Source organism: Paenibacillus yanchengensis, assembly GCF_042684845.1.
In the GTDB taxonomy this organism is placed as follows: domain Bacteria; phylum Bacillota; class Bacilli; order Paenibacillales; family Paenibacillaceae; genus Pristimantibacillus; species Pristimantibacillus yanchengensis.
On record NZ_JBHUMH010000058.1, the window covers coordinates 57,672 to 115,232 of the forward strand.

The 57,561-nt window shown below is 39.6% G+C and carries 48 protein-coding genes (1 of these 48 cut by a window edge); 12 read left to right on the plus strand and 36 right to left on the minus strand.

Translation table 11 applies throughout. The features are described from left to right. A protein-coding gene (locus ACFSTH_RS16000) for an aldo/keto reductase (RefSeq protein WP_377769887.1) crosses the window boundary here: on the plus strand, positions 1 to 635 show its 3' portion. 376 nt of this gene lie to the left of the window's left edge; the window shows 635 of its 1,011 coding nt (coding positions 377-1,011); its start codon lies off the left edge, out of view; the stop codon is at positions 633 to 635. Positions 636 to 844: 209 nt separating this feature from the next. On the opposite strand, the gene ACFSTH_RS16005 is transcribed toward ACFSTH_RS16000, so the two are convergent. After that, on the minus strand, positions 845 to 1,828 hold the full coding sequence (locus ACFSTH_RS16005) for a Gfo/Idh/MocA family protein (protein ID WP_377769888.1): 984 nt from the start codon (positions 1,826 to 1,828) through the stop codon (positions 845 to 847). A 192-nt stretch (positions 1,829 to 2,020) separates the two neighbouring features. On the opposite strand from ACFSTH_RS16005, the gene ACFSTH_RS16010 reads away from it, so the two are divergent. Then, positions 2,021 to 3,394 carry a PH domain-containing protein gene (locus ACFSTH_RS16010; RefSeq protein ID WP_377769889.1) on the plus strand — a complete coding sequence of 458 codons (1,374 nt, stop codon included), beginning with the start codon at positions 2,021 to 2,023 and terminating at the stop codon, positions 3,392 to 3,394. A 313-nt stretch (positions 3,395 to 3,707) separates the two neighbouring features. On the opposite strand, the gene ACFSTH_RS16015 is transcribed toward ACFSTH_RS16010, so the two are convergent. Beyond that, complete coding sequence (locus ACFSTH_RS16015; RefSeq protein ID WP_377769890.1) at positions 3,708 to 4,814, minus strand: transposase; 1,107 nt, start codon at positions 4,812 to 4,814, stop codon at positions 3,708 to 3,710. Between the two features lie 570 nt (positions 4,815 to 5,384). Beyond that, complete coding sequence (locus tag ACFSTH_RS16020; protein WP_377769891.1) at positions 5,385 to 5,885, minus strand: CYTH domain-containing protein; 501 nt, start codon at positions 5,883 to 5,885, stop codon at positions 5,385 to 5,387. Positions 5,886 to 6,035: 150 nt separating this feature from the next. Here ACFSTH_RS16020 and thiD point away from each other — a divergent pair, with 150 nt between their 5' ends. Then, positions 6,036 to 6,887 carry a bifunctional hydroxymethylpyrimidine kinase/phosphomethylpyrimidine kinase gene (thiD, locus tag ACFSTH_RS16025; RefSeq protein ID WP_377769892.1) on the plus strand — a complete coding sequence of 284 codons (852 nt, stop codon included), beginning with the start codon at positions 6,036 to 6,038 and terminating at the stop codon, positions 6,885 to 6,887. Positions 6,888 to 7,123: 236 nt separating this feature from the next. Next, positions 7,124 to 7,534: a DUF2500 domain-containing protein gene (locus ACFSTH_RS16030; RefSeq protein WP_377769893.1), complete on the plus strand. Its 411-nt coding sequence runs from the start codon at positions 7,124 to 7,126 to the stop codon at positions 7,532 to 7,534. Positions 7,535 to 7,615: 81 nt separating this feature from the next. Here the strand turns inward: ACFSTH_RS16030 and hisJ are convergent, their stop codons facing one another. The 3 genes from hisJ to ACFSTH_RS16045 all read right to left on the minus strand — a co-directional run bounded on the left by hisJ (position 7,616) and on the right by ACFSTH_RS16045 (position 10,160). After that, positions 7,616 to 8,446 carry a histidinol-phosphatase HisJ gene (gene hisJ / locus ACFSTH_RS16035; RefSeq protein WP_377769894.1) on the minus strand — a complete coding sequence of 277 codons (831 nt, stop codon included), beginning with the start codon at positions 8,444 to 8,446 and terminating at the stop codon, positions 7,616 to 7,618. Positions 8,447 to 8,638: 192 nt separating this feature from the next. Continuing rightward, on the minus strand, positions 8,639 to 9,256 hold the full coding sequence (locus ACFSTH_RS16040; protein WP_377769895.1) for a nitroreductase family protein: 618 nt from the start codon (positions 9,254 to 9,256) through the stop codon (positions 8,639 to 8,641). 37 nt (positions 9,257 to 9,293) lie between these two features. Continuing rightward, entirely contained in the window at positions 9,294 to 10,160 is an 867-nt protein-coding gene (locus ACFSTH_RS16045) for a VOC family protein (RefSeq protein ID WP_377769896.1), read from the minus strand. A 237-nt stretch (positions 10,161 to 10,397) separates the two neighbouring features. Here ACFSTH_RS16045 and ACFSTH_RS16050 point away from each other — a divergent pair, with 237 nt between their 5' ends. Further along, positions 10,398 to 10,808 carry a hypothetical protein gene (locus tag ACFSTH_RS16050; protein WP_377769897.1) on the plus strand — a complete coding sequence of 137 codons (411 nt, stop codon included), beginning with the start codon at positions 10,398 to 10,400 and terminating at the stop codon, positions 10,806 to 10,808. 108 nt (positions 10,809 to 10,916) lie between these two features. Here the strand turns inward: ACFSTH_RS16050 and ACFSTH_RS16055 are convergent, their stop codons facing one another. Genes ACFSTH_RS16055 through ACFSTH_RS16080 form a run of 6 tightly spaced genes read right to left on the minus strand, consistent with a single transcriptional unit; the run spans position 10,917 to position 17,290 of the window. Then, positions 10,917 to 11,423, minus strand: a complete 507-nt coding sequence (locus ACFSTH_RS16055) for an SRPBCC domain-containing protein (protein WP_377769898.1) — start codon at positions 11,421 to 11,423, stop codon at positions 10,917 to 10,919. Positions 11,424 to 11,435: 12 nt separating this feature from the next. Next, positions 11,436 to 12,941: a nickel pincer cofactor biosynthesis protein LarC gene (larC, locus tag ACFSTH_RS16060; protein WP_377769899.1), complete on the minus strand. Its 1,506-nt coding sequence runs from the start codon at positions 12,939 to 12,941 to the stop codon at positions 11,436 to 11,438. Then, the gene (larB, locus tag ACFSTH_RS16065) at positions 12,938 to 13,639 is read right to left on the minus strand and encodes a nickel pincer cofactor biosynthesis protein LarB (protein WP_377769901.1); all 702 of its coding nucleotides are present in this window, start codon (positions 13,637 to 13,639) and stop codon (positions 12,938 to 12,940) included. The genes larC and larB overlap by 4 nt, the downstream gene beginning before the upstream one ends. Then, on the minus strand, positions 13,636 to 14,478 hold the full coding sequence (gene larE / locus ACFSTH_RS16070) for an ATP-dependent sacrificial sulfur transferase LarE (protein ID WP_377769902.1): 843 nt from the start codon (positions 14,476 to 14,478) through the stop codon (positions 13,636 to 13,638). The genes larB and larE overlap by 4 nt, the downstream gene beginning before the upstream one ends. Positions 14,479 to 14,498: 20 nt before the next feature. Beyond that, the gene (locus tag ACFSTH_RS16075; protein ID WP_377769903.1) at positions 14,499 to 16,016 is read right to left on the minus strand and encodes a gluconokinase; all 1,518 of its coding nucleotides are present in this window, start codon (positions 16,014 to 16,016) and stop codon (positions 14,499 to 14,501) included. Continuing rightward, positions 16,013 to 17,290: a lactate racemase domain-containing protein gene (locus tag ACFSTH_RS16080; RefSeq protein ID WP_377769904.1), complete on the minus strand. Its 1,278-nt coding sequence runs from the start codon at positions 17,288 to 17,290 to the stop codon at positions 16,013 to 16,015. Before ACFSTH_RS16080 ends, ACFSTH_RS16075 begins: the two co-directional genes overlap by 4 nt. Before the next feature lie 344 nt (positions 17,291 to 17,634). Between ACFSTH_RS16080 and ACFSTH_RS16085 the strand changes: the two genes are divergently transcribed. Continuing rightward, positions 17,635 to 18,627, plus strand: a complete 993-nt coding sequence (locus tag ACFSTH_RS16085) for a LacI family DNA-binding transcriptional regulator (protein WP_377769905.1) — start codon at positions 17,635 to 17,637, stop codon at positions 18,625 to 18,627. A 42-nt stretch (positions 18,628 to 18,669) separates the two neighbouring features. On the opposite strand, the gene ACFSTH_RS16090 is transcribed toward ACFSTH_RS16085, so the two are convergent. The 5 genes from ACFSTH_RS16090 to ACFSTH_RS16110 all read right to left on the minus strand — a co-directional run bounded on the left by ACFSTH_RS16090 (position 18,670) and on the right by ACFSTH_RS16110 (position 24,631). Continuing rightward, positions 18,670 to 20,100: an ABC transporter ATP-binding protein gene (locus ACFSTH_RS16090; RefSeq protein ID WP_377769906.1), complete on the minus strand. Its 1,431-nt coding sequence runs from the start codon at positions 20,098 to 20,100 to the stop codon at positions 18,670 to 18,672. Between the two features lie 19 nt (positions 20,101 to 20,119). Continuing rightward, complete coding sequence (locus ACFSTH_RS16095; RefSeq protein WP_377769907.1) at positions 20,120 to 20,965, minus strand: ABC transporter permease; 846 nt, start codon at positions 20,963 to 20,965, stop codon at positions 20,120 to 20,122. Further along, a complete protein-coding gene (locus ACFSTH_RS16100; RefSeq protein WP_377769908.1) occupies positions 20,962 to 21,957 on the minus strand; it encodes an ABC transporter permease in 996 nt (331 codons plus the stop codon). The genes ACFSTH_RS16095 and ACFSTH_RS16100 overlap by 4 nt, the downstream gene beginning before the upstream one ends. Position 21,958: 1 nt before the next feature. Next, positions 21,959 to 23,623, minus strand: coding sequence for an ABC transporter substrate-binding protein (locus ACFSTH_RS16105; RefSeq protein WP_377769909.1), 1,665 nt, complete (start codon positions 23,621 to 23,623; stop codon positions 21,959 to 21,961). Positions 23,624 to 23,749: 126 nt separating this feature from the next. Further along, positions 23,750 to 24,631 carry an ROK family protein gene (locus tag ACFSTH_RS16110; protein WP_377769910.1) on the minus strand — a complete coding sequence of 294 codons (882 nt, stop codon included), beginning with the start codon at positions 24,629 to 24,631 and terminating at the stop codon, positions 23,750 to 23,752. Positions 24,632 to 24,888: 257 nt separating this feature from the next. On the opposite strand from ACFSTH_RS16110, the gene ACFSTH_RS16115 reads away from it, so the two are divergent. Continuing rightward, complete coding sequence (locus ACFSTH_RS16115; protein WP_377769911.1) at positions 24,889 to 26,160, plus strand: methyl-accepting chemotaxis protein; 1,272 nt, start codon at positions 24,889 to 24,891, stop codon at positions 26,158 to 26,160. A gap of 128 nt (positions 26,161 to 26,288) precedes the next feature. Here ACFSTH_RS16115 and ACFSTH_RS16120 read toward each other — a convergent pair whose 3' ends face one another. From ACFSTH_RS16120 to ACFSTH_RS16130, 3 genes are all read right to left on the minus strand, one after another. Further along, positions 26,289 to 27,791: a hypothetical protein gene (locus tag ACFSTH_RS16120; protein WP_377769912.1), complete on the minus strand. Its 1,503-nt coding sequence runs from the start codon at positions 27,789 to 27,791 to the stop codon at positions 26,289 to 26,291. Between the two features lie 176 nt (positions 27,792 to 27,967). After that, positions 27,968 to 29,167, minus strand: a complete 1,200-nt coding sequence (locus ACFSTH_RS16125) for an ROK family protein (protein WP_377769913.1) — start codon at positions 29,165 to 29,167, stop codon at positions 27,968 to 27,970. Positions 29,168 to 29,185: 18 nt separating this feature from the next. Beyond that, the gene (locus ACFSTH_RS16130) at positions 29,186 to 32,347 is read right to left on the minus strand and encodes a family 10 glycosylhydrolase (RefSeq protein ID WP_377769914.1); all 3,162 of its coding nucleotides are present in this window, start codon (positions 32,345 to 32,347) and stop codon (positions 29,186 to 29,188) included. 216 nt (positions 32,348 to 32,563) lie between these two features. Between ACFSTH_RS16130 and ACFSTH_RS16135 the strand changes: the two genes are divergently transcribed. The 3 genes from ACFSTH_RS16135 to ACFSTH_RS16145 all read left to right on the plus strand — a co-directional run bounded on the left by ACFSTH_RS16135 (position 32,564) and on the right by ACFSTH_RS16145 (position 35,158). Continuing rightward, positions 32,564 to 34,042, plus strand: a complete 1,479-nt coding sequence (locus ACFSTH_RS16135; protein WP_377769915.1) for an MFS transporter — start codon at positions 32,564 to 32,566, stop codon at positions 34,040 to 34,042. A 216-nt stretch (positions 34,043 to 34,258) separates the two neighbouring features. Continuing rightward, entirely contained in the window at positions 34,259 to 34,483 is a 225-nt protein-coding gene (locus ACFSTH_RS16140; RefSeq protein WP_377769916.1) for a PspC domain-containing protein, read from the plus strand. A 48-nt stretch (positions 34,484 to 34,531) separates the two neighbouring features. Further along, on the plus strand, positions 34,532 to 35,158 hold the full coding sequence (locus ACFSTH_RS16145) for a PspA/IM30 family protein (protein WP_377769918.1): 627 nt from the start codon (positions 34,532 to 34,534) through the stop codon (positions 35,156 to 35,158). A gap of 128 nt (positions 35,159 to 35,286) precedes the next feature. Here ACFSTH_RS16145 and ACFSTH_RS16150 read toward each other — a convergent pair whose 3' ends face one another. The 7 genes from ACFSTH_RS16150 to ACFSTH_RS16180 form a co-directional block, all read right to left on the minus strand. Continuing rightward, entirely contained in the window at positions 35,287 to 36,138 is an 852-nt protein-coding gene (locus ACFSTH_RS16150) for a PhnE/PtxC family ABC transporter permease (protein ID WP_377769919.1), read from the minus strand. Positions 36,139 to 36,157: 19 nt separating this feature from the next. Continuing rightward, positions 36,158 to 36,943, minus strand: a complete 786-nt coding sequence (locus ACFSTH_RS16155; RefSeq protein WP_377769920.1) for a PhnE/PtxC family ABC transporter permease — start codon at positions 36,941 to 36,943, stop codon at positions 36,158 to 36,160. After that, on the minus strand, positions 36,933 to 37,721 hold the full coding sequence (gene phnC, locus ACFSTH_RS16160) for a phosphonate ABC transporter ATP-binding protein (protein ID WP_377769921.1): 789 nt from the start codon (positions 37,719 to 37,721) through the stop codon (positions 36,933 to 36,935). The genes ACFSTH_RS16155 and phnC overlap by 11 nt, the downstream gene beginning before the upstream one ends. Next, positions 37,718 to 38,848 (minus strand): phosphate/phosphite/phosphonate ABC transporter substrate-binding protein, encoded by a 1,131-nt coding sequence (locus tag ACFSTH_RS16165; protein WP_377769922.1) that lies wholly within the window; start codon positions 38,846 to 38,848, stop codon positions 37,718 to 37,720. Before ACFSTH_RS16165 ends, phnC begins: the two co-directional genes overlap by 4 nt. A gap of 254 nt (positions 38,849 to 39,102) precedes the next feature. Beyond that, the gene (locus ACFSTH_RS16170; RefSeq protein ID WP_377769923.1) at positions 39,103 to 40,242 is read right to left on the minus strand and encodes a phosphonoacetaldehyde reductase; all 1,140 of its coding nucleotides are present in this window, start codon (positions 40,240 to 40,242) and stop codon (positions 39,103 to 39,105) included. Beyond that, positions 40,243 to 41,088 carry a phosphonoacetaldehyde hydrolase gene (gene phnX / locus ACFSTH_RS16175; protein ID WP_377769924.1) on the minus strand — a complete coding sequence of 282 codons (846 nt, stop codon included), beginning with the start codon at positions 41,086 to 41,088 and terminating at the stop codon, positions 40,243 to 40,245. Between the two features lie 204 nt (positions 41,089 to 41,292). After that, positions 41,293 to 42,063 (minus strand): DeoR/GlpR family DNA-binding transcription regulator, encoded by a 771-nt coding sequence (locus ACFSTH_RS16180; protein WP_377769925.1) that lies wholly within the window; start codon positions 42,061 to 42,063, stop codon positions 41,293 to 41,295. Between the two features lie 257 nt (positions 42,064 to 42,320). Here ACFSTH_RS16180 and ACFSTH_RS16185 point away from each other — a divergent pair, with 257 nt between their 5' ends. Further along, a complete protein-coding gene (locus ACFSTH_RS16185) occupies positions 42,321 to 42,626 on the plus strand; it encodes a hypothetical protein (protein WP_377769926.1) in 306 nt (101 codons plus the stop codon). Between the two features lie 90 nt (positions 42,627 to 42,716). Here ACFSTH_RS16185 and ACFSTH_RS16190 read toward each other — a convergent pair whose 3' ends face one another. From ACFSTH_RS16190 to ACFSTH_RS16215, 6 genes are all read right to left on the minus strand, one after another. Further along, on the minus strand, positions 42,717 to 43,682 hold the full coding sequence (locus ACFSTH_RS16190) for an aldo/keto reductase family protein (RefSeq protein ID WP_377769927.1): 966 nt from the start codon (positions 43,680 to 43,682) through the stop codon (positions 42,717 to 42,719). 13 nt (positions 43,683 to 43,695) lie between these two features. Beyond that, positions 43,696 to 44,904 (minus strand): Gfo/Idh/MocA family protein, encoded by a 1,209-nt coding sequence (locus ACFSTH_RS16195; RefSeq protein ID WP_377769928.1) that lies wholly within the window; start codon positions 44,902 to 44,904, stop codon positions 43,696 to 43,698. 13 nt (positions 44,905 to 44,917) lie between these two features. Continuing rightward, positions 44,918 to 46,759, minus strand: coding sequence for an alpha-1,3-galactosidase-related protein (locus ACFSTH_RS16200; RefSeq protein ID WP_377769929.1), 1,842 nt, complete (start codon positions 46,757 to 46,759; stop codon positions 44,918 to 44,920). Positions 46,760 to 46,852: 93 nt separating this feature from the next. After that, positions 46,853 to 48,535 carry an extracellular solute-binding protein gene (locus ACFSTH_RS16205; RefSeq protein ID WP_377769930.1) on the minus strand — a complete coding sequence of 561 codons (1,683 nt, stop codon included), beginning with the start codon at positions 48,533 to 48,535 and terminating at the stop codon, positions 46,853 to 46,855. A gap of 58 nt (positions 48,536 to 48,593) precedes the next feature. Then, positions 48,594 to 49,481: a carbohydrate ABC transporter permease gene (locus ACFSTH_RS16210; RefSeq protein ID WP_377769931.1), complete on the minus strand. Its 888-nt coding sequence runs from the start codon at positions 49,479 to 49,481 to the stop codon at positions 48,594 to 48,596. Positions 49,482 to 49,492: 11 nt separating this feature from the next. Beyond that, on the minus strand, positions 49,493 to 50,455 hold the full coding sequence (locus ACFSTH_RS16215; protein WP_377769932.1) for an ABC transporter permease: 963 nt from the start codon (positions 50,453 to 50,455) through the stop codon (positions 49,493 to 49,495). A 434-nt stretch (positions 50,456 to 50,889) separates the two neighbouring features. Here ACFSTH_RS16215 and ACFSTH_RS16220 point away from each other — a divergent pair, with 434 nt between their 5' ends. Then, positions 50,890 to 53,079, plus strand: a complete 2,190-nt coding sequence (locus ACFSTH_RS16220; RefSeq protein ID WP_377769933.1) for an AraC family transcriptional regulator — start codon at positions 50,890 to 50,892, stop codon at positions 53,077 to 53,079. 68 nt (positions 53,080 to 53,147) lie between these two features. Here the strand turns inward: ACFSTH_RS16220 and ACFSTH_RS16225 are convergent, their stop codons facing one another. Genes ACFSTH_RS16225 through ACFSTH_RS16235 form a run of 3 tightly spaced genes read right to left on the minus strand, consistent with a single transcriptional unit; the run spans position 53,148 to position 57,243 of the window. Continuing rightward, complete coding sequence (locus ACFSTH_RS16225) at positions 53,148 to 54,140, minus strand: metallophosphoesterase (protein ID WP_377769934.1); 993 nt, start codon at positions 54,138 to 54,140, stop codon at positions 53,148 to 53,150. A 15-nt stretch (positions 54,141 to 54,155) separates the two neighbouring features. Beyond that, positions 54,156 to 54,974 carry an alkaline phosphatase family protein gene (locus tag ACFSTH_RS16230; RefSeq protein WP_377769935.1) on the minus strand — a complete coding sequence of 273 codons (819 nt, stop codon included), beginning with the start codon at positions 54,972 to 54,974 and terminating at the stop codon, positions 54,156 to 54,158. Positions 54,975 to 55,026: 52 nt separating this feature from the next. Next, a complete protein-coding gene (locus ACFSTH_RS16235) occupies positions 55,027 to 57,243 on the minus strand; it encodes a Sip1-related alpha-galactosidase (RefSeq protein ID WP_377769936.1) in 2,217 nt (738 codons plus the stop codon). Between the last annotated feature and the right edge of the window lie 318 nt (positions 57,244 to 57,561).

Here is a 57,561-nt window from a genome sequence, read left to right on the forward strand (position 1 = left end):
ACTCTTTTGACCCACACACTCCATTAGAGGAAACGTTGCGAACATTAGAAACAATGATCACATCAGGCAAAGTACGATATATCGGCGCTTCTAACTACATGGCATGGGAAATGATGAAAGCGCTCGGCATCAGTGATAAATTAGGAATTAACCGATACATTTCGATCCAACAAAGCTATTCACTCGCTGATCGAACGTTAGAAAGAGAAATAATGCCTATGTGCCTGGACCAACAAATCGGCATCATTCCTTACTTTCCGCTGGCAGGTGGTATTTTGACTGGCAAATACAATAACTATAATGACGATGCACATTTGCCTGATCGCTCACGCGCTGCCTCCGATCCCAACTTCCAACGATTCCTAACGGCAGAAGCAGTAACACTAGGACAGCAAGTTACAAAAATCGCCGCTTCGATAAATACTACTCCTGCAGCACTATCACTGGCGTGGTTAATGCACCAACCAGCAGTAGCTACCGTAATCGTAGGAGCAACTAGTAAGGAACAAGTAGAAGCTAATTTCGCTGCCGTGCCGCTTTCACAATCACTCTCCGCAGACACCATCACACAGCTCGATAACATCAGTCGTTCCTCCCGTAAGGGCGACCCTTTCGCATCCTATCGTCTTAATTAAATATTTCAAATAACTTCCACCCCCTAAGGCTGCCTTAACATCCGCAACTTTAGGGGATTCTTTTCACCTTTCCACTTCCACTAGCTCATTGCTACTTATTCCTGCCCGATCCTGCTTATTGCTGCTCACTACCGCTCATACAGTACAGCTGGTTCCTGCTCATTACTGCTCACTACTGCTCATACAGTACAGCTGGTTCCTGCTCATCCTTACTTATCAGATGGATAAAGCACCCCTATTTGTCTCCTTGCTTCATTCATAATTTCCATCGTAATAAGCGATGCTTCATATGAATTTATTTCGGATTGTCGACGACCCTCTTTTATTAGTTGGATAAATTCTGCCGCTTCATAATACATCGTAGGTTTGTCACAAACTGCTTCAATCTGTCGCACCTGTCCATCACGTTGTCGTACTTCCAAATATTGTGGCTCACTTATTTTATCAATTACTATGTTGCCATCTTCCCCTTGTATTTCAGATACTACAGCTGAGTTAGCAATTTTCGAATGCATAATGACAGCGTCCATTGTATCGTACTGTAGTAACAGACTACCTTCTCCATCTACTCCTGATTCTAATAAATATCCAGCAGCCTTCACCGCTTTTGGCTTGCCAAATAACACTACCGCAGGATAAATACAATAAATACCGATATCCATCAAAGATCCATTTGCAAAATCAGGTTTAAATGCATTTAACACTTCACCCGACCGATACGCATTATAACGTGAAGAATATTGACAGTAACTCGCAAAATAACGCCGAACCGCCCCAATTTGTTTTACTTCCTTCACAATATGCTGAAAAGCTGGCATCAATGTAGACTTCATCGCTTCCATCAAAACTACATCATTTGATTGCGCAGCGCTTATCATCGCTTCTAGTTCTTTCTTATTTGCTGCAATTGGCTTTTCACAAATAACATGAATACCTTGTTCCATTAGCAAAATTGCTTGTTTCGCATGAAAACTATTAGGGCTGGCTATGTAAACAGCATCTATTTCACCGCTTATCGCCATCTCTACAATATCTGTATACAGATGTGGGATATCGTGCTTATTAGCAAATTGGGTCGCTTGCTCCATCGTTCTCGAATAAACAGCAGCCAACATAAAATCAGGATGCATTGCAGCCCCTTGAATGAAACTTTCTGTAATCCAATTAGTACCTATTACTCCAAATCGAATCATACTCGATCTCTCCTTCTTAGCCGAAAAAAATTGTTTTTGCCATGCAAACACTCCACTTATTAAACCATCCACCCATTTTTTAAATGACTAATTTGTTAGAATTTGTTCTACAAGATAGTATTTTCATGTACAATCGTCATAGTTATAGTAACATAAGTTCATATTAGCAAATATAGGAGGTTTCTAAAAACAATGTTGCTATTTATTATAGCCATCATCATATTAATAACTATGTTTGGTATCTACATACGCCAATCTGTGCCACACAAACAGTTGTGGTTCGGTGTCACACTGCCGGAGAAAGCTCTGCAAGATGACAGATTAAAACAATTGCAAAAAAAATATACGATACTACAATTCGTATATATTCTTCTTGCTTTGTGTTCTCTCCTTCCATTATTTTGGATCGATAGCATCTCCATGTTAGCATTACTATACTTTTTCATTTGGTGTGCAGTACTTTACTTAACTGCTCCGTTACCTTATGAACATGTACATTATCAAGTTATTGCTATCAAAAGAGCAGAAAAATGGTTTGGTTCTTCAAAACGACTCCGCTCTATTAAAGCTGACATCCAACGCTTATCGCAAAAGCAACCAGTACCCATTTACTTGTACTTATTGCCACTCGTGATTAGTGTTCCACTTTTATTTTTGGCTGCCAATAGTGAATTCCCATTGGCTCGTTACAGTGGAATTGCGGCTTGTACTATGATTGCCATTATCTTTATTATTCAATTTTTCTTTACTAGCAAAAAACAACACCTTTACAGCCGTAATCAACAAGTAAATATCGCATTAAATCAAACCTCAAAGCAGTACTGGTCTATTTTATGGTTGACTCTCGCTGGATTTGAAGTCATTAATGCCTATGTCGCCTATTTCATTCTCTCGCAAGGTATTTCCTTAACAGATACCGTCTCTATTAGTGGCATGATCGTAATATCACTCATTCCATTAATCGCAATTTATACTACCTATAGAAAAATTCGCACATTAGAACTGCGCTATGCGCATACCGACGGAAAATCAGACCTTGTTGACGACGACGAATATTGGCAAGCATCTCTTGTTTACAACAATCCCGACAACAAAAAACTATTCGTGGCAAAACGTCTAGGTAGTGGCGCAACTATTAATGTTGGAATAAAAAAAGGACGCTGGTTATACGCTGCAACACAATGTATAACGCTACTTTTAGTGGTCGTTTTCTTGTTTGGTTTCGCACTTCATGAAATGCAACAACCTACGTTAATTATTGATCATAACGACACCATTGAAATAAATGATACGCAATACGGCTACAAATTTTCCATTCATGATATTGAAGAAATTAAACTTGAAGATAAAATGCCCACTGGTTTCCGTTCCAACGGCATTGCCACCAATGAATATGCAAGGGGCAATTTTAAATTGCACGAACTAGGGCAAGCAAAAATGTACATTTTCAAACAATCATCACCTTATATCGTCATTAAGCTTCCTGAGCTTTACATTGTATACAACGAAAAAGAACCCGATAAAACAAAAGAACTATTTCAACAATTAATCACTCAAATAGACTAACTATCTTTTCTAAATAGGAGCAATAGCAATCAATATCCGCTGGATCGAACTGGATTGATTGCTCCTGTTCCTGTTCCTGTTCCACTTCTAATCTACTCTAATTCTTTCCCTTACCGTTAACTGTATTCCATTTCCACACCTTTATGGCTTATCCCCTTCACTCAGCATGCGTGAGTAATTCCCTTCAAACTGAGGGAGTAATTATCCTACAATAGACCATGGACTGTTTATACTTTATGTACTCACTGTGCTCTAATTGCTTATCTACTCAATCTACTCTATCTATTTAATCTGCACTATTTGCAATAACTACTCAATTTGCTCTAATTGCTTTATGTGCTTTATAAATCATACTGAGTTTTGATAAACGATGAAATATAGAATATTGATGAATCGTAGCTTCATAGTAAAAGCACATCTCATTAAAATAAAACTGAAGATACTTGTTTTTGATCGTACCGTACGTTTGAATAAATCGACGTATCATGTAGTCAAATGCTTTCTGTACTGCTCGTCTCTGACGATAGCTCATTCGAGGTGCATGTGTAATTTGATCTGGAGAAATGTGTTTTTCAAAATGTAAATGCTTGTACGTTGCTACGTAAGGAGAAGATACCCTATCAATTCCTACCATATGCGTAGTTGGAATAAGTTTCAATTTGATGTGTGTAATTAGCGGATCGTGAGTGTGCTTGTGAGAATATGTAGAACTATTAATCGATGAATTAGCGCCAGCTTTACCAACATTAGAATGATTAGCCACATCTGCTTGCATTTGTGGGCTGTTCATCTCGAATCCGATCATCACAGGTTTATGCTGCGGCGCACGCTCAAACATAATTCCACAAGTATGTGAATTAGTTGTAAATGTCGGTGTAGATGAAGTTTTTTCATCAGTGTCTACAGTATCCATTTTGTTACTATGATCCATCGTTTTACCTAACAATTCAAAAAAATCGGCTTGGCTAATAGCTTGTCGCACTTTTCTATGCAGTGTCCAAGCTGTTTTATAAGTTACTTGTAGTAGTAGGTGAAGTTGAAATGCGTTAACTCCAATTTGATCTAAAGATAAGAAAAAGAAAGCCATTAACCATTTTTGAAGGGGCAAACGGGATAGTTCCATTATCGTATTAGCGGTGAGAGTAGTTTGATGATAACATTGATGACATTGATAAATAGGCATTCTTCTCGTCAAAATTTTGGTGCAGTTAGGATAGTTGCATTTGGGACAACGAAAACCATCTGGCCATTTATGGTCGTACAAATATGTATAACAAGCATTTTCATTCGGAAATTGTCGCAAAAATAATCGCCACTGCTCAAGTAGTTTTTCTGTAAATGGATATTTAAATAAATGAAAGCGATCTCGAATATAGGTAACTCGAAACAAAATAGCCAGTATATCATTTTCCTCAATCACAACTACCCCTCCCCTACATCTACATCTACTGCTACTGTTACTGTTACTGCTACTGCTGATATCTACTACTTCTGCTTCTATGTTAATTTTGATTTCGACCTCTACTCAGACAATAAATCATTAGTCATTCCAATTGAGAACTTACGTTCCCATATATCTATAATACAGAACAAATGTTCCTGTGTCAATTGTTTTTATTCGCTCCATTTTCGCTAACATTTTATTTTTGTATTATTGTTTAGTTTATATTAGGAATATTTTGTAATTAATTACACCGTTTCATATGAGCAGAGGCAGATTGATAAAATTAACGGGATTGGCAATAGTGAGGAGACTAATAGCACTGAAGGAACTTATTAAGGAAACTATACAATAGCATTTGGATTTTTATGGTACTGAGCGAATGGGATACGGAATAAAAGGAGTAAAACGGCACATACTCGTCTGTAGTTTCATAATTTAACCAGTTCAAATATTTTTAAAATTTTAATTTAAGTGTAAATGACGGAATATACTCTTCTGTGGATAGAGTGTTATTCCGTCTGAACGACAAGTGGTTTCTAGCTAGTTTTATGGTCGAGGAAGTTGTAGTTGTTTCCATACTTGTTTGTTACTATATTGCCATGCGTCGCTAATATCTTGACCGAACCAGTCTGGTTCTACAAAGGATTGAGCAGCTTCAACTGAATCAAATTCAACTTCAAGCACGGTCATCTGCAATTGATCGTAGACATCAATCTCCACTGTTTTATCTAAAGCATGAGCGGTTATCCGTTTTTTAGTTAAAGGTATATAGCCAAATGGTTTAACTAACTGTTCGTATATAGCATCCGATATTTCATATTCAACTTCTTCTCTAACAAGGCCATTGCCTTTTTTAAAAGTTTGCGTATAGCTTGTTGTTTGTTCTCCTAAAGAAGTAATTTTACGTACACGAATTTCCTGGTGTTCGTCGATTGCCAAATATGTTTGTTCGATAATTACTTCAGAAATTATTTTTATTTGATTATTTTGTAGCAATTCGTCTAGTGACTGTTGTAGCAAATATTTCCGTTCGATTTCAAGTGCCATAGTAAGCACTCCTTTCTCTAAACTTCTGTTAAGGTAGTAATAGTAATTTTGTCGGTTCATTGCAAGCTTGACTAGTATCATTGTAAAATATGTAGCAGTAACGTTACGTGGATTTTCATTCCCTATCATTTTATAAGTGAGGTGCCTTTTTTGCAACAAACGGATTTTCGAGCACTTACTATTGCCGGTTCAGATAGTGGTGGTGGCGCAGGAATTCAAGCGGATATAAAAACATTTCAAGAATTAGGCGTGTATGGTATGTCTGCTATAACTGCCGTAACTGCTCAAAACAGTCTCGGCGTTCATCATATTCATCCAATACCACTTACTATTATTGAACAACAACTACACGCTATAGGCAGTGATATGAACCCAGCAGCAGTGAAAACAGGCATGCTCGTTGATGCTGCCACTATTGAGCTAGTCGCTACAATGAGCAAGCGATTTCGTTGGAATAACGTAGTAGTTGATCCGGTAATGATTGCCAAAGGTGGAGCTTCATTGTTACAACAAACAGCTTTACAAGCACTCATCCAACACTTATTGCCTATTACTACCGTGATCACTCCAAACATTCCAGAAGCAGAAATACTAACAGGATTAACTATTAATACATTAAAGGATCGAGAAAAAGCAGCTTCCAATTTCGTTCAAATGGGGGTAACGCACGTCTTAATTAAAGGGGGGCATGATGAAACAAATACGGAGCATTCTGTTGATCTTTATTATGATGGACAATCATTTCATTATTTATCAGGTCAACGAGTAGCAACTAAACATACTCATGGGACGGGCTGTACATTATCCGCAGCAATTACTGCGCAGTTGGCTCGCCAAAAAAAACCATTAGAGGCGATTCATAAAGCTAAAAAATTTATACAAGCAGCAATTGAACATGCTTATCCGATTGGAGCAGGGCATGGCCCGACAAATCATTTTGCTTATAATCAGATGAAAAACAAAAGAAAAACAGCAACAGGAAATCATATCCAACATTTGTAATGAAACTGAAATATTACTTTCATCACTTCTTAATGAAGAATGTCTATACTAGTAATTGACCCCCTTTTTTATAATATATATATAATTAGACCCACGGCCCGTTGCTAGTGGGTCACTTTTTTGTTTTAAATACCCTAATTTAATCATTATATTGTAATTACTATTTTTTATTGAAACATTTTACATTATATATCCGTAATATATTATAATCAGCTATTATTTTTGGAGGGATTATAATGAATTCATTCGGGTTCAACGATGGTATGTTTCAGTCATCTTTTTCGTTTATGTTTGTTATTTTTAATATTGTTTTTTTGGGGATACTTATTGCAGCAATATCTTATTTCGTCAAAAATATTACCGCTCAAGAAGAAGTTTTATTTGCAACCGTTGTCGATAAGCGTACTCATGTCAAGCACTCATCTAATGCTCATCATGACAATATTGGAGCAAATCATTCCACTCACACAAGCTATTACATCACCTTGCAATTTGAAGATGGTCAACGAAATGAACTGTTAGATATAAAAAACTTATATGGTCTTCTCATCGTGGGCGATCAAGGATATGCCTCGATCAAAGGTGATTGGTTAAAAGGCTTTGAGCGAGTACCTCAAGCTTCTAATCCCACACAACATACATATTAATCAAAAAAACTCCTATTACGATGTCAGCTGCAACAAAGAACCTACGCAAAGACATGTAAATAGGAGTTGCGATCTCTTCCATTATTTTTGCAAATAAAACTGTTCAAAATAATCATAACCAAATCCGACCTGTTCAGGTTTATGCGAATCTGATCCATATACACAAGCTATATTACGCTTACGGCATTCCGCCAAAAACCATGCTGGTACGTAGGCTTTTCCGCATGTTGGTACACGCAAACCTGCTGTATTCACATCAACAGCTACCTTTGTTCCTTCTAATAGTTCTAATATGCTTCGCAAGCGCTTCTCCGTTTGTGCATCGTCAATCGATGGCAATGTTGTGCTGAATTTTTCAATTAAATTAAGATGTCCAATTCGGGTGCGAATAGGCAACTTGGCAGCTCGCATAATCGCTTGCTCGACATGATTATAATATTCATCCACCAATTTCTCCATCGTTCCATAATGGGCAAGTATATTTCGTTTAAAATCATCCGGTGTAAAATCTATACAGCGCATCCCACCAACACCTGGTAAATAATGAACAGAATAAACAACATCTTCGATGGAATTATGCCACTTATCAAGAATACGATTCGTATAATCAGCATGATCTGGCAAATAATCCACTTCTAATCCGACAGTTACTTCTATTTGATCAGCAAATCTTTGTTTCATATCTGCTGCATATGCAAAATATTGTTCTAACTCTTGTTCTGGCATTGCTAATTCAGCCATCAATTGTGCATCATCGATATAATGATCTGGCAAAGAAATATGCTCGCTAATCGTATAACGCTCAAAGCCCAACGCAATGGCACGATTAATGTATAATTCCTGTGCCGCATCGCTTCCATGATAACAAAATTTCGTATGAGTATGCCCATCCCACTTTATCAAAATATACACTCCCTCAAATGTAAACTATGCACTATTCTCTAACATTTTGATTATCAATTCATCCTAGCATCCCTTTATCGAAAAGTCACCTATGGCGACAGGACGGACCCTATTTATTAAAACTAACCGTTGAACGTAAAATACGCCGCAATCTGCGGCGTACAAAATAGATTAGCTGCACGTAAGTTACAGCTCATCTCATTATTTAATTATTTTCAAACGCTCTTCAATAGGTTGGAATTGCTTCTCTCCAGGTGTCGTAAGTTTTTTACCGAATGGCATCTGTGCAAGAAGCTTCCACGAGTTCGACAAGTTCCACTGTTGTTTTACTTCGTCATCAATTAGTGGATTATAATGTTGCAACGAAGCGCCATAACCTTCTGAATCCAATGCTGTCCAAATAACATGCTGTAGCATACCACTTGATTGTAGCGACCAAATTGGAAAATTATCTTTGTACAAACTAAACTGTTCCTGCAAATTTTCAATTACTGCTTGATCTTCAAAAAATAGAATCGTACCATAACCTGCTGCAAAACCATTCATTTTTTGTTGAGTTGCATCAAAATTATCTGCTGGAACGATTTTACGCAACGTCTCTGTCGTAATTTCCCATAGCTTACTATGCTGCTCTCCTAACAAAACAACAACACGTCCGCTTTGTGAATTAAACGATGAAGGTGTATGTTTTACCGCATGAGTTACAATTTGTTGTAATCGCTCATCTGAAATGACCTGCTCATTACTAATAGCATAGTGCGAACGGCGATTTTCTATAGCTGTCAAATGATCTTGTTTCGAAAGTATTGCTTCTGTCATCTCTTACTCCTCCTAATATTTATCTGTGAATAATTGATTACTTTGCTACATAAATTAGTATGCCGATCCGATTCGGATCGTATGTGAAAATGCTCTGAGCTTCTCTTTCCAAATGTGCCCCATCTGCTTCCAAACGTGCTGCTATTTTTTCCAATTCCGCTTCATCCGGAACAATAATGGAGAAATAAGCAATCCCAGTACCGTTCGGTGGTGTAATCGGAGCATTTCGCCCTGCCCATATATTGAGCCCCAAATGATGGTGATATCCACCCGCAGCTAAAAACAACGCACCCATCCGGTTCAAAAAGTCAGCCTCTACTGTAAAGCCAATTACCTCTGTATAAAAACGACCTGATTCCGTTATATTAGAGGCGTGGAAGTGAACATGCCCGATAACTGTTTGTGCTGGCATTCCAGTCCATTCTTTCCCTTGCGCTAATTGTAAAAGACCCTTCCAATCAATTGGAATAGTAACCATATTCACATTGCCTTGTGTATCATATTCCCATTCTTCACGCGGACGATCTCGATAAATTTCAATACCATTGCCATCTGGATCAGCTAAATACAAAGCTTCGCTAACAATATGATCCGCTTGCCCAACGGATATACCTTTGTTGACCAAATGTTGCAAAGTAACAGCTAGCGCCTCTCGAGTAGGTAGTAAAATAGCAAAATGATACAAACCACTCATCGAACGTTCCGGAACGATAATAGCATCAGCAACTTGTTGCAATATGACAAGTGCGTTCTGACCATCTACCGTCAAGTAAGCAAGTTCTCCTTCCCGACGTAGCAACTTCAAACCGATAACTTCTTCATAAAACGTAATCGAGCGTTCCAAATCACTCACTTTAAGCTTTACTTCTCCTAACCGAATATTCGGATGCAACACAGCTGTCATTACTTTCCCTCCATTAAACAATAGCTACTGAAATTTATTAAAACCTTGTCACTGAATAAAAAAAGTAATGTTACTTACTTAATTATATGTAGTATACTATATATGTTACACACATTTCAACTTTTTTATTTACATAAAAATATAAAATTAAAAGGTAAAAAATAAAATATACTCTTTCAACAGAAAACTTGCTATAGTCTGGTAGTAAAGAAAATCAGAATTTATGGAGGGAATATTTTGAAAATACGTTTAACTGTTATTGAATATTTGGGTATCATCGGTTTGCTTATATATTTTATAACGATAGTTGTCAGACGATATGAAATTATTGATAATAGTAATTTTAATTTGTTTTGGTTTGCGCCTAATTTTGGTGGTGCATGGTTTACAACAGCTCTGATAAAACAATTTTTTTCCCCTGTTGGAACTAACAAACCTATTTCATCAATAGTTTTTAGTATCAAAAGTTATGCGATAATTTGTTTTGGGGTGGTAATTTTAGCTATAATAAATGAATATGCCTATTTGTTAAACACAAGTGGTGCATTTGATATAGTTGATGTTATTGCTACAATTGTAGCTCAAATTTTAATATTTACATTACCTATAATTAGAAAAGAAAAATGCTTAGTTGAGTATGCTGAGTAGACAACCAGATAATTTTAAATTTTCGCTCTAACCATATACAAAAAACCGATACGAGGAATGATCCTACAAATATCGGTCAACTACACTGTGTTACATTGATAATCATATTTAGATAGCCATGGCACTATACTTATCATACAATTGCTTCCAGCGTTCTTTTCGCCACACGTTTATGTCATCTTTGCTCATTTCTCCATCGAGTAATAATGCAATAACATCTAAACACGTATGCCAGCCAGCAACATCTCTCGGTGTATGTTCGGTCCAACTTTTTATATACTCCACCCATTTCAATTGACAAGTAGTAGGTGAACTCGATTCCACTTGAAAGGAAACTTGATCTTGATCCCAAGTAAAAGCTATCACTTCATGATGGCTATACTCGAGTATTGTCATTTCCTCATTAAGATCATTTCCCATATCGAACCGAATAATGCCACCTGTCTCCAAATGATCTATCGAAAGCTCCGGAAACCACAAACACAGCTTTTCATTATCTACAAACATTTGAAATACTTGTTCTAATGAATGGACATATGGTTTAGATAGTGCAGCAGTATATGAAAACGTATCATTCTCTTGATCTACTCTCGATATATGAGCTAATTCCATCATCTATTCCTGCCTTTACAATTGTTGAAAAACAGCCTGATATACTTCCTCTAACGTTACTTGATGCAATTTTGCCGCCCGGTGAACATCTTCGTATTCTGGAGATTGCTTCATTACCTGCGTACCTTGCAACGCTTGTTTTACTTTTATCGCACCAAATGCGGTTTGAACTTCGATCCACTGTCTTTTTAACGCAGTCCGCTGCCACGTAGAAGAACGAACACCAATCGTTGTCGTTTCTCGAAATAGTATTTGTTCCAGTTGCTCTTTACTTGCTTGCTCACTTAAAACTGTTATCAATACGCCTGGGCGATTCTTTTTCATATAGACAGAAGTGTAATAAACATCTAAAGCACCCGCAGCAAATAAAGCTTCCATCGTATATCCAAGCGCTTCTCCAGTCATATCATCTACTTGCGCTTCAAGTATATGTATCGTTTCTATCCGCTCTTCCGTACGTATAGTAGCTTGTTCATTGATCAATATCGCTCGAACTACATTCGGATGGGCAAAATTTTTCGTTCCCGCTCCGTAGCCAATCCGTTCCATCGTCCCTGCCGGAATTGTCCCGTAAGAAGTTGCTAAAGCTTTCACTATTCCCGCACCAGTCGGTGTTGTCAATTCTCCTTCAGCTGTAAACGCCGACAACGGTACACCACGCAATATTTCTGCTGTAGCAGGAGCTGGTACAGGATAAACACCATGAGCAATTTTGATGCGACCAGTTCCTACCGGTACTGGCGACACCATGATTTTGGCTACTCCCAAACTTTCTAGCGCCAAGCAAACACCGATAACATCAATAATCGAATCCATTGCACCCACTTCGTGAAAGTGTACTTCTGCTGGATCTACGCCATGGATTTTGCCTTCTGCCTCAGCGATTACAGTAAAAATAGCGACACTACGCTCTTTTACCCGCATTGGCATCGCCGATTGTTCGATCATAGCAATAATATCCGCTGCTTTACGATGATGGTGGTCATGATGATGATGATGACCGTGGTCATGCGGATGGCTATGTTTATGATCATGCTCATGGTGATGATGACCGTGATCATGCGGATGACTATGTTCGTGATCGTGGTCATGATGATGATGACCGTGATCATGCGGATGGCTATGTTCATGAGCGTGGTCATGATGGTGATGACCGTGATCATGCGGATGGCTATGTTCATGAGCGTGATCATGGTGATGATGACCGTGATCATGCGGATGGCTATGTTCATGAGCGTGGTCATAATGGTAATGATCGTGATCATGCGTATGGTTATGTTCATGTCCATGATCATCAAGCTGCAAGTTCAACCATAAGGAAGTTATGCCACGACGATCGACTTTGTCGAATGACATTTCGAAGTGATCCAGTGGCAATTGACGTAACTGCGTTACCACATAATCAACATCAGCCCCAATGTCTACTAAAGCTGCTAGTGTCATATCGCCGGCAATACCGGATATACAGTCCAAATAAAGTGTAGTTGCCGCCTTATTTTCTATCATTGTCGTTTTACTCATGCGCCTTCCTCCATTAATTGTAATATCATCGCCGCTTGATAGCCTGCCCCAAATCCGTTATCTATATTAACGACACTAACGCCAGCAGCACAAGAGGTCATCATCGCAAGCATCGTTGTAATTCCTTGTAAATTTGCACCATAGCCAATCGAAGTAGGTACAGCAATAACCGGACGACGTACTAATCCACCAACGACGCTGACTAGCGCTCCTTCCATCCCCGCAACGACAATAACGACACTAGCTGCTTGTATCCGCTCTTTTTGACTTAACAGTCGATCTAATCCTGCAACGCCAACATCATAAATGCGATCTACCGTTCCGCCCATCCACTCAATTGTTCCTGCTGCTTCTTCGGCAATTGGAATATCAGTCGTCCCTGCCGTCAGCACAGCTACTTTGCCTGGTAATGGAATAGATGACTTACCATAACTCAGCAACTTACTTGCTTCATTATAAATGGCATTCGGATATTGTTGCAGTAGTGGTGCTGCCATTTCCGGCTGTAGCCTTGTTACCAATGCACGCTCATGATGGGCTACCAATTTTGCAAAAATAAGCTCTACTTGCGGCAATGTTTTGTTCATCCCAAAAACGACTTCTGGATGCCCTGTCCGTCGCTCACGATCGGTATCGAGTTTACAAAATCCCAGATCATCAAAGTTATTCAAATTCTGCCCATTATTCTGCTGCTTCATCCGCCAGTCCTTTCCTGTTCTGTAAGCATTTGATTCATACTACCGCTACGGTATCCTAACAAATCAAGCGTTACATACAAAAAGCCTATTCGTTTTAATTGTTTCGTAATTGCTTCTGCTTGTTGAAGCACTACTGTCATCTCTTGCGGTTCCACTTCAATTCTGGCAATTTCGCCATGACTGCGTACACGTACTTGCTTCAGCCCATTTTGTCGCAAATAACGCTCCGCCTGCCCTACACGATCCAGTTTTTCAATCGTAATCGTTTCTCCATAAGCGATTCGTGACGAAAGACAAGCAAACGATGGTTTATCCCACGTTGGCAACTGAAATTGATGAGATAACGCCCGTATTTCTTCTTTGAACAACTCCGCCTCCTGCAACGGTCCACGCACGCCTTTTTCTTTGGCCGCTTTCATTCCCGGTCGATGTTCATTCATATCATCTGCAATTAATCCATATACAATATGCTTATAAGTGCCGTCCACTAAAAAAGGCTCCAAATGATCAAATAAACTTCGTTTGCAAAAGTAACAACGGTTCGAATCATTTTCTTTGTAACCAGGTATTTCTAGTTCCGATGTAGCAATAACTTGATGTTGTACTTTAAGCAGCTCTGCTAACCGTACAGCTTCCTGCAACTCCTCCGAAGGATACGTTTCCGAATCAGCCGTTACTGCTATTACTCGTTCCTTTCCTAACGTATCAATCGCTGCATGTAATAACAACGTACTATCTACTCCACCAGAAAAAGCAACTACGACGGACTCCATCTCACGAAGTATCGCTTGTAATCGGTCGTATTTCTCTTGCAATATTTGCTGTGCTACAGTAGTCATGAACGAACCTCCTATTCCCATTAAACTGATAAAGTTGTTTGCTGTAAAACAGTCATATGGGACATTGCATCTTTGAGCGAGTAATATAATTGCAAATAAGTCGGAAGTAACTGACGATAAATACGATGGTTATTACTATCCGGCTCATACGTTGTACCACTCATATTATCCCATATACATAACTTCCCTTGCTCATTGTTCATCGCATAGATTCCTAGCTGTGCTGCTCCAAGCCCCGAGCTTTCTACAACATCTGGTACAAATACAGCGACACCCAACATATCTGCCATCATTTGACACCACAACGGGGAACGTGCAAACCCGCCAGAAGCTCTAATTTGTTTTGCTACTGTTCCCTTTTCTTCCATCATGGATACAATCGCCAATAATTGAAATAAAACACCTTCTAACGCTGCCCGCATCATATGCTGCTTGGTATGAGCAAGCGTTAATCCGAACATAACACCTTTTGCTTCAGCATCCCAAAATGGTGCTCGTTCTCCCGACAATAGCGGCATAAATAATAATCCATCTGCTCCTGGTGAAATTTCCGATAATCGCGGTAATATTTCCGATAACGACTCCCCATTAAACCACTGCTCAGCTGCCCATTCAGCTACAATTGCCCCATTATTTGATGATCCACCAACTAGCCAATACCCTTCCGTCAATGCATAGCAAAACAATCTACCTTCTTCATCAAACGTCGGTTTATTCGTACATGCTCGCACAGCACTACTTGTGCCAATAGTAACAGCTACTACGCCATCTTCTAACGCACCAATGCCCAAATTAGCTAATACACCATCTTGCGCTCCTAGTACAAAAGGGGTGGTCGTACTCAAATGCATCTGCTCAGCAATCTCTTCTTTCAAGCCCGTTACTTTGAACGTTGTTGGAACAAGCGGTGGTAATTGCGCCATATTTAAACCCAGCCAATCTACTGCTTCCTTATCCCACTCTAGCTTTTCCAAGTTAAACATCCCTGTCGCACTAGCAATAGAATAATCCATCCACGGTGTACCAAACAACTGCAAAAAGATATATTCTTTAATACCGATAAATTGATGTGCTTCTGCAAATAATTGCGGCTCTTTTTCTTTGAGCCAAACTAGCTTCACAAGCGGTGACATCGGATGAATCGGCGTACCTGTCCGCTTATAAATATCTAGACCAATACCATGTTCCAGCATAGCTTTTGCTTGCTCAGCACTGCGCTGATCCGCCCATGTTATACTTGGTGTCAACGGCTGACCCGCTTCATCGATAGCAATTAAACTATGGTTCGCTGAACTAAACGTTACACAAAGTACATCATCCGCCTGCCAGTCCCCTTGTTCCATTACAGCAGCAATTGTCGTTACACATGCCTCATAAATTTGCTTAGGGTCCTGCTCTGCATATCCCGGTTTTGGCGTATAAAGTGGATACCGAACTGAGTGACTCGCAAGCACTTCTCCTTGCCCACTAACAGCAAGTGTCCGTGTACTAGTCGTTCCCAAATCAACAGCAAGAACTATTTTTTGTACTTCATTCATTTCAACAAATATCCTTCCTCATCAAAGTCCCATTCATATGGTCCTTCTATAATTTCTATTTTTTCGATCTGTTTTGCTTCTTCTATTAACGCTGCTGATATTTCAATCGTACCTAAATGAAGGGTATCACGAATACGAGCTAATTTACAGGTAGAATAATCTAAAATGTTACACGTTTTTACTGCTGCTTTAATAGCATCCATATCGTTTGCCAATGTCGTTGCTTGCTTCGTCGGCGCACAAACCGTTGATGTTAAACCATTAGCATACGTTCCTGGCCAATCCGTTTTACTTACTAAACGACTCGTTGTAAAGTCAGCTGTCCCTACCCCATTCGCGTTCCCTTTTGACTCTGGTGTCAAATCCAGTACGACCATTTTGTTCACTTCTGGACCACCGTGCGCATATGGCGTTGGGTAACGTCCAGTAACGTTAGGATCAGCACCATCACCACTAATATTTTTCCCAATATAATCAATGACAAGCACATCCAGCTCTGGAAACATAATTTGTGGCAAACGACTTTTCGCTTCCTTCAACAGCTCTATTTCACGTGCTTCCATTTCCTCTGTTCCTAGCACTTCAATCCGGCATATTTGATCATATGCATTTTCTACAATCGCTACACCAAAAACAATCGGCAGCTTTTCAATCATCACTTTTGCCATAGCTGGTACATTTTCTGCCATATATTTAAAGCCGAGCTGGTGACATGCTTCCGCACCTTTTTGTTTACCAAGCCCGATGGAAATCATTTTAAAAATACCGCTTTCAATCGGTCCGCGAAAAGCAGTATGCGGTTTGATTCGATTGATGACTACGATAGCATCTGCCTCTGTAGCAGCAATTTTATCACAATAAATTGGCAATCCGTTTGGTAAACGATCAAGCTCCACCACTTCCATTGATGATCGTACAGGGCAACCCATTCTTTCTTCATCAATCCCAAGATGCGCTAACACCTCTGTTTGCCCTTCCGCAGTAGCTCCACCATGACTTCCCATACAAGGAACAATAAACGGTTCGGCTCCCATCTTCTGTAGCTGCTCGATTACTGTTTTCGTAAGCTCATCAATTCTCGAAATACCGCGGCTACCAACAGCTACCGCCACACGTTGCCCAGCAGTAATACTAGTAACCGCCTGATGCGTTTCCATTTGCTCTACCAATACCGCTAACGGATCTGGTAAGATGGTTGCATCAAACGTTTGTTTAATTGTATACATTTTCGGAAGGGGAATATGCTCCACCAATTTTTTTAAAATATCTGTCATTATTTATCACTCCTACATTATTTTTTACTACAGGAGAACGGTTGTTTTTATGTTTTTAACAACGTTGTTAATGTCATCTTAGCGAAAAGCTCATCTGCTGTCCAGTTTTTTAAACGAGAAACTTTTTGTTTGAGGAATTTACTTATCACATAATAAACACTCATATAAACAACAGCTTTCCTTTCCCGCATTACTGTACTATTATTAGTATAACTTCGTTCGATCAATGACATAAATTAAGCTAGCTTACAATAATTTCGTAACTGAGAAAATTCAAACATACGGTTAGCCTTATTATAACAAAGTTCGTTGTTTTTTTACTAGATATTGTCTGGAGGTTCATCATGGTAACAATAAAAGATATTGCTGAAGAAGCAGGGGTAAGTTTCTCCACTGTCTCCAAAGCATTACGCAACAGTCCGCTCGTCAAAGATAAAACCAAAAAGCACATTTTACAAATTGCCGAGCAGCTCGGGTATCAGCCTAACATAGCTGCCCGCAGTCTCGTCTCCAAAAAAAGCGGAGCTATCGGTGTCGTTTGGCCTTCCGTAGAAAGAGCAGCTCTTTCCTCATTATTAACAGCACTGAATGACACGCTAGAAGCAGCCGGTTATACCGTATTGCTTTCTATAAGTAATATTGAAGCGGCGCTAGCTACATTCTATCGCTTTCAAGTCGATGCGATTATCGTTTTTGGCGATGAAGTAAGTCATCAATTAATGGAGAGTGTTACACCGCCTAATACACCGATCATTACATACGGTGCTGCCGATTTTTCGGCATGGTCTACCGTTGATGTCAGACGAGAGCAATCGATCCGTCTAGCATTGCAACATTTAACAGCACTCGGTCATCAGAACATTGCCTATATTGGAGCATTGGAAGTAGCAGACCCACTGCAAACCGTTAAAGTGGATGCTTTCCAAGAAGAAGCAACAAAGCTAGCGCTTCCTCTTCATTCTCATTCCATCGTGCCTATTACTGGGCTACAAACCTATGATGGCTATGTAGCAATGAAGCAACTACTTGCAAGTCCGCATCAACCAACAGCTGTTATTAGTGGCGGGATCGATCTCACTCGTGGTATTCTTCGTGCTACATCCGAAGCTAATCTACTTGTGCCCAATGATCTTTCAATCGTAAGCTATGATAATATTCCGCAAATGGAAGAATTCGAAGTTCCGATGACAGTCGTTGGCGTTGCTATTTCTACTATTGCCAAGGCGATAACAAATACCGTCAATGCACTAGTGGCAGCACCAAAGCAACATACAACTGTACACCTAGAACCAGAACTAGTTATCCGTACTTCCACTAGTGTTCCAAAAAAACAATAACACAGCTACAATTATACAGTTGTTGTTTCTATCTATTAATTATCATCCACGCTGTAGTTGAGCAATGGTTACCACTCGTGTACATACTAGCTGTAGCAACGCTTCATCGTGGCTAATGACAACAATTGTCATTTGACGCTCCTCGGCAATAGTTAGCACTTGTCGCCATAGTTGGGCTTGCGTAATAACATCCAGCATTGCTGTCATCTCATCCGCAATTAGTAGCTTTGTTTGCGGATGAAGCGCCCTGGCTATATTTATCCGTTGCAACTGCCCACCAGACAACTCATGTGGCCATCGTTCTAACCATTCCGGTTCTATGCCAAGTTTTGTTAACGTAGCGGCATCCGGCTCCCAACTCTCTGCCAATGAATCACACAATCGTAGTTGTGGATTAAACGCCTTTTCTGGATGCTGTAAAATAAGCTGTACTGGATGAGATTTCCGCCCTTTTTCCATATCACTATGTAATGTAATGTTCCCAGTTTGTACTTTTATATGACCGGCAAGCAATCGTGCAAGTGTACTTTTTCCGCTGCCACTCACTCCACTTAAACCGATAATTTCTCCTTGATAAATGGTAAGCTGTACATCTTTTAGCACCGATTGCTTTTTTTCATACTGATAGCTTAAATGTTCCACCTGTACTAATTTATTGGCAATAATGCTATGCTCACTACATTCTTTATTTGCTTGGATTTGTACTTTGTCTTGGACTTGCTCTTTCGCTTGATGCCAGCGCTGTTGCTGCAAAAGCTCATTTTGTGGCAGTGATGCCCATAACTGTTTCGTATACGGATGTTTTAATTGCTCTCCAAGACCTGCAAAAGCACTTCCACTGACGGTCTCCACCATCATTCCTTCATGAAGCACCACCACTCGATCGGCAATTGCTGCTACCGCTTCCAAGTGATGAGTAATCATCAGTACTGCTGTTCCTTGTTGTGCCAGCTGCACTAACCGATCGAGAACTGTTTGCACAGCTATAGCGTCCAGACCCGGGGTTAATTCATCTGCAATAATCAGTTTAGGTGGAGGTGTTGTTACGGTAGCCATAAAAACTTTGCGCATCATTCCACCGGATAGTTGAAAAGGATATAGTTTCGCAGACGCTACGTCAACTTCTTGTAGCTGTACTTTGCTGAGCTGCTGCTCTACTGTCATTAGCGGATTCAAATACGAAGTCGATTGTGGAACAAATCGGATGGCTTGCCCACGCAAACGCTGCCACTCCGCTTCATGTAACAATTTTCCTTCATAACGAATCTCGCCACTACAAATAGCATTATGCGGAAGTAAACCGATAATAGCATGAGCAAGCAAGCTTTTTCCCGCTCCACTTGCTCCTATCAGAGCAACGATTTCCCCCGCATTCACTTGCAAATCTAATCCTTTTACTACGGGTACGATCTCTTGTTTAAACATAGAACGATAACGTTGAAAAGCAATCGTTAATTGATGAACATTAAGCAAAATAATCTATCCCTCCCCTTCACTTTTGCGATTGTCTAGCTTGTAATAACACTCTACTGGCTTCTCCCAAACGATCAAATGAACGGACGACCAGTAATAATAGAGCGCCAGGAAATACAGCTAACCACCAATGACCAGTAGTCAAATAACGCATTGCTTCCGATAAAATAATACCAATCGCTGGTTGATGAGGGGATAAACCTAACCCAAGAAAAGTTAATGCCGCTTCATGCAAAATAGCATGTGGAAATAACAATATAAAGCCAGTAATGATCTGTGGAATGACATGAGGCAGCACATGTTTTCTTGCTATCCACCATCTACTACGCCCAAATTGCTTAGCCAATACAATATAATCAGCCGTCATTGCTTGCATCGCTTCCGCTCTAATAATCCGTGCTAATCCTGCCCAGTGTGTCACCATGATACCAATTACAATACCCTTCATCCCACCGCCGCACACAAAAGATATTAAAATTAATAACACGAGATGTGGTACACTCATAAGTAAATTAATGATACTTGTAATGAATCGATCTACTACTTGATTGGAAACAGCAGCAACTAAACCCATAACAACGGCAATAACAGTACTAATCGTAGCGCCGAGCAAACCAACTTGTATACTTAATCCAAGCCCTTTTAACGTTCTAATTAGCATATCTCTCCCAAGCCAATCCGTCCCAAATAAATATGCCCATGATGGTGCAACATTACGCACGGTCAAATTAGTCATTGTCGATTGATCCGGAAGAAGTACACTGACAACTAATATAGTAAGCAGTAATATAGCTGTTGCTCCTGTCCAAACGACTGCTTTTCTCCTTCCGTTCCAATAAGACGCAACAATCGTCTTCCTATTCATCCTTTGCCTCCTTGCCGCAACAGACGAATACGTGGATCAACCAAACCGTACAATAAGTCTGCCATCGTGTTACCAACGAATACGAATACAGTAGAAAAAATAACGAGCCCTAATAGTAAAGGTACATCGCCGCGTAATGCTGCTTCAATCGTTGCTTGCCCCAACCCGGGATAGGAAAATACTTGCTCCACCAATATAGCACCGCCAAACAATTCACCAAACGATGCAAATTGAACCGTCAGTGCAGGCAATAACGCATTCCGCCATATATGACGGCGGTACAACGTTATTCCCCGTTCCCCTTTCGCTCGTGCGTATAACACAAAATCACTATCTAAAATGTCAATCATCTTCTGCCTCGTATGCAAAGCAAGCGGGGCAATGCCAGCAATCGCAAGCGTTGCGCTAGGCAACAACATATGATAGATTTTATCCCACACCGTAATATTACTAGCCAAAACGCCTGCCGGTGCAGCCAAACCAATCGGAAATAAACCTAGCCATACAGCGCCCACAAGTAGCATTAACAATGCTACCCAAAAGAGCGGAGCCGAAGCTAACGTATAGCATATCGTTCGTAATATCCGATCTAACCATTTATCCCGCTGCATCGCCGCAATAGAACCGATCATAAAGCCCACTATACCAGCTATCACCCAGCTACTAATCATCAAGGCTACAGAACTCACGAATCGTTCGCCGATGACTTCTGTTACCGGCAGTCGATAAATCGTTGACGTTCCCAAATCTCCTTGAAGAAAAGCAGCCGACCATTTGCCAAATTGAATAAGTGGCGGTTCATCCCAGCCCCAATAAGCAGCAATCGCCGCCCGTTGTTCTGGACCAACGCGCATCATATCCGCTCCGATATACGATTGGACTGGATCAATCGGTGACAATTGAATTAATATATACGTAATAACAATCGTTGCAATTAGCAGTAACACTAATCTTAAAGCCTGTTCTCCAGCCCATTTCAACCAATATATCATCTTAATTGTCTACCCATTTCCATTGATCAATATTATCGGTAACTGGCCAACCATGCCCATGCGGTTGAATTCGTTGCTGACCAATAGCAAGCTTTTCATCCACCAAATACAAATGTTGCAAGTTAACTAACCAAGCCCACGGTGCATCACCATTCGCACTTAATCCGGTGCTACCATCCCATTGCGCTTTTTGCCAGTAAGGTAACGCCGCTTCTTCACTAGCAGCCATCAACGCTTTCTCCATCCAACGATCGACTTGCTCGTTACTGTAATGACCGGTATTAAAAAAGTCTACACCAGCGTAGCTACTACTATAAATATGGTAAGTTTCGAGCGGATCATGACTGCCCCAGCCCATCATCATCGCATCCGTATACTTATGCTGTTCCATCATCTCCCAGCTTTTCCCTTCCACTACTATATCAATACCAATCGCCCGCACCATATCTGCTACTGCTAACGATAAAGATTGACGTGTAACATCGCTTGCAGGATAAACTAGCGTAAAACGAGCCGCTACGCCTTCTTTTTCCACAATCCCGTCACCATCACTATCTTGCCAACCATGTTCAGCTAACAGTCGTTTTGCTTCCTCTACTTGTCCATCGGCAAATGCAGTCTCCGGATTACCCCAAGGTAAACCATCGACATTAGAATAAGCAGGCGTTCCATATCCATCCAATACACCATCTACTAAAACTTGTCTATCTACTGCCAAATTAATTGCTTTTCTTATAGCCAAATCATTCGTTACATCGTTGCCAATCGTCACTTCGTTTTTCTGTTGGACAGCTGTGTATGGAAATACAATGCCTCGGTTATCTACCGTATTTAATTTTTCCAAACGCATACCAGCTACTTGCTGCTCACTAAATGAAGTCGGAATATAAGCCATATCTGCTACCCCTGTTTGTGCTGCGACAAAAGCAGCATCCGCTTGCAAAAACAAAAATGTCAAATGTTGAAAATACGGTTTGTTACCATAATAATATGGATTAGCCGCTACAATTAGCTGCTGGCCTTTATCCCACTGTACAAACGTAAAGGGACCTGATCCTACCGGTTGTTGACTGTAAGTTTCATTATAAAGATGCTTCGGTACAATTCCTAATGTCACTAATACATATTGAAAAGACGATTGCGGTTGCTCCAAATAGAATACAACTTCATTATCACCTATCGCCTCCACGTTGGTTAAATTAGTAAGATCGATAGTTGATCCACTACGCTTTGCCATCTCAAATGTAAACTGTACATCTTCCGCTTGCAGCTGCTCTCCATCCGAAAATAACACATCATCACGTATCGTAACGGTCCATTTGCGCCCATCATCACTCACTTGAAAAGAAGTAGCCAAATCATTTACTATTTTCAAATCGTTATCCCGTTTAAACAACGTACTTTGAAACAAAGGAGAACCGTACATTCCCCAGCCCGTAATCGGATCAAATCCACTTTCTGGCTCTGAACCAATTGCTAATACTAACGAATCTTTTGAATCCGCTGTATTTACTCCTTGTCCTTGCCTGTCTTTGTGTTGCTTTGCTGCTTCATTCGCTGCGTCTTTCGATTGTCCGCCACAAGCGCTAAGCATCACTATAACAACTAGACAACTCATAAATATCTTCCAAAAATAACGATTACTAGTCTGCTTTAAAGTATTCATTACATTCTAATCTCCATTCATCGTTACTTAACAACGTTGTTAAAATGAGATGCTTACAAAAAAAATGCATTTGTATCGCATCTTTTCCATAAGCTGTTATCACTTTTACACTGTTTAATATTTTAATTATTCCGCATCTTTCAACGCCTGCAAACCTAACGCTAATGATCCACATAAACCAGCGTTATCTCCTAAACCTGGAGCAGTAATATATTGCGCAATCTGATCAGTTATCAATGATGATTGAACATAACCGTTTAAGTTTTTTTGGACTTGTTTGTGAATAAGCGGAAATAACTGATGCTGCTTCATCACTCCGCCGCCCAAAATAATTTTTTTCGGGGATAGCATTAAAATGGTAGCCGACAACGCTTGACCAATATAGAAGGCTTCTATTTCCCAAGCGGGATGATCTACTGGTAATTCTGCTCCTTTTACATTCCAACGCTTTTCAAGTGCAGGTCCAGCTGCCATTCCTTCCAAACAATCGCCATGATAAGGGCATACGCCAGCAAATGAATCTTCTGGATGACGACGTGTCAATACATGACCACCTTCTGGATGTAGCATGCCGTGAATTAATTTTCCTTCTGCATAAACTCCGACTCCTACACCAGTTCCAATCGTATAATAGACACAGCTATCTAGTCCCTTTGCCGCTCCCCAAGTTGCTTCACCAAGAGCTGCCGCATTTACATCTGTATCAAATCCAAATGGAACAGAAAACGCTTGTTGCAATCTACCAAGGAAAGGATAGTTTGCCCAGCCTGGCTTGGGCGTTGTCGTTACGTGACCGTACGTTTTACTTTGTTTATCTATATCAATTGGACCGAATGTCCCGATACCAATCGCCGCAATATCTTCTCCAGCAAAAAAATCAATCACTTGCGCCAATGTTTCTTCCGGTTGTTCGGTTGGAAAACTAATTCTTTTTTCAATTTCACCAAACTCGTTACCAATTCCACATACAAATTTTGTACCGCCTGCCTCTACAGCACCAATTCTCATTATACTTCCCCCTGCTTATCCATTAAATTAGGTTTGATTACATCTATTATAGCTATTCCATTTGCTTTTTCCTACACCAACAACTGGAATTAAAACTGTCCATTATGTAGCGTGCCCCTTTTACGAATAACAATGATATATCCTTTCAATAATAAAATGTATCGCTTTTCACCCTTTAGTCATAGAACATTAGTCACACTTTTTGGGTTTTTATAGTATAATTGAAGGAATACTTGCAAACCGAGGAGATGGAGTTAATGAAAATAAGCCTGATTCACAAATTGGTTTTTGGCATTTTTATTGTTTCTGCTGTCACATATAGTACAAGCGCTTTCTTTATTTTTGTTTTGAAGCCTTATTTGGCACCTAATATGAAGGACTGGCTATATATGAGTGGCGTGCTTGTGCTCGGATTAATGTGGTCATGTTTTCTCGGTTGGCTTGCAGCACTTTATATTATCAAACCATTAAAAAAACTAACGGTAACTGCTAATGAAGTAGCCAATGGTAATTTATCAGTAGTTATGCCAGAACACCGATCCACGGATGAAATTGGACAACTTCACCTTTCTTTTCATGTGATGCTTACTAATTTAAGACAAATGATTAGTGATGTATCGAGCAGCGTCGCTGTTACAGAACAAAGTGCTGATACGTTAGGTACTGCTATCGTACAAGCAGCAGAACAGATTGAAACCATTTCTATTACAATTGAACAAATGGCAGACGGAGCTACAGCTCAGGCAAGTGCCGCCCAACAAATACTGGCTTCTGCTGAATTATCTTCGAGTACGGCAACAATGATGAACAACGAAGCTGATGAAGCTAGCATTACTGCCAAAGCGATGGTTCATACGATTACAGACAGTATGGCACAGGTGAGTACATTAGTAGATGGAATGGTAGAAATTTCGCATATGAGTGAACAAACGATGCTCATCGTTGATAAGTTACAGCAACAAGCATCAGAAATCGGAAAAATATCACAATTAGTTGGAGAAATAGCTAATCAAACGCAGTTGTTGGCATTGAACGCTTCTATTGAAGCCGCACATGCGGGAGAGCAAGGGCAAGGATTTGCCGTAGTTGCCCAACATATTCGTAAACTTGCCACCGATTGCGCTTCCGCTAATGATCAGATTCAACAACTAGTACAATTGATGCAACAACAAACGAATACTGTTGTATCAGAAACGGATAAGCAGGTACAGCTCATTCGAGAAGAAACGGCTGCTGGAGAAAAGACGAGACAATCACTCGCAGAAGTAACGATTGCCGCTGATCAAACGACTACAGCGCTGCAACACATCGTTGATCATATCGCCATCTCTGTGAGCCAAGTTCATCAATCTTTTGCCATGTCCAAAGAGATGGCGGAGACAGCGATGAATATTTCTAATGGAGCTAGTCGAATTTCCAGCGCTGCGCAAGAGCAAACAGCTGTTATGCAAGAAATAGCTGCTTCCTCTCAAGTGTTAACTTCCGAAGCTCATGAATTAAAAAATAAAACAGTTGTGTTCCGATTATAATATCGAGACCGATATACCAAAAAAACCAGCGATGCAATGGCAACGTATAGAGCGAACAACTCGCCTCTATGCTATCCATGTACACTGCTGGTTTTTTCATTTACTTCCTACTTTTTGTACTGTTCGTACTACTCCACATAAATGGGAGACAAATAAGCACATTGCCCATTGTTTTGTTCCACTTCAACATGATACACGTCACACTCATCCTCTTGCTGCTCATCTACGAATTTCCCCGTATAAGTATATCGATAAGCTGGTATAGCAGGATGAATAACGACTGCTTCTGAATTGTAAGCATATTTATGCTTCGTTACATTGCCTTGTAGCAATTCACCAATAGTTGTAGTGATGACAATTCCATTAGCTTGTAGCTCAAGCTTTGTCTGCTCGTTACCAGCTATTTCTAAAATTACTCCCGCAGTAAGTGGATGTAACGTTGTCGGATTTTTTACAGTTGTACATGACCACGATACTTGTTGGTCTGTTTGCTCGTGAACAGCATTACTTAATGCGTTAATATTTGGGTCTGCTTTCAACTCAGGTGTCGGTGCTAATACACTTCTACCACGGAAACAAGACTCGACCGACTGCAATTGTCCATTGTTAATCTGCACTTGTGCATCCCACTTATAACCGACTTGATCTCCGCCCCAGCCCATTTCAACCCGTACTTTGTACGTCGTATTTGCTACGGCATCTGCCGACTTTTGCTGCAAATCAAACGCAGTAACTTGCCGCCATGGGCGTAAGTTTTTGAATATCGTTATTTTTTCAATTTGATCGCAAGCCGTAACATCTACCGCAATTTCCCGTTTAGTAGTTGCCGCGACGGTACTTCCCATCGGAGCATCATTAAGTGTAAAGCGACAATCAATTTTATCGCCTGTTACAGCATACGTCCGGCGTGCTAATATAGCTTCCCAAATTCCCTCTCTTGTTTTTTCCGTAGCAACTACTGCCATTTTGCCATCGCCATAAGAGCCTGGATACCCTGCATGATGATCTGTTGAACCGACAAATCCGACTTTTAATTTACGAGCAATGGCTGCATATACCGTACTACGTGAATCTCGAGGTCCCATATCATGGTAGTAAGGTAGTTTGCTATTAACGGACAACCCACATCCATGTTTGGAAACTACTTCAACAATTGGGCTTATATCTGGATTGAAATTATCCCAGTTTCCACCACGATATCCTGGCGTATACCCGACATGGTGAGGAACTGCAATGACACGGCGGGGACGCAACTGATTAATAATATCGAGCGGCGTTTCTCCTTTTACAATCGGAAAATCATCATCTGGTGTAATATAATGATGGTCACCATAAGCGCTGGAATGCGCTTCGTATCCTTGGAACGTAACAAATTCATGATCGACATTATAACTTTTTACAACGGCGCGCACTTCATCCCAATGTTTCTCCAATTTCGCAAACCCTTCGGTATGAAAGTCAACTAAATATTCTAATGGCGCTTTTCGATCCGGCATATCATACCATGAGGCGTGACCAGTAATCGATACAAAATCTAGTTGCTCTTTTGCAGTCTTTAACGCATTTTCCAAGCTACCGAATCCATAACTAATGCCACAGTGATTATGAATGTCTCCCCAATACGTTTTCATCCGTCAATCAGCTCCTATATTGTTATAATGATCATCCGAAACAAGTGTAAACAAATAAATGAAACTAGCTTAATTAGTTTATATACTAATGAAAGTTACAAAAAATAATTTATAAAAACAAAAAAAAGAACTAACTTAGTTTAAATATACACTAAAGTAGTTCTTTTTTACAAGTATTAATTTATATATAGATGAGCAAATGTTACTGATCGGTCGAGTGCATAAGTAATAGCGCCAAGCGGCCCGCCCTCTTGATCCAATTGCCCTCGTTTTACAGTCACCCGATCTGCAAGCTGTACCATCGCTCGTTGTCGCATCACTTTTTCAGCGGCTTGTATATAAAGCGGACATTCACTTGCTATAGATCCACCGATAATAATACTATCTGGATTCAAAATGTTGACCATATTGGCTAGAGTAACACCAACATACGTAGCCGCACGTTCGATCACTTCGCTTGCTAGTGCGTCCCCTTCATTTCCCGCTTTACAAATGGTTGGCATATCTAGTAGCTCTACATCCGTCCTCGCATAAGATTGAAGTACTGACTCTACCCCTTGGCGCACCCAGTATCTGGCATCTTGTTCCATAGCTGTTGTCGAAGCTACCATCTGTAAGCACCCTTTATTTCCACAGGCACACAGTGGTCCATCCAATAAAATAGTAGTATGACCAATTTCACCAGCACCACCCGAAACGCCTTGCACAAGCTCTCGATTAATATACAAACCAGCACCGATTCCACTATCTACACCAATGTAAATAATAGTTTCATGCTGCTCTCCAGCTCCAAAGCGACATTCTGATAAACCACGTGCATGGCTTCGATTAACGATGACAATTGTCCAACCAAGCTGCTCTTGCAGCAACTTCGCTAGCGGCACTTGTTGCCAGCCGAGTACAGCAGAACTACGGACAATTCCCGCCGCCGTATCTACTACGCCAGTAATACCGACACCTAAAATCGGAATAATAGGGCAAGATAATTGCTTCGTTACCTTATCCACCTGTTCCCTAATTTTTTGGACGATGAAAGCTGGATCTACTGCCGTTAAAGATAATTGCGTAGAGCAATATACTTTGCCCCGCAAATCGAACGCGGTAACTATTATTTCATTATTGTTTACATCCACGCCGATGACAGCATACGAATCATGCGTGAGATTTAATTTTGTCGCAGGTCTGCCACCGGTAGATGGCATAACCTCCAACTCTTCAACTAATCCTAGCTCCAGCAATTCATTGACGGCAATAGATATCGTCGCTTTACTCAATTGCGTAATCGCAGCTAATTCAATTCGAGTTATCGCACCATGCTTTCTTAACATTTGGATAATCGTTGTTTTGCTACCTTTTTGATCCGAATACTTTTTCATTTTGTTCACACTTTCTTCTTATCTCGTTAAGCGCAAAATAATAACAACTGCTTCCGCTCTTGTTGTCGATGCATCTGCCGCAAAGTAGTTACCTGATCGTCCAGCGATCAGTTTATGATCCGCCGCTGTTTTGGCATACGGCTTCACCCATGCTGGAATAAGATGATTGTCCAAAAAAGAAGTGGAAACTGTAGTAGCTCCCGTGTCAACTGTCAGTTGTAATGCTCGCACTGCCATCGCTGTCACTTCTGCTCGATTGACTAAAGCTTTTGGACGAAAGTAACCATCATTATAACCAGAAATGATACCAGCACCGATAGCACGCTCTACTGCATCAAGGGACCATTTACCAATAGTCACACTATCTTTAAACGGAAGTGCTGCATTCGCTGCATCAATCTGTAGCGCTCGAACTAACATCACGGCGAACTCTTCCCGCGTAATCGCTTTGTTCGGCTGGAACGTACCATCATCGTAGCCAGAAACCATACAACGAGCAACCGCTTGTTCTATCTGCGCTTTTGCCCAATGTTTGCCTATATCAGTAAAGTTGGCTGCTTCACATTGATTCGGCTGCGGTTTCGTTCCCGGCACTTCGGGAGTTGTCGGTGTCGGACTAGGAGTCGGTTTTGGCGATACCGTCCCTCCTGTTTTCTCTACAGCAAATACGGCATACTTCGTCAATTCGTTCACGTCCGCTACCATAAAGCTGTCATTTTCTCGTTTCGCGCCTTCTACCCGTTCATACTGTTTCTTACTATTATTATAACGATATAATGCTGCTTCCTCGCTAGCTAACAGTTTAGACGGCTCAAAACTAATCCGTAGCTGCAACGGTTTTGCTAAGCGAGTGCTACTATCTTTGGAAATTTCATATACACCGCTTAGTAACGTCAACTTCGGTAACTCTGCATAAGTATAATTAAATAATTGCTCCAATTGTAGACGAAAAGCTTGCTTGGCAGTGCCAACTGCTACAACTACTAAAGCTTTGCTATCCAAATTAACGATTCCGCCTTGTCCCGCTTCAATATAGGTAGAAACCGTTTGTTGCTTATATTTGCCAGCTTCTATCTGCACCGTACTAGCTTTGTCCCATTTACTTTCAACATGCATCCGATTAACAGCCGTTACCGCATACTGATACGTTTGTCCCGCTACTGCTGTACGATCTACATAAGATAATTGACTTGAGCCAGCAGGTTTTCGAACGGTAGCAATCAGTTGTGTAGCATCTTGTTGATTTAACTTTTGTTTGCCCGTTGATCGATAGATAACGTAATAAGCTGAAGAAGCATCTTGATCCTTCCAACTAAGCTGCACTCCTTCATATAATGTCTCTGCCGTCAGTGTCGATACAGGTAGCTTATTATCTTTGGAAAAAGCAGACAGCGGTGGAATCAATGCTCCATACTGATACCGATCTTGCACTTGTTTCCGCAAATGTGGTTTCGCAAGCAGATCACGTGTTGTAAACTGGATACTACCTTGCACTTCTTTAAATTTTAAATTATAAATCATTTGTTTTATTATTTCATTCGGATCCGTAAAATTTTCATTTTCATCTACTTTATAAGCAGCATGACCGATATATAATTGCGTTTTCGATTTGGTTGTCCGAATTGTATCACTCCACCACTTAACTAACTCTTCATAAGGAGCTGGTTTAAAGCCAAAGTTCCAATAAATTTGTGGAGCGACATAATCGATCCAGTCATTAGCTACCCATTTCCTTATATCAGCATGTAAATTATCATAGCTAGGCTGCCCCGCTGTTGTATTCGAACCTTTCGGATCATCGGCTTTATTACGCCATACCCCAAAAGGACTTATTCCAAATTTTACAAACTTTTTCGTCGCTTTTATTTCTTTACTTAACCGCTCGATTAATGTATCTACATTATCACGACGCCATGCGTTAATATTTTGCCCATAAGCTTTTTTTCCAAACTTCTCAAAAGTCGCTTGGTCAGGATAGTTCATGCCATCAAAACGGTTCGGATAAAAGTAATCATCAAAGTGAACACCGTCAATATCGTAATTTTTGACTACTTCCATGACCGATTTCGAAATATAATCCACAACTTCTGGTTGACCTGGATCAAAATATAGTTTTCCTTTATACTCCATCACCCAATCCGGTTGTTTCCGAGCGATATGATCGGCTGATAATTCCATCGTTTTATTGTTCGTACTAACGCGATATGGATTGAACCAAGCATGAAATTCCATATTACGCTTATGTGTTTCTTCGATCATAAAGGCTAATGGATCATATCCTGGATGCTTTCCTTGCACCCCTGTCAACCAATGGGACCACGGTGCATACGCCGAAGGATAAAAAGCATCCGCTGTCGGTTTAATTTGCATAACAATTGCATTCATTCCAAGTGATTGATGAAAATCTAACAAATCGATAAATTGCTGTTGCTGTTCTGTTGGATCATTCGTTTTTGGCCAGTCAATTCGTTCTACCGTCGCAATCCACGCTGCTCTAAACTCTTGCTTGGGCGGATTAAAATCAAACGTTTTGTCTGGCTTAGCCACGATATCTTTATCCTTACTATAGTAAGCAGTCAATTGATCAAAGTAAATCGTACCATCCGTTTTGGCTGCTTGTTTCGTTTGTACCGTGTAAATGCGACGTAATTGTATCGGCTCCTTTATAGTAGAAGGAACATCAAAAATGATTTGCTTCCACCCCGTCCAGTTAAACCCACTATTACTCGTTAAATCAACGATTTTTCCATTGTTAAATTCTGCTCTGAGCCAATGCTTATTGTTGCCATCACCGTACACCCAAATACCAAGCTTCGTCGGCTTGCCTTCTAATTGTAAATAACTTTTTTGCGTAGCATCATTCCAAAAATTCAAGTATGCGGCAGAGCTACCCGTTTGATATGGTGAAAACTGATAAGTTAACTGCGCAGAGGAATTGCCAAATACAACTGGCGCTGGTGACTTCGCATATTGAAGTGTCGTACTCGCTTGAATCGGATCGATAGAACTAATAAATCCCGTTCCTTCAAACTCCTCCACTACTTTTTCCGTTAAACCAGCAACCGATGCAGTGGTACTCGCATTCGCTATTAATGGATAATCTCCCGGTTTAAAAGTTAACATGAGCAACATACTAACAAGCGACAATATTCCTACAGATACCTTGATTGTTTTTCGCATGATTGTTTTAAGGCTCCCCCTATAATTAGTCTTCTATAATACAGACTCCTTATCGAGCTGGAAAGTTTCGCTTATTCTTTACAATGTGATATTTATATCTAGGAAATAGCTACTGTTTTCAACATTGTCATAATCAATGGAACGCTAGTTTTTTATTTTAAGCTATAATAGGATGAGATAATATTGTATGTTCATCATTTCTGTAGGGGGTATATCATGCTTCGTCATCCAATCGGCCTGCTTCGTGCTACGGGCTTACTTGATGGTATTTCATTACTTGTTTTACTGCTGATTGCTATGCCGCTCAAATATTGGGCAGGAATAGATATGGCTGTACGAGTAGTTGGTAGTTTACATGGCATCATATTCGTTTGTTACGCCGTTGCTATTATGTATGCGGCCATCCGTATTCAATGGAATATATTATGGTCAGTCGTTGCTTTTGTCGCAGCTTTTATTCCGTTTGGTAACTTCATTTTGGATCGTAGATTAAAAAAAGAACAACCGAATTATGAAGTGAAACCGTTCAATACTACTTATTTAATTTATTGTGTCGTCTTCTTTTCCTTTTTCGATCTGTTTTCACAGTTACCAGTGATGAGTACTTTCGCAGAATCCGTTGGCGCATCATCATTTGTTGCCGGGCTTGCCGTAGGGATGTACTCCTTTTCCAATACGTTTGGTAACATATTATCGGGCGTATTATCTGACAAACGTAATCCGTTTTCCATTTTATTGTCCGGTTTAATATTGACTAGCGGCGCGTTAGCGCTATACGGTTTAATTGATAATACAACCATTTTACTTATCGTTCGCTTCATTCATGGTTTCGTAGGCGGCTTAATCGTTCCAGCTGCATTTACTTTCTTAGCCAACAATTCGGACGGACAAAAGCGTGGCAAAAAAGGCGCCATTTCTGGAGCATTTGTCGGTATCGCAGCTATTATAGGTCCAGCATTTAGTGGCATTATGGCTAGTCGTACTAGCGTTCCATCTGTTTTTGGAGTAGTCGCTATTGTCGGTATTTTAATTACAGTACTTGTTTATTTCGCCTTAAAATCAAAAGCGACAGCTTCAGCTACACCAAAAGAAAAAGCAGGTTATGTTCCACTCGCTACTTTTTTCAAAAACAAAGGAATTGTAACAGCTTATAGTGGTGCTTTTTTCTTAATGTTCTCGCAAGGCTGTCTAGCCTATCTGTTACCACTTCATGTACAATCACTAGGATTTGACTCTCGTTTGAGCGGCTATTTGATGAGTACATTTGGCGTAGTTGCAGTACTTGTCTTTCTATTACCAACGAATCGTATTTTCGATCGTGTACAACCACTATATACGTTATCGCTTGGTATTTTTCTAATGGGCTTCGGGCAACTATTTGTGAGTCAAGGTAATTCGACTTCCGTACTTTATGCAGCATTAGCTTGTTATGGCATTGGATTCGCATTATTATTTCCGTCCCTTAACTCCGTGCTTATTGATGCAACTAATGAAAAAATTCGCGGTAAAGCTTATGGCTACTTTTATGCCTTCTTCTCTCTAGGAGTAGTAGCCGGTTCTTCCTTAATCTCGGCTTTGCCAACAGGTGTCATTGGTGGATTTATCGTTACTGGCATTATTCTAATTTCTTATTCGATATTCGCCCTTATTTTTACACGTTCGCAACAAGTGCAGGCAAAACAATCGCAATTTTAAATAGTGCTCAAATTAAAAAACAGTACGCTGTAAAATGGACTTTTTAAGTTCCTCTTTTGCAGCGTACTGTTTTTTGAATAGAGATCACATTATCCCGCCTATTGTCCAGTCTCTCCCCGCCTTTAGGCTAGTAACAAATACAGCCCCCAGTCGGTTATGTTTCACAGCGATCAACGGTACAATATATGTATACTCATGAAGGCGGAGGAACAAAAAATGAAAAAACTATATCGATCAGTAACAGATAAAAAATTAACTGGCTTATGTGGTGGAGTAGGTGAATATTTCAATTTAGACCCAACAGTCATTCGAGTAATTACATTGATTTTAACATTCTTCAGTGTCGGTACTGTTCTTTTTATTTACTTGCTTGCTTCGATCTTTATTCCAAAATCACCTTACAGTCATATAAACGATCCTTCTAGTTATCACTATCGATAATATAGTTACATCCATTACAAATTTATATAGAAAAGAGTGAAGAAACGAATGGGAATATTAAAAAGATTAATGACGATGTCTAAAGCTGCTGCGCATGAAACACTGGATAAATTAGAAAATCCAACGATGATGATGAACCACTATATTCGTGATCTCGAAGAGCAAATAAACAAAGCTGAGGAAACAATCTACTCACAGCAAGTAAAACTTCGTGTTCTGGCTAGACGTACAGAAGATTTGCAGCAACAAGTTGCTCTTTATGAACAAAAAGCTGAGCAAGCAATCGCTGAAGGGCGAGACGAAGAAGCTCGCGTAGCATTACAATCCAAGTTACTGTATAGCGAACAATCGGAAGCGACACTACGTGAACAAGAGTGGTTAGAGCAAGCCAATATAGAGTTAGCACATCAACTGGAAGTATTGCGAGAAGAGAAAAATCAACTGCAACAAAAACGAACAGAACTGACTAATAAATTGCAAAAAGTTAACGCTCATAGTAGCCATTCGTTCGTTCCACCTACCGCAACATATCAACATAAGCAATCTGCTCGCCAAGGATTTGAACGAATAGAACATAAAATTATGGAATGGGAAGCAGAGCAAGAGGTTCGTAGCAATGCTGTCGAAGCAGAATTACAACGGCTGAAACAGCAACAACGACTGACTGACGAATAACTGCGCAATGAACAAGCTCATATAAATTAATGTTATTACCATAGCCAGTACACCCCCTACAGTTGTCAGTCGTTTTTATATACTAAAACTGCCTGTTACTCACGATATGCGTGAGTGCAGGCAGTTTTTTATTTTACTTTACTTTTCATTCGAGTTGCTACCGTTTCTAATATGACAGCGAAGATAAGAATAAGCCATGTAATTCCGCCGATTTCGTTCATATCCAGGTAGAAGGAACTCGCCATGTACATATCGAACCCAATACCACCAGCACCAGCTGCCGCTCCCATTGCGATTGCTGCGCCTACGTTAATTTCAAAACGCATAAACGTCCACGAAATCAAATACGTTTTGGATGATGGCAACACTGCTTGAAACACAATATGCCACCAACTAGCTCCATTGCTACGCAAAGCTTCAATTATTCCATCGTCCATTTCTTCAAATGATTCTGAATAAGCTTTGATCAAGTAACCAACAGAGTGAAACGTCATACCAATAATCGCTGCAACACTACCGAGCCCTGCCGGTACGGCGAATATAAGTACCCATAATACGGTTGGAACGGCACGGATAAATGCGACTATCCCTTTAATATAGTAAGAATATTTGGGGTTAGACACATTACGAGCAGCTAGTAATCCAAAAAATATAGCGATAATTGCGCCAAAAATAGTGGTTAAAAATGCTAAACCGATCGTTATAATAACAGCAAATACAGCATCTTTAAACGTAATATTACTAAACTTCGCTTCTGTTAACATCGAATAAATATTAGCAAAGGCTGATTTTATAGCAGAGAAGAAAGATAAGCCTTGATAGTCAAATGTTAAAAAACTGAGTATTGTTAACGCTACTAAAGCAAGTAATGTCATTTTTAATACAAATGAAGCTTTATCGAATGGTTTCTTGAACGCAGCTGTCTGCACAGGCGGTTTTTCAGGAAACTTGCTTACTGTATTAGTTAGCTGTGACGACATATCGTGAGAACCCCCATCATTACAAAATCAGTCTGCGAACTGTATTCGAAACAAACTCAATCGCTAGTATAGCAAGGACGATACAGATAACGACCAAAGAAGCTGCGTGATAATTAAAACTTTTGTAATATAAATCAAAAGAAAATCCGATACCTGTACCAGTCAAAATACCGATCAATGTAGCACTTCTAATATTCGTTTCAATCATAAACAGTACCCAGCTTATTTTTTGTGGTAGCGCTGATGGAATAACAGAACGGAACACGATAGATAAATATCCAGCACCAACCGCTTTGAGTGCTTCAACAGAATGCGAACTTACTTCTTCAATCGTTTCTGTAAAGGCACGGGTTAAAAATCCAAAGCTAACAAAAAATAATGCAAAGTAACCAGTCATAATGTTTTGTCCAAAAGAAAATAATAAGATTAATGACCATGCAGATACGTCGATATTACGAAATACAGAAGCAATACCACGACAGATTACTGTAAATACAGGATGTATTTGCATTGTCTTAGAGCCAGCTACTGCAAGCGCCAGCGCCAAAACACCGGCTACCGTCGTTGCTGCGATAGATAACATTACCGTCTCTATTAACTTACTAAATATATCCGGCAACTTTTCCAGCGATTCTGCTGTCGGATAGAAATTTCCCAAACCCCACAAAATAGCTTTGGGAATTGCTGCAAGACCTACGGCAAAATCAAAGCCGGTCAGCACTACTGCTCCGGCTGTTAATGCGATGAGTATAATAAAAAACAACGATTGACGCAGCCCTTTTTTTATAAAAAAATTAGCTTGCATGAGTTTCACCTATTTCTATGCCTAGCTCACTTGCTTCAGAGCCATAAATGTCAAAAATAGTTTCTGATTTCATTCCTTTTGCTGATCCGCTGTAAACAACCGACCCTTTCTTCATGCCAATAATCGTATCCGAATACTTAATAGCAACGTCTACTTGGTGCAAATTCACTAGTACGGTAATTCCCATCTTTTTCGAAATCATACTTAACTGATCCATAATTACTTTTGATGCATTCGGATCAAGTGAAGCGATAGGTTCATCACATAACAACAAACGAGGTTCCTGGATCAAAGCTCTCGCAATACCGACCCGTTGTTTTTGTCCACCACTTAATTGATCGCAACGTTTGTAGATTTGTTCTTCCATTCCTAATGAACAAAGTATTTCTATCGCTTTTCGTTTTTCTTCTTGTGTATAAATGCCTAACGAACCGGTCAATATATTTTTATAACCTAATCGACCATGTAGTACATTTTCAATAACGCTTAGTCGTTCTACCAAGTTATAATGTTGAAAGATCATGCCGATCTTTACACGTGTTTTTTGTAATGATCGTTTATTTAAGCTAAGCAAGTTGACTCCATCTAGTTTAATTTCTCCTTCGCTAGCATCAACCAAACGGTTGATACAGCGAAGAAGTGTAGATTTTCCAGCACCTGATGGACCAATGATAGAGACGAATTCGCCTTCTTTTACTGAGAAATTGACATCCGTTAATGCTTGCGTGCTATTTTTATACTTTTTGGAAATTTTATTTACTTCTAATATTTTTATCATTTTGCAGCTCCACCAGTTAGTTCACGAATAGGGTTAAACCAAGCGTCCTCTACTTTCAAAAATCTAGTTTCGCCATCTTTTTTGAACATGCCGCTAAATTCAGAATCTTCTGGAACGAAAATTTTCGGATTGTTTGTTGTTTCATCAGATTCGAAAGCATCTGTAATCAATTTAATATGTTCCGCACTTACTGTATCTGTATTTACGATAAACGGTTGATTCAATACTGGAGTGGAAGATATAACAGCAAATTCTTTTCCAGCTACTGTGTTAAATGGTGCTTCTGCATCAGCTTTTACTTTGTAAGTCGAACCAACTGCATTTTCTTCCCCAGCAGCAAGTTCTACATAGTTAACAACACATGTATTACAGAATGCCGCTACATCCACTTTACCAGACATCAAGTTAACTGCTGAACCTTGGTGCGAACCACCAAACAATACTTGACTGAAAAATTTATCTTTTCCACCTTCTACAAGATCGTCAGCAGTTAGATCAGCCATAGCATGATTATCTTTGAAGTATGAAATAATACCAGCTGTTGGAACTTTGAATCCTGAAGTCGAGCTATTTGATACAAATGAGAATTTTTTGCCTTTAATATTATCAATGGCAAAGCTGTCCCCAGCTGCATAGCCACTTTCTTCACCTTTATTAACTGCCAACCAGCTATAATACATAGCATCTTCCAGTGTTCCTGATTTACCAGCGTTCGTTACAAGTGGTTGAACTTTATCATTTTTTGCATTTGCTTCTACGTATGCTTGTGGACCGAAATATCCAATATCTGCTGTTCCGTTAGCAATAGACTCAACTGCAATAATATAATCCGTCGTTACTTTGTGTTCTACTTTTTTGCCGCTAGCTTTTTCTACCAACGCACCAATTTCGTCACGCGCTTCTTTCATATTACCGCCAGACTCATTTGGCAGCCAAACAATTGTTAGGGTGTCTTTTGTTTTTACTTCTGCATCATTTGATTTTCCAGCATTTGTTTGTTCAGCATTGTTACCTTTGTCTGCACCTTTGTTGCCACCTGCGGTATTGTTCTTACTGTTGCCATTACCACATGCTGCAACTACAACCGCCAAAATCAATACGACCATCATTAAAGACCATCTTTTCATCGTTGGTATCTCTCCCATTTGCTTTAGTTTACTTTTGTTTCTTGCTTACAACCGAAGTATATATTAAAACCGTATTTTGTTGCAATCCATTTTGCCGTTTTTTACAGTATCTTAACAAGCCAGTTTACAAAAGAAAACCTCCATTTCGTATACTTGCACCAGCAAAAGCTGATAGCAACAACGAAGTAGAGGTTCTACTTACAAAAAGCTAATGAAATTGTCCTATGAAGCAGTGATCAATAGTTTACCGTTATTTAATAAATCGTTAACAAAAGTTGCTCTAACTGCTCTTTAGTAATAGCACGCGGATTGTTGTCCATACGTCCCTTTGTATAAGCTCGCTCCACAATATCAACAATACCGTCTTGCGGTACATTATAGTCTCGTAGACGAGTAGAAAAACCAGATTTTGTATAAATAGCTGCTATCACATCAGCTACATCCGCTACGTTTTTTACTCCGAAAGCTGCTACCAACTTATCTATTTCGATAATTTCCGCTTTATTCCACTCCATCATACTTGCAAGGGTCATACTTGCCGCAATCCCATGATCTATCCCGTACAGCAAAGTGATCGGATAAGAAATAGAATGGCAAGCGGTCGTTTTTGTATTGCTAAAGGCAAGCCCTGCAAAAAAACTACCTTGCGCAACATAAGTACGCAACTGCACATTCGTTGGATCTTCATACAATGCAGCTAAATTGGGAACAATTAACCGAATCGCTTCCAGCGCAAATTGCCTAGAAATAACGTTTGTACTTTTCGACCAATATGCCTCTGTTGCATGACAAATCGCATCTAGACCAGAAATAATACTCGTTCGCACCGGCAAACTAAGTGTCAAATTCGGATCAATAATAGCGAATCGGGCAAACAACGGTTTCCCATCTACTGAATATTTGATACCATTTGCTCGATCCCAAATAGTAGCCCATGGCGTTACTTCTGAACCTGTACCTGCTGTTGTTGGAATAGCTACCCAAGGGCAAATATGACTATTGTCCAAATAAGAAGACGAAATAATGGCTTGCCGCAGTTCTTCTACATGCTGAAAGGTTAAATGGTTACATGCCGCCATCGATTTGCCTAAATCCAGCACGCTGCCGCCACCTAGCGCTACAATAGCGTCAAACTTTTTCCCGCCTGTTTGTTGTAGCAATGCATACAAATCTTCCACATCAGGATTAGCAATTTCCACAGACAACGTCTGTACTTGTTTATCTTTTAATTGTTCCATTAAGATGGTATGTTCTGCCGTCTCAGCAAAATTTCCACCACGTGTAATTAATAAAATGTGCTGCATAGGTGTTGATACCGACTGCAATATTTGTCCTAATCTATTAAGCTCACCAACACCAAAATAACTTTCTACAGGGTTAAAGTAACGACCCATTTAGTTCGCTCCCCCTATGCTGCTCGTTTGTGGAAATTGGTTGTTTTGTAGTTTTTCATTTACTAGTGCTACAATCTCTGTTACACCAGCAATAGACTCAATAGTAAAATGAGCGCCAGCAGCAATAAATCGGTCACGAACGACTTGTTTCCGTTGCTCAAGCTCCGCTACATCCAACTTATTCATTTGATCTTCCGTTAAACCAAACTCACTACCACCGCAAATGACACCAACGCTCCACATTCCAGCGTTTACTCCTTCTAGTATGTCACTTACTGTATCGCCAACTTTAATGCATGTTTCTAACGGAAACAATTCAAGTTCAATTGCATTTTTATAGCACATGTATGGCGCAGGGCGACCATATGGCACTTCGTCAGAAGCGATAAAATAATCTGGTTTGTAGCCTTTTGCTGCTGCTTCCACCGTAACAACTTTCATCATTTCGGACGTGTATCCCGTTGTAGAACCAATTTTGATTCCTTGACTACGCAAGTTACTTACCAAATCTAATACACCAGGAATAACATCCGTGTGATTTGACAATACATTCATCAACATAGGTTCAAAATCGGCATAAATATCATCTATATCTTGTTCATTGGGTTGTCTACCAAACTTATCTACAAATTGCTGTTTCACCGTATCTAGTTCTGTTAACGCACGCACATGATCTTTCTTTTTCATTCCCATTGGACCACGTACTTCATCATCCGTTACATGAATACCTTTCTTTTCGAACGCTCCCATAAAAGCAGCTAAAGGAGCAAAACAACCAAAATCTACCGTTGTACCTGCCCAGTCAAAAATAACAGCTTGCACTTGTTTATTGTTTGTATTAGTCATCGTATAATACCCTCCATATCATTCATTTCAAACATTGCCCTAAATATAGCACAACCTCTACATGTTTTCAATTTATTTTGCGTCTTTTTGCTTGTTTTAATGTTGATATTACGTAAAAAAAGCTTTCATGCTCAATAAAACAAGCAATGAAAGCTTTTTCACAGGGGTAATCCCTTATTATTGAAGATATTGTAAATGACAGTTTTACAGTTTCGGATACTTTAAACTAACGCCTGCATTACGATAAAGCTTTACAACATCTTCATTTAGTGAGCTGTCCGATATAATTCTAGTCACGTCAGAAAGCGGGCAAACATTCATATACGATACTTTTTCGAATTTGCTGGAATCTGCCACTATATTTACTTGTCGCGCACTATTCATCATCGCTAACATAACATCTATTTCATGCATCCGAAAATCAGTTAATCCTTTATCAATCGAAATCGCATTAATAGAAATAAAAGCTTGATCAATATTGTAGCCTCGGATTTCTTCTTCGCACTTTTTACCATACAACGCAAACTCTTCATGATCTAGTAATCCACCAGGGACAATAATAGTGAAATTAGGTTTGCTCGACAGTATATCGATAATGCGCAAACCATTCGTTATAATAGTCAACCGTTCAAACTGCTCGACCAACTTTTTTGCTACTTCCAAATTAGTCGTACCAGCATTCAATGCAATCGCTTGCCCTTCCGTAACATAAGTACATGCAAGCGTAGCTAACTGTTCTTTCTTTTCTTTATTTTTACTATCTCGATAAGTAAATGCGTTGCGATCGCCATGATCTTCCGCTAATATCGCTCCACCATGTACCCGTTTTAACATTCGTTTGGACTCCATATTTTCCAAATCGCGACGCACCGTATCAATCGATACATTTAGTACTTGTACAAGCTCTGTTACTTTGACAGAATCATTTAATTTCAATATTTCTAATATTTTTTTATATCGTTCTTCTTGTAACATCGTGCTCTCTACCTCCGCAACTTCCCTCTATATCATTGATTATAGCGACAACACTAATCCGAAACAATACGTTTGCTATATTAACAATAACATAACAATTGCAAAAAAACATGATGACATGATGACAACTGTAAGCATATAGAAAGGAACGATAGAACGTAACTTAATTGTAAATTTATAGTTGACATTTTACGTTTTTCGCGTTATTATATAACTGACTGGTCGGTACAAAACTAAATTAATTGGAGGTATTGTCAATGAGTAGCATATATCAATTAGAAGCAACTTTTTCACCTGCGGATGGAAGACGGGGAGAACGAGCTAGTTTAAAAGTACAATTTAACGATGTTGCTGATAACTTTGAAGTGGATAAAGCAGTAGTCAGAATAACCGATTTTGGAATTTATGATGTCATGCGTCGTCAAGAAGACGGTACTTATCTATGGTCTTATCCCATTCCTTACGAAGCACCTTTGCAAACGTATAGTGTGGAAGTATATGCGATTGATAAAGAAGGAAACAAAGGACCTGCTGAAACAATCACCTATGTCATTTCTGGCTAAGCTTGTTACATTGCATGTTGTTAGCTAATCGAACGATAAATAGTTAAATACTCACCGCTTGCTCTAGTCGAGCGGTGAGTATTTTGTTATTTACGCTATATCATCACGCAATATCGATTCTATTGCTTGCACCACATCTTCCGAAAGATCAATATGTACAGCAGCAACGTTTTGTAATACTTGCTCACTCCGTGTCGCACCAATAATACAGCTGGCGATGTTTGGCAATCGCAAGTTCCACGCTAGTGCCAATTGCACCATCGTAATGTCCAATTGTTCTGCAATATCTCGTAGCTGCTCTACTTGATCTAATCGTTTGTCTGACAATAATCCTTGACTTTTGATCCAGTGATTATGCTCCGGATTTACCGCTCTAGAACCTGCTGGTGGAGCTTCACCTTTGCGATATTTCCCACTTAAAACGCCATGTGCCAGTGGAGAGAAGACAACTTGACTAAGCCCATGCTGTTCACTAGCCGGTATTACCGCTTGCTCTATATTTCTTGTAAACATATTATATTCGGGTTGATTAACTACAATTTGATCAAAGTTTTTCTTATCTGCAAGTGCTACAGCGTCTTTCATTTGCCCTGCTTGCCACTCGCTAACCCCTATATACAATACTTTACCTTGTCGAACCAAATCGTCCATCGCACGTAGTGTCTCATCTAACGGCGTATTGTCGTCATAGCGATGACAATAATAAATATCTATATAATCCGTTCCTAGCCGTTTTAAACTAGCTTCACACTGTTCCATAATATGTTTGCGCGATAGCCCTTTTTGATTTGGCTTATCTCCCATATCAAAGTACACTTTTGTACCTAATACGTAGGTATCGCGTGGATACTGCTTTAATGCATTACCCATCAGTTGTTCCGCAGCACCCATCGCATACATATTAGCCGTATCAAAATAGTTAATACCTTGTTCATAAGCAGTATGAATCACTTGTTCTACTTCAGCAGCTTTTTCTGGTGAGTCGTAAGTTAACCAGCTGCCCAGTGCAATTTCACTAACTTGCAAACCACTTCTCCCCAAACGACGATACCTCATGTTTATCCTCCTCTTATTTCCACTCGTTTTTTTCGTTGATCCACTTTCCATTTGTAAAATCAGGAATTGCTACAGGTATACTACCAAGGGCAATCGAATCTTCACTGAGTGCAGTAACGACCATCCAAGAAGCCATATCATATACATCAATTGGTGTTTGTGTTTTATTTTTCACACTGTCAATGAATGCTTTGACGACTAACCAATCGGCTCCGTCATGCCCTTCTCGCACCCCTTCTTGCAAATATTGCTGCCATACTGGATGCTCATATTCTTCCCGGAACTGCTCTACATTTCCCCATTGTTCTGGCCATTTTGATTCCAAGTGCATATGGTGATTATGTAAAAAAATAGACCGATTCTCTTCGTTATACGTCCCCTTCGTCCCGCGAATAGAATAATTACGAGAATAGTAACGCGGCAACGTCGTGTCTAACGTTAACGTAATCGTTTCACCACCAGCACATTTAATTATCGTTGTTACAATATCCCCCTGCTTAAAATCAACCTTCGCTAACTGATTGTCCTGCTTCACATTAGTAACATACTCGTGTAAACCAGCTGCCTTTGATGCCATCGAAACTAAAGACACCATCCGATTACCTTTGTTAATATCCAATACTTTCGCAATTGGTCCAAGCTGGTGAGTTGGATAGTTATCACAGTTACGATGAATATAGTTTTGCAAGCGATAATGTCTATTTTCTACGCCATGTGAAATTTCATAACGCAAATCATGCATATATCCTCCCGAACAATGAACGACTTCACCAAATACACCTTGCTTAACCATGTTAAGCAACATCATTTCGTCACGAGTATAGCAGCAATTTTCTAGCATCATAATCGGTGTTTTTGTACGCTCGTACGCTTCTACTAAATTCCAACATTCTTGGACAGAATATGCCCCGCCAACTTCACAAGCTACATACTTCCCTTGCTCCATAGCAGCAATTGCAATATTGATATGGTCTGCCCAAGACGTTAATATAATGATCGCTTCCACTTCCGGCATGGCGATAATATCTTCATAATGTTGTGTTTGAAACGGACGGTAACCTTGTAGCATCTCGACAGTTCCAGTTGCCACTTCACAGCGATCATCATATTTATCACAGACAGCTACTACTTTAATAGCAGGATTAGGTAAAATAGCCGACTTTAACATACCTAATCCTCTACCGCCTAAACCGATGACGCCTACCTGTACTTGTTTTGTCATTGAAATAGCCTCCCTAGAGCGGAACAATCGTCCAGTCCTCTTCTACAGTAATGTTAATCATCGGCATTTCTCTTGCTAATATAACTTTATCCAATTGCTGATCCCAACTATTGTTTTCCATTTTTACATCACTACATGCCCACAACTTTACTAACCCACCCATTAAATCCGACGTCGTATTCTCGTCAGCTTGTTGATTTTTTTGTACGATTACTTCGTTATTATAAAACTGAATATCAGCTGTACTTTTCGCCTCTAACATACTACTCGTCGCTTGTATAAATTGGTTGTTAGCGATAACAATATGACGATGCACAGGTCGATGAACAGCAACGTCTTCGTTTTCTGGATAGATCAAAATAACACTATGACGTGGACTACCACAAGCAACAAATCGGTTATGAGCGATCCGAACATTCGTCACCATCCCAGATTCATACCAGCTTTTAGCATCGTTAGCGATTAATATAGCACTCATGTACATTTGATCAAATGTATTATTGAGGATTTCAACTTTTTTTCTAGTCGATACAAGCACCCCTCTTGTTGGAATACGTTTGAATGTATTACCTTGGATAAGTACTTCTGGCGTCCATGTGACATTTTCAATAACATCCTCTATTTTCCATTCCGGTGGAATTGCTTGTTCGAGTTCAATACAATATTCACGTGGAGATAACTGTTCGACATACCGCACTACACTTCTACCGTATTCTGTTAAACTACTTGCTGCAATGAAAGCGATCTCATCTCCCGCATAATAAGGCTGAAATCCATAGCTTTGACCGTGCATATAGCGAACATGAATCTGCTTTCCTTCGTTAGAACAAGAAATAATTTGCAAATGAGTACCATGTACATTAATAACATCATCGTGTGCACCTTCAAAGTAACAATCAACAATCGATATCTTTCCTTTATTAGCTGAGAAGTGCATAAAATCAGCAAAGGCAGCAGCAGTTCTACCGCTGTTTTCTTCTGGCGCTAATTTGAGCTGTGTAAAAGATAAGTTTTCGCAAAATTGACCAACAATACCTAATCCATGCATATAATGCATCGTAACCTTATCCCATACAACATTACTACTGTTGACGATAAACGATCCAACTTCATCACGAATACCATCACGCATTTGAATCGTATGACCAATCGTAAATGACGGTACTTGATCTGTTTCATAGTACAACCGTAGTTGATCTGTTCCCCTTTGATGAGCATGAGCTGATTGTTCCGTAAGTACTTCGATTCGTGTCGTAGTAAGCAAAGGATTAGCAATACGCCATGTTGTATTATTCTTCGGATTATACTGCTGGACTGCTCCATCTGTATGCGACCAATGATCTCCTATCCAAACAAGCGAATTGTTGTTAATTTCATAACGTGAATCAGAATGAATGGACACATCAATATAGTTATCCCCTGGCCCAACTACGGTCATTTCGGATATTGTCGGTCGCTTGTAATCAATCGTCAGCCCTGTAATCGTAATATGATCACTTCTATCAATAACAATTGGGGTCATTTTCCCATAAACAATAAATTTGGCATCGGTAGCTTCAATCGTTAGTTGGCTCGCTTGCACAATATGAATCCCAATATGTTTCACCAAATCGCTATGATCTGTTTCACTAACTGTATTTGATATACTATAAAATGCTCTTGTCGAAGATTTAGCGTGCAGCTCATAAAGCCCAGCCGGAAAATGAACAATCGTAGGTAGATTCATTTGGATAGCATAATGAATTACCGCTTGAATCGCTTTCGTTTGATCACTGAAGCTATTAGGACAAACACCAAAATTGGTAACATCAATTAGAATTGCTTCACTCTCTAATGTTTCTCCAACATCAGCCATCTTGCATCCCTCGATATAATCGTATTTGTATCTCTAACGTGCTTCACTACAGATATGAAAGAGCCTGATAGTAACCAGGCTCTTTCTCCTTACTTACTTTTTCGCTTCTTCGTTCATCATGTCTACGATAGCTTGATAATCACCAACTGCTTTTAATTCTTCTTGGAATTTATCCCACTCATCAAAACTACGCTGTCCAAGTACGAACGAGAATAGCCCTTCTTCCAAATACGTTTTCACCGCTGTCATCGTCTGAATTTTTTGTGCTTCTTGATCTTTCGACAATCGAATTTGTGGTGCCGTTTCCCAAGTTGGAATCGCTGCCTCGCCTGCATAAGCTTGAGCAGTACCATCTTGTGGTGCCATTACGCCTTCTAAATATTCACCGTTAGCGAAAAACGGCATCATTTTCTCCGGTACACGGTATCCTGCTACATCTGTTGCATAGTATTGTGGAGAGAATACAAATCCTGGTCGTGTAATTGTAGCTAGTGGTCCGTAGCCTAATTTATTTTGCAATGCTGCATCATCACCTAAATCAATCTTTACCTTTTCCCCATTGACTACTTCGTATGTTTTTCCTTCGATTCCCCAGTGGATAAGTTCAATCATCGACTCTTCATATTGGTAATCTAGTAAACTAACCATTAATTCTGGATACTTCGTATCTGCCGAAATCATCGTTCCGTAATTTGGATACAATACAGTACCTGGCAATGATGGTCCTAGCATGTATGGTTCGCCATACTTTTCATTTTTTGGAGTTCTAGCTCCACCCCATACTACCCCATCAGCTTCTACTGCATACTTCTCTTTCCAGCCTAACCATGCAAATGGAATCATAAATACTTTTCCGTTAGTAGCTTTTTCTTGCAACTGATCTTGGGTTTGTGTTGAAAACTCAGGATCAAGCAATTTTTCATTATACATTTTTGCGATAAATTCAAAAGCTTCTTTGAAAGATTCTTCTCCTGGTCCAAACACAAATTCTGTACCATTCCAATAGATGTCTGGCTGCGTATGATTAGAATAGAAGTGTGCATCTTGGAATGGAGGCCATTCTTGTGCGTTCACAGGATAAACATCTGGATATAACTCTTTTAACTTTTTCGCAGCTTCATAATACTCTTCCCATGTTTCTGGAATTTTTATGTCGTGTTTTTGGAAAATATCAAAGCGATACATTGGACCATAAGCAGATGCGACCATATCTGTATTATTCAAGAAGCCATCTCCGAAGAAATACATTTTGCCATCTGCTGTCGTTACACTTTTGCGAATGTGCTCATTAGCTTCCAAATACTTTTTGTAATTTGGTGCATATTCATCAATGTAAGGAGCGATATCAAGCAAAGCACCTTGGTTACCTAATTGGAACATAATATCATTATCTTTTGTTCCAGACATAATATCGTGTCCGCCACCACTTTGCGCCATCAATTTCACTTTGTCTTTGTAGTCGTCATTATGAACATAAGTCCATTTTATATCTAATTCTGCTCCAACATGTTCTTGCATCCGGCGAAGCCATTCTTGTTGAATTTCAGTATTTGTAGAGTCGTCACCAAAGCTAGACATATAAGCTTTTACCGTTACTTTCTCTGGCCACTTTTTGTCGTTATTCTCTTTATTTCCTTCTACTGGAGCTGAAGTTTCTGCTGGTGTGGATGGTGAATTACTCGGTTTTTCATTACCGCCTCCACCTTTGGCGCAGGCAGTTAACACTAACATGACAGCTAGCATTACACTTAACATAACTTTTACATTTCTTTTCACTAATAACCCCTCCATTTTTTCGTTTGTCAATCTATAGGAACATTTAGACTAACCATTATCAGCCTTTCACAGAACCAATCATCATCCCAGATACAAAATGCTTTTGTAATAAAGGATACACGAACATAATTGGTAATATCGTTACAATTACAGCTGCCATTTTTATATTTCTTGGATTAACATTTGTCGTCTCGACGTAACGTTGTAATCCTGCCAAGTCTGTATAATCTTCCAATTGTAATATCATCCGCCTTAACATCATTTGGATCGGATGCATCGTTTCATCATTTAAATAGATCATCGCTTCAAACCACATATTCCAAAAACTGACTGCACCAAACAAAGCAAATGTTGCCATTAACGGCTTAGATAGTGGTAAGTAAATGCGAAAGAGTACGGTTATATCATTAGCACCATCAAGAAATGCTGACTCACGTAACTCGGCTGGAATATCTTGAAAAAAAGTTCGGAAAATAATAATGTTAAATGCCGATAGTGCTGCTGGCAAAATAATGACAGCCATCGTATCAAATAAACCTAAATTTCGAATAAGCATATACGATGGAATAAGACCACCATTGAATATCATCGTTATAATAACAAGTACAGCTAACGGCTTACGCAATACGAAATGACTCATAGCAAGTGGATAAGCGAATAATGACGTCATCAATAATTGAACAGTTGTTCCTAATACAACATAAACGATTGTATTCCAATAGGAACGGATTATTTCGTTATCTTTAAACAAATAAGCATAACCGTCTAACGTAAACCCTCTCGGATACCAACTGATTTTCCCTTGCCCTACTAATGTAGGATCACTTAACGATATCGAGAACGTATTAAGTAGTGGATATAACATAGTGATACAGAGGAAAATCATTAACAGGTAATTAAATAGGTCAAATGTACGTGAGCCTAACGTTTGCTTGTATAGTTTCATGAGATCCCTCCTTACCAAACGCTATTGCCAGATACTTTTTTGGCTGCGTAATTTGAAAAAATAATTAATACGAAACTAACGATAGAAAGCATTAATCCTACTGCTGCGCCATATTCGAACTGACCACCTTGCACACCCATTCGATAAACATATGTTTCAATAACATCAGCGGTCTCATAGACTTTCGGATTATACATTAGTAATACCTTTTGGAAATCTGTCGTTAATATCGAGCCCATTTTCAAAATTAACATGACCGTCGTAGCTGGTATAATCGCTGGCCAAGTAATAAACCGCAGCTTTTGCCATCGATTCGCACCATCAATTTCCGCTGCTTCATATTGCGTTGGGTCAATACCAGTAATGGCAGCTAGAAAAATAATGGAACCGTAACCAAGTTCCTGCCATATGCCCGAACCAATAAATAATGGACGAAATGCTGAAGCAAAGTTAAGCCAAATTTTCGGTTCCATCCCGAACAACGCCACAAACTTATTAATCAAACCATTCATGGAAGAAATGTCAAAAACGAAGCCTACTACGATAACTGTTGATAAAAAGTGAGGAAAGTAAGTAATCGTTTGTACCGTCCGCTTAAAATATCGATTCCGTAACTCATTCAATAGTAATGCAAATATTATTGGTGCCGGAAAAGTAAAAATAAGTGAGTAAACAGCTAACAATACCGAGTTCCGTATAATCCGCCATGACAGCGGTGATGCAAAGAATGCTTCCATATGTTTAAATCCAACCCATGGACTTCCTATGATGCCATCTCTAATGTTGTAATCTTTGAACGCAACCAACACACCATACATAGGAAAGTATTTGAAAACTAGCAATAATGCAAAACCCGGTAATACCATAAACACAAGCCAACGTTGCTTTATTAATGTTTTAAAAAAATTAGCGACTTTACTATTGTCTTTTTTCTTAAGTAACGGTTCCGGCTGCTTGACAATGTTTGTTTGCAATTTCACCCCTCCATTAATCAGTCTAACAAGCTGCTCCTACATAACAATTAGATAGTTAACCATCGTCGTTTTGTGACTTTCACTTGTTATTACTTGCTTTTAATTGTTATCAAGCGCTTTCATAATTTAACAATAACCGCTTTCATAACCTTTAAGCAATCGGCAACAATTCATATTCCTTTTAAAAATTCATCTTTTCTTTTCGTTTTTAATATTTAAAAACAGCTATAATCAATTGATTTTATTGTAATATCCCGTTTTCATTTCGTTTATTTGTATGCAATTATTAATATAGCTCTTAATTATTATTAAAAATGAACAGTAGTACTATATTCTGAATTGTACTATGATAAAGTTACTGATAAGATTGGAATGCTGTGCAAGTTGGTAGAATAAAAATCAAACAGACAAAAAATAATAGGGGGGCTTTACGAATGGTGCGAATTATACGTAAGGTCTATAAAAACTTTCAACAAAGCAGTGTCGTTTTAAAGTTTTTTATTATCAATATGTTATTTATGCTCTTGCTTTCCAGCCTACTTATCTTTATACACAACTTTATTAATCAAACAGCACATCAACAAATGCTCCATGCTAATGAAACATTTCTCAAACAATTTTCAACACAATTCAAAGGCGACTGGTTAACGATTAAAAATGCTGTCTTTAAACTAGGTTCTTCCTTGGATACGAATCAAATTAACCGTAATCAAACATTTGACAGCAATTATTATTTAGCTATTAGCAAATACAAAAGCAAAACTAACGAAATTAATTTACAGCTACCTTTTTCAGCTCAAATATCTACCTATTTTCCAGAAAAAGATTTGGTTATCGGTTATGACGGCTCAAGCTCTTTAGAAATATTCTATAAAACGCTAGCTGACAAAAACGGTGCAGAAACATGTAAGTGCATACATGAAGGCAACGATGCAGAACAAATTTTTTCTTTACCGAAAACAATGATTTATACGTATCGTATGTATCCAGAAGGATCGATTTTTATCCAAATCAATAAAGCTGATCTCATTGCTTACTTGAAGGATGCAACTATGCTACTCAACAACGATATCGTCCTCTTCGATAAAAATAAGGAGGTTATTGTAAGTACTGCGGCGTATTCAGAATCTGGTTATGCTAACAACAACGATTTATCTGTTAATAATTTATTTCCCAAAAATGGGCAGTACACCGCCCCCGAAGGAACATTTGGCTTATTCTCTTACTCTGTTTTAATTTCTGACAGTACAATTAAAGACAGTTTGCGTCAAGCCCGCACCTTTTCAGTCATCCTTTTTGCCATCTTCACTGTCACTAACATCATTTTAGTTATCGTTAACGCATCTATGTTCCATCCTCTCAGAAAAATAACGAAAACGTTGCAATCTGCTCTGACAACATCGACCAAAAACGAGTATGACATTATTACTAATAAAATCAACGAATTACACACAGCGACAGGTACAATGAAACAAACACTCAATGAACAGTCCAATATTATGGAGCAAAATATGTTATTACATTTAATATCTGGGCGGCATTACAAAAGTGATCCTACACTACTTCACAGCATTCAGCAAAAGTTCGACAGTTATATTGTAATCGCTTTAATCGAATCGACTAACGACGGAAAGTATAGTGACAAAGCAGCCGATTTGCTAGCACAGTGGCTGGAAGAATCCCATTTGTTTTATCGACTGCCGATCCATGCTGCAACACACACGTTTATTGTACAAAGTACAAAAGACGGCTACATGGCTCAAAAACAACAACTCGAAGAGTTATTACAACAAAATTTTTCATATGCCAATGCAGAACAATTCGTTATATTATGTGGCATAAGTGCTGTTCATCACAAAATAGAACAACTAGTAACAGCTAATACACAAGCTAACCAAGCAATTATGAAACATCGTGTACAATTTGCGGAAGCTATTCATGTGCTTGACTTTAAACCGAAGTATAGTCAGACGGCTGCTATTTCACAGCTATCGATGGATAAAGAGCAAGAATTAATAAACTATACTTTAAAAGGTAACAAAGATGCGATAGAGCTGTTTTTCGAGAAAACTATTTTGAAAGCCCAGCCACCACACACGTTTGAACAAGCAAAAAATATATTACGCTACTTACACGATCTGTTATATGTGATAATGAATAGTAAAAAAATCAATGATAGCGACATTGGGATAGACCATGATCTCTATATTCATTCTTTCAACTTACCTTACTTATATGAACAAATATTAAAGGGTTATTTATATATCGCAGAACAAAATGCTTTGCCAAGTAGTTTATTAATGGATCAAATTTTAGAATTCATCCAAACTAATTACGATAATCCAGATTTAACGCTCACTTATGTTGCAGATCATTTTTCGATAACTCATGTTTACTTGTCCATGTATTTCCGTAAAAATGCGGATACTAATTTTAACCATTATTTGCACCGCGTCCGCATCGAACAAGCGATCAAACTAATCGAAACGAAACCAGACCTAGCGATGAAAGATGTCGCACAACGAGTTGGGTATAGTAATGTAGGCACTTTTATTAGACATTTCAAAAAAATATCCGGTACAACACCTGCTCAGCATCATAAATTTCAAAATTTAGATAAGTAACGTAAGTCAAATAAGGAGCGTAACTACAACATCTCTCACATGCTGTAGCCGCTCCTTTGTTATGTTCACTATTCTTTTGTCAGATCAATGATACGATCTTCTCCAGCACCGACACGAATCATCCGAAGTTCATTTTTGGAAATATTAATACTTACGATATCAAAAGCAGTTTCCAAAAAAGAATCTCTTTTTCGTCCATATGTTACAGCATTAAGGGAGGAGATAAACGGAACTCCTTCTTTTACAACTACTTGATCATGATGAACGTGTCCAAAGAAACAAGCATGAACTCGTGCTTTATTTGTTTTAATCACTTTCCACATCTTCTCTCCGCCGTCCACTTCATTATCGCCACCGACAATATCGCGATGTACCATAGACACATGTGAAAAAAAGACTGTTTTCCACCGTTCGGGATTAGACTGATCACTGAAATTAAATACTTGTTGTTTCACCCAATTTATTTGGCGATCCGAAAAACCATACTCCCATTGTCCATTTTGTGCAACTCGACCATTTTCAGCGACATAGTAAGGAATATCTATCGCATTCAATACGACTACTCGTGTATGCTGCTCTGGAATGTCATAGTACATGTATAAACCTAACTCATTCCCTTTATCGAACGAAACATGCTGCTCTAAGTCAGCGTACAACAACTGGTACTGCTCCAATGGAAAGATTACATTGTCTATACTACGTTCTCCGGCTAAATGATCAATAATAGTATTATCATCATGATTGCCTTTGGCGGGAAGGACAGGAATTCCGTCTACTTTGAACGCGTCTATTATTTCTTTTTGCATACGAACAACATCGGACTTGGGACCATTTTCGCTAAAATCACCACCACATACTATACATGAAATGGGTAATTCTTTCGCCACTTGTTGTACTAATTTAGCCGTTTTTAATTGGTTTCCACCAATCCAATGGTGAGGGTCCGTTACAAATATAAGGTGAACCTCATCTTCTTGCGCTTTTTTTCGAAATTTATTTATCGCTTGCTCCACATTTTCGATCATATCTTCTGGCAACGCAATATGACTTAAATCCATCATGTACCGCTCACCTCTCTATAGGAAAATTTGTTCTGGCAATTTCGCCGTCCAACCAGCTGGTATATCCAAACCTAATGCATGCGCAACTACAACTGCCGTATCTTGAATGTTGAGTGCCGTTCCTTCCGCCTCTTCCCTAATACCAGGTCCACTGCATCCCCAAAAAATAGTGGCATCTTGCGAATGTGCACTACCATGTCCATGCGGATCTTCTCCGCCACCGCCATGATCTGCCAATATAATAAATAACGTATCCTCGTACAATACTTTTTCCTGCAACAAAGCTACTACTTGCCCGACTAACTTATCGGTATCTTCTATCACTTCCGTATATAGTGGCGTACCGTAGCCAAACCCATGTCCAGCCGAATCTATTTCGTCAAAATGAATATACAAAGCAACAAAATCATCATGTTCCGCAAGAAACTGTTGTACGTTTTCGATATGTTTTTTATCTGTAAATACGTTAGCAACAAAAGACACTGCACCCGCTTCAATAATGCCATCATTAATCGGTTTCCATGTGCATGAAGAACCAATAATTGCGTCTGGATTCGTCTGTCTAATCAGCTGTAAAAAAGAAGGGTATGGAGAATCGAGCGGAAACTTTTCGTGTTCTGCGACTGCATTGTCAAGCCCATGCAGCTCCGGCTCTACACCATGAAACATCGATCCCCAACACTCTCCACTGATCGTCGGAATAACCGTCTGAGCTTCATATGTGCGATAACCTTTGGATAACAATTGATCCATATGTGGAGTTTTTGCTTGCCTGTTCATATTACCCATACCATCTAATCCTAGAACTACTACTCGCTTAACTAATGCTGCCATACTGTTCCTCTCCTTTTACTGTTTCAAATACGTTACTCTCTTCGCTATTACACTACTTGGCAAAAGATAATCGCAAGCAACCTCTCGCTTCTGTAAATGTAACAGTTAATTTCCACACCGTATCGCCATGTAGGCTGGAGCTATTCACTTGCTCGAACTGCTCCAACTGTTGCACTTGTTCCAGTTTTATAACTATTGGTTGATTCGGATCAGTTGCTTCGCCTAAACTGTTGTACTCATGCAACTGAAAAGTAGCTGGTGCGGCAATAAAGTAACTTTCACTCGTTCCAACAACTCCGCTTATATCGAGTATTAGCTCGCGCGCATCCTCTGCCCACTGTTCACGCTCCACACTAACTATATCCATACTGACGTGGCGTGACGAAGCGATGAGCTGCGGGTGATGCCGCTTCGCTGTAAGTGCGATAACTTGACAATGTCCTAACGCTAATTGTTCAAATTTAATAGATTGTGAATATACACCTTTATATTGTTGCTGCCAAAAATCAAAAGCATAATAATGCTGCTCTGGATCTAAAGCTAAACCGGACAATGGTTGATTGGTTTCTGGCAAAGGAATAACAGCAAATCTCCCGACTACCGCCCAGCTACGTCCAGGCAACTCATAATGAAATGCCCACAACGACGATTGTGGCAATTCTTTCGCATCTGGTGCCAAACCAAGCATCGCATAAGCTGCTGCTATTCCTTCCTGCCGTTCATAACGAAATGATGGTAACGACAGATCAAGTGGAACCGTCATATCCAGTGGTCCAGTCTCAGCAGTTCGAGTCGAAATTGCTGGCATACAGCGCTGAATAGTGTGAATTGTTTCTTTATCATATAAAGCTGGGTTGTCGCTTATAATCAACATCTGACCAGACAGCGAAATTAAAGACAATAACATCTTTCCCCAAGCAGGCTCCGTTCTCATGCAAGCGTAATCCGGATCATTCAAAAATAGAATTCGATGAGTGTGATACCAACGAGCAGACTCTACTACCTGCTTTGTAATTGCTGGCCAACCAGCGTTAGAATCACCCGCTATTCGACAAGCATCAACGATACCAACTACTTCACTCAGCACGCCCCAACAAGCCAAAAAGTAAGCATCATCCCCCAGCGCTTGCCGCGCATTTTGCATATAAACTCTTAATTGCTTTGTTGCTTCCTCATTCGTTATAAGTCCTTGCTTGACCACTTCATGAAGACCATCGAATAAATAATGACGGATTTGATCCGTTTTAAAGTAACTGTACCCTTTGTCTAATAATCCTCGATATAAAGGGGATACTTGATCCTGCAATAGCTCGATTTCGCTCTTTAACGTATAATAAATCCACTGTCCATATAACGGCTCTCCCGACAGATCCTTTTCAAATAAATTCGCATGCTTTTTGGCAAACGATTCATTCGTAACCATTGCACTAGTCCAAATGCCAGCTTCAAATCCATGCTGTTTAATACTATCTAACAAACCTTCATGCTGATTAGTAAACTTTTCATTCGTTTGTAACCATGAATCTGCAATAATTCCGTCAGCCGTTGGTGGAATCGGCTCGATCTGAAAGCCGTCATCAATTTGAATTAACTCCATTCCATACGGTTTGAATTGTTTGTTCATAAACGTTGCCGCTTCGGCAACTGCCTCACCATCTACTCGTTGCGCAAACGCTTCCCAAGTACTCCACCCTGTACGCGGTTGCAATTTAGGACGCCACTTCCACGGTTGATGTTGCTCAAAACCGAGATGTTTCCGATAATATTGCATACGCAAATTAATATAGAAAGGCTGTAGTCCAGCAGCAACCATCATTGTACAGGTCCAATTCCCCTCCGCATCTTGCTCCATCTGCTGTTGTTGCCATGTCCAGCTAGCTCCATGCCATTCCAACAACAGATCTTGCAGCACATCATACATACCATTAACACCATACAGTAACGGCTGACCAATCTGCCCAATAATCGCTTCCTGCTGCGCAGCTCGATGAGGACGCATATTAACCGCTTCCGCACTCACTTGAAACGTCACCTTCACTGGCGCTGATTGATCTAACGATAAATAAACTTGTTGCGTAAAGGGGGTGCTTTGAATATTACCGTTAGAGTATGTTTTAAAATACGGCTTAGCTCCAGATGGTAACTGGAAACATATAAGAGGCTGACCATTGTAATAATAAGTTAAAACATTATTATGCTCATCATAACTGTGCATCGCATGCGCTGCTGGCGGTTCTACATTTCGTACATGTCGTTTATGAAGATTCATCGTTTCCCTCCTATGTTGTTAAAGTGCTTTCTCCTCTGATCGTATAGCAGCTCATACCTACAAACAATAAGCACTAATTAAAGCGGTTTCAAATTTAACAACTAGTGAGTATTGATTTATTCAACTCATCATCATATTTTCACATTTTCATTTTTTCACATATCACCCCATCTTCCCTTCACCCTTTAAGCCGTATACCTTTCGCTCAGCATTCCTGTAGAGCGTTAAATTTAGACTTTGTAATTAATGAAGCATCCCTATAGGATAGAGATAGGCCGGACCAAGGCACTATTCTATCTTAGGAGATGCTCTACTATG

Coding starts and splice junctions, on each gene's coding strand:
- ACFSTH_RS16005 (WP_377769888.1), bottom strand. CDS start 1,828: ATGATTCGATTTGGAGTAATAGGTACTAATTGGATTACAGAAAGTTTC.
- ACFSTH_RS16010 (WP_377769889.1), top strand. CDS start 2,021: ATGTTGCTATTTATTATAGCCATCATCATATTAATAACTATGTTTGGT.
- ACFSTH_RS16020 (WP_377769891.1), bottom strand. CDS start 5,885: ATGGCACTTGAAATCGAACGGAAATATTTGCTACAACAGTCACTAGAC.
- ACFSTH_RS16030 (WP_377769893.1), top strand. CDS start 7,124: ATGAATTCATTCGGGTTCAACGATGGTATGTTTCAGTCATCTTTTTCG.
- ACFSTH_RS16040 (WP_377769895.1), bottom strand. CDS start 9,256: ATGACAGAAGCAATACTTTCGAAACAAGATCATTTGACAGCTATAGAA.
- ACFSTH_RS16045 (WP_377769896.1), bottom strand. CDS start 10,160: ATGACAGCTGTGTTGCATCCGAATATTCGGTTAGGAGAAGTAAAGCTT.
- ACFSTH_RS16055 (WP_377769898.1), bottom strand. CDS start 11,423: ATGATGGAATTAGCTCATATATCGAGAGTAGATCAAGAGAATGATACG.
- larC (WP_377769899.1), bottom strand. CDS start 12,941: ATGAGTAAAACGACAATGATAGAAAATAAGGCGGCAACTACACTTTAT.
- larB (WP_377769901.1), bottom strand. CDS start 13,639: ATGAAGCAGCAGAATAATGGGCAGAATTTGAATAACTTTGATGATCTG.
- larE (WP_377769902.1), bottom strand. CDS start 14,478: ATGACTACTGTAGCACAGCAAATATTGCAAGAGAAATACGACCGATTA.
- ACFSTH_RS16075 (WP_377769903.1), bottom strand. CDS start 16,016: ATGAATGAAGTACAAAAAATAGTTCTTGCTGTTGATTTGGGAACGACT.
- ACFSTH_RS16080 (WP_377769904.1), bottom strand. CDS start 17,290: ATGACAGATATTTTAAAAAAATTGGTGGAGCATATTCCCCTTCCGAAA.
- ACFSTH_RS16085 (WP_377769905.1), top strand. CDS start 17,635: ATGGTAACAATAAAAGATATTGCTGAAGAAGCAGGGGTAAGTTTCTCC.
- ACFSTH_RS16095 (WP_377769907.1), bottom strand. CDS start 20,965: ATGAATAGGAAGACGATTGTTGCGTCTTATTGGAACGGAAGGAGAAAA.
- ACFSTH_RS16100 (WP_377769908.1), bottom strand. CDS start 21,957: ATGATATATTGGTTGAAATGGGCTGGAGAACAGGCTTTAAGATTAGTG.
- ACFSTH_RS16105 (WP_377769909.1), bottom strand. CDS start 23,623: ATGAATACTTTAAAGCAGACTAGTAATCGTTATTTTTGGAAGATATTT.
- ACFSTH_RS16110 (WP_377769910.1), bottom strand. CDS start 24,631: ATGAGAATTGGTGCTGTAGAGGCAGGCGGTACAAAATTTGTATGTGGA.
- ACFSTH_RS16115 (WP_377769911.1), top strand. CDS start 24,889: ATGAAAATAAGCCTGATTCACAAATTGGTTTTTGGCATTTTTATTGTT.
- ACFSTH_RS16120 (WP_377769912.1), bottom strand. CDS start 27,791: ATGAAAACGTATTGGGGAGACATTCATAATCACTGTGGCATTAGTTAT.
- ACFSTH_RS16125 (WP_377769913.1), bottom strand. CDS start 29,167: ATGAAAAAGTATTCGGATCAAAAAGGTAGCAAAACAACGATTATCCAA.
- ACFSTH_RS16130 (WP_377769914.1), bottom strand. CDS start 32,347: ATGCGAAAAACAATCAAGGTATCTGTAGGAATATTGTCGCTTGTTAGT.
- ACFSTH_RS16135 (WP_377769915.1), top strand. CDS start 32,564: ATGCTTCGTCATCCAATCGGCCTGCTTCGTGCTACGGGCTTACTTGAT.
- ACFSTH_RS16140 (WP_377769916.1), top strand. CDS start 34,259: ATGAAAAAACTATATCGATCAGTAACAGATAAAAAATTAACTGGCTTA.
- ACFSTH_RS16145 (WP_377769918.1), top strand. CDS start 34,532: ATGGGAATATTAAAAAGATTAATGACGATGTCTAAAGCTGCTGCGCAT.
- ACFSTH_RS16150 (WP_377769919.1), bottom strand. CDS start 36,138: ATGTCGTCACAGCTAACTAATACAGTAAGCAAGTTTCCTGAAAAACCG.
- ACFSTH_RS16155 (WP_377769920.1), bottom strand. CDS start 36,943: ATGCAAGCTAATTTTTTTATAAAAAAAGGGCTGCGTCAATCGTTGTTT.
- phnC (WP_377769921.1), bottom strand. CDS start 37,721: ATGATAAAAATATTAGAAGTAAATAAAATTTCCAAAAAGTATAAAAAT.
- ACFSTH_RS16165 (WP_377769922.1), bottom strand. CDS start 38,848: ATGAAAAGATGGTCTTTAATGATGGTCGTATTGATTTTGGCGGTTGTA.
- ACFSTH_RS16170 (WP_377769923.1), bottom strand. CDS start 40,242: ATGGGTCGTTACTTTAACCCTGTAGAAAGTTATTTTGGTGTTGGTGAG.
- phnX (WP_377769924.1), bottom strand. CDS start 41,088: ATGACTAATACAAACAATAAACAAGTGCAAGCTGTTATTTTTGACTGG.
- ACFSTH_RS16180 (WP_377769925.1), bottom strand. CDS start 42,063: ATGTTACAAGAAGAACGATATAAAAAAATATTAGAAATATTGAAATTA.
- ACFSTH_RS16185 (WP_377769926.1), top strand. CDS start 42,321: ATGAGTAGCATATATCAATTAGAAGCAACTTTTTCACCTGCGGATGGA.
- ACFSTH_RS16190 (WP_377769927.1), bottom strand. CDS start 43,682: ATGAGGTATCGTCGTTTGGGGAGAAGTGGTTTGCAAGTTAGTGAAATT.
- ACFSTH_RS16195 (WP_377769928.1), bottom strand. CDS start 44,904: ATGACAAAACAAGTACAGGTAGGCGTCATCGGTTTAGGCGGTAGAGGA.
- ACFSTH_RS16200 (WP_377769929.1), bottom strand. CDS start 46,759: ATGGCTGATGTTGGAGAAACATTAGAGAGTGAAGCAATTCTAATTGAT.
- ACFSTH_RS16210 (WP_377769931.1), bottom strand. CDS start 49,481: ATGAAACTATACAAGCAAACGTTAGGCTCACGTACATTTGACCTATTT.
- ACFSTH_RS16220 (WP_377769933.1), top strand. CDS start 50,890: ATGGTGCGAATTATACGTAAGGTCTATAAAAACTTTCAACAAAGCAGT.
- ACFSTH_RS16225 (WP_377769934.1), bottom strand. CDS start 54,140: ATGATGGATTTAAGTCATATTGCGTTGCCAGAAGATATGATCGAAAAT.
- ACFSTH_RS16230 (WP_377769935.1), bottom strand. CDS start 54,974: ATGGCAGCATTAGTTAAGCGAGTAGTAGTTCTAGGATTAGATGGTATG.
- ACFSTH_RS16235 (WP_377769936.1), bottom strand. CDS start 57,243: ATGAATCTTCATAAACGACATGTACGAAATGTAGAACCGCCAGCAGCG.